The sequence below is a fragment of the Micromonospora phaseoli genome, from assembly GCF_900109115.1.
GTDB lineage: Bacteria > Actinomycetota > Actinomycetes > Mycobacteriales > Micromonosporaceae > Micromonospora > Micromonospora phaseoli.
The window spans coordinates 114495-172165 of sequence record NZ_FNYV01000012.1 but is presented as its reverse complement, the minus strand read 5'-3'; the positions used below and the strand labels follow the sequence as shown (position 1 = coordinate 172165).

52 protein-coding genes and 1 tRNA gene (2 of these 53 cut by a window edge) are annotated in these 57671 nt (G+C 71.4%); 32 read left to right on the top strand and 21 right to left on the bottom strand.

Annotated features, from left to right (window positions below; translation table 11 throughout):
• The 4 genes from BMY89_RS25385 to BMY89_RS25365 all read left to right on the top strand — a co-directional run.
• On the top strand, positions 1-969 hold the 3' portion of the coding sequence (locus tag BMY89_RS25385; protein ID WP_092382585.1) for an FtsK/SpoIIIE domain-containing protein. Its footprint begins 1617 nt before the window's first position; 969 of the gene's 2586 nt are visible here — the last part of the coding sequence; its start codon lies off the left edge, out of view; the stop codon is at positions 967-969.
• A 3-nt stretch (positions 970-972) separates the two neighbouring features.
• Entirely contained in the window at positions 973-1941 is a 969-nt protein-coding gene (locus tag BMY89_RS30715; RefSeq protein ID WP_198414130.1) for a hypothetical protein, read from the top strand.
• A gap of 182 nt (positions 1942-2123) precedes the next feature.
• Complete coding sequence (locus tag BMY89_RS25370; RefSeq protein WP_092382584.1) at positions 2124-2387, top strand: DUF6244 family protein; 264 nt, start codon at positions 2124-2126, stop codon at positions 2385-2387.
• 46 nt (positions 2388-2433) lie between these two features.
• Entirely contained in the window at positions 2434-2868 is a 435-nt protein-coding gene (locus BMY89_RS25365; RefSeq protein ID WP_092382583.1) for a hypothetical protein, read from the top strand.
• Positions 2869-2883: 15 nt separating this feature from the next.
• On the opposite strand, the gene BMY89_RS25360 is transcribed toward BMY89_RS25365, so the two are convergent.
• Entirely contained in the window at positions 2884-3936 is a 1053-nt protein-coding gene (locus BMY89_RS25360; protein WP_092382582.1) for a J domain-containing protein, read from the bottom strand.
• Between the two features lie 338 nt (positions 3937-4274).
• Here BMY89_RS25360 and BMY89_RS25355 point away from each other — a divergent pair, with 338 nt between their 5' ends.
• Positions 4275-4631, top strand: a complete 357-nt coding sequence (locus tag BMY89_RS25355) for a DoxX family protein (protein WP_092382581.1) — start codon at positions 4275-4277, stop codon at positions 4629-4631.
• 158 nt (positions 4632-4789) lie between these two features.
• Here BMY89_RS25355 and BMY89_RS25350 read toward each other — a convergent pair whose 3' ends face one another.
• Complete coding sequence (locus BMY89_RS25350; RefSeq protein ID WP_232521538.1) at positions 4790-5161, bottom strand: hypothetical protein; 372 nt, start codon at positions 5159-5161, stop codon at positions 4790-4792.
• 234 nt (positions 5162-5395) lie between these two features.
• Here BMY89_RS25350 and BMY89_RS25345 point away from each other — a divergent pair, with 234 nt between their 5' ends.
• Both BMY89_RS25345 and BMY89_RS25340 read left to right on the top strand, forming a co-directional pair.
• Complete coding sequence (locus BMY89_RS25345; RefSeq protein WP_092382580.1) at positions 5396-6205, top strand: helix-turn-helix domain-containing protein; 810 nt, start codon at positions 5396-5398, stop codon at positions 6203-6205.
• Positions 6193-6387 (top strand): DUF397 domain-containing protein, encoded by a 195-nt coding sequence (locus BMY89_RS25340; RefSeq protein WP_092382579.1) that lies wholly within the window; start codon positions 6193-6195, stop codon positions 6385-6387. Before BMY89_RS25345 ends, BMY89_RS25340 begins: the two co-directional genes overlap by 13 nt.
• Before the next feature lie 160 nt (positions 6388-6547).
• Here BMY89_RS25340 and BMY89_RS31395 read toward each other — a convergent pair whose 3' ends face one another.
• Positions 6548-7897: a pentapeptide repeat-containing protein gene (locus tag BMY89_RS31395; RefSeq protein ID WP_139218008.1), complete on the bottom strand. Its 1350-nt coding sequence runs from the start codon at positions 7895-7897 to the stop codon at positions 6548-6550.
• Between the two features lie 187 nt (positions 7898-8084).
• Here BMY89_RS31395 and BMY89_RS25330 point away from each other — a divergent pair, with 187 nt between their 5' ends.
• Together BMY89_RS25330 and BMY89_RS25325 are read left to right on the top strand one after the other, a co-directional pair.
• Positions 8085-8894, top strand: a complete 810-nt coding sequence (locus tag BMY89_RS25330) for a TerC family protein (RefSeq protein WP_092382607.1) — start codon at positions 8085-8087, stop codon at positions 8892-8894.
• Positions 8895-9122: 228 nt separating this feature from the next.
• Complete coding sequence (locus BMY89_RS25325; protein ID WP_092382577.1) at positions 9123-9962, top strand: lipase family alpha/beta hydrolase; 840 nt, start codon at positions 9123-9125, stop codon at positions 9960-9962.
• Between the two features lie 98 nt (positions 9963-10060).
• On the opposite strand, the gene BMY89_RS25320 is transcribed toward BMY89_RS25325, so the two are convergent.
• A complete protein-coding gene (locus BMY89_RS25320) occupies positions 10061-10933 on the bottom strand; it encodes an aldo/keto reductase (protein ID WP_092382576.1) in 873 nt (290 codons plus the stop codon).
• Positions 10934-11169: 236 nt separating this feature from the next.
• Between BMY89_RS25320 and BMY89_RS25315 the strand changes: the two genes are divergently transcribed.
• Complete coding sequence (locus BMY89_RS25315; RefSeq protein ID WP_139218007.1) at positions 11170-15114, top strand: CHAT domain-containing protein; 3945 nt, start codon at positions 11170-11172, stop codon at positions 15112-15114.
• Here the strand turns inward: BMY89_RS25315 and BMY89_RS25310 are convergent.
• Positions 15073-15636, bottom strand: coding sequence for a hypothetical protein (locus BMY89_RS25310; RefSeq protein WP_092382574.1), 564 nt, complete (start codon positions 15634-15636; stop codon positions 15073-15075). The two genes, BMY89_RS25315 and BMY89_RS25310, sit on opposite strands and share 42 nt — an antisense overlap.
• Entirely contained in the window at positions 15633-15986 is a 354-nt protein-coding gene (locus BMY89_RS25305) for a hypothetical protein (RefSeq protein ID WP_139218006.1), read from the bottom strand. Before BMY89_RS25305 ends, BMY89_RS25310 begins: the two co-directional genes overlap by 4 nt.
• Before the next feature lie 225 nt (positions 15987-16211).
• Between BMY89_RS25305 and BMY89_RS25295 the strand changes: the two genes are divergently transcribed.
• The 5 genes from BMY89_RS25295 (at position 16212) to BMY89_RS25275 (ending at position 20821) form a co-directional block, all read left to right on the top strand.
• Entirely contained in the window at positions 16212-16577 is a 366-nt protein-coding gene (locus BMY89_RS25295; RefSeq protein WP_092382571.1) for a YciI family protein, read from the top strand.
• Positions 16578-16818: 241 nt separating this feature from the next.
• A complete protein-coding gene (gene pyk / locus BMY89_RS25290; RefSeq protein ID WP_092382570.1) occupies positions 16819-18267 on the top strand; it encodes a pyruvate kinase in 1449 nt (482 codons plus the stop codon).
• Complete coding sequence (locus BMY89_RS25285) at positions 18264-19151, top strand: acyl-CoA thioesterase (RefSeq protein ID WP_092382569.1); 888 nt, start codon at positions 18264-18266, stop codon at positions 19149-19151. The genes pyk and BMY89_RS25285 overlap by 4 nt, the downstream gene beginning before the upstream one ends.
• A 73-nt stretch (positions 19152-19224) precedes the next feature.
• A complete protein-coding gene (locus BMY89_RS25280) occupies positions 19225-19686 on the top strand; it encodes an RrF2 family transcriptional regulator (protein WP_092382568.1) in 462 nt (153 codons plus the stop codon).
• A 148-nt stretch (positions 19687-19834) separates the two neighbouring features.
• A complete protein-coding gene (locus tag BMY89_RS25275) occupies positions 19835-20821 on the top strand; it encodes a sulfite exporter TauE/SafE family protein (RefSeq protein WP_092382567.1) in 987 nt (328 codons plus the stop codon).
• A 5-nt stretch (positions 20822-20826) separates the two neighbouring features.
• Here BMY89_RS25275 and BMY89_RS25270 read toward each other — a convergent pair whose 3' ends face one another.
• On the bottom strand, positions 20827-22263 hold the full coding sequence (locus BMY89_RS25270) for a pyridoxal-dependent decarboxylase (RefSeq protein ID WP_232521537.1): 1437 nt from the start codon (positions 22261-22263) through the stop codon (positions 20827-20829).
• 213 nt (positions 22264-22476) lie between these two features.
• Between BMY89_RS25270 and BMY89_RS25265 the strand changes: the two genes are divergently transcribed.
• A complete protein-coding gene (locus BMY89_RS25265; RefSeq protein ID WP_092382565.1) occupies positions 22477-24765 on the top strand; it encodes a rhamnogalacturonan lyase family protein in 2289 nt (762 codons plus the stop codon).
• Positions 24766-25058: 293 nt separating this feature from the next.
• Here the strand turns inward: BMY89_RS25265 and BMY89_RS25260 are convergent, their stop codons facing one another.
• Together BMY89_RS25260 and BMY89_RS25255 are read right to left on the bottom strand one after the other, a co-directional pair.
• Positions 25059-26063, bottom strand: a complete 1005-nt coding sequence (locus BMY89_RS25260; protein WP_175510421.1) for an LLM class flavin-dependent oxidoreductase — start codon at positions 26061-26063, stop codon at positions 25059-25061.
• A 55-nt stretch (positions 26064-26118) separates the two neighbouring features.
• Positions 26119-26598 carry an Lrp/AsnC family transcriptional regulator gene (locus tag BMY89_RS25255; protein ID WP_092382563.1) on the bottom strand — a complete coding sequence of 160 codons (480 nt, stop codon included), beginning with the start codon at positions 26596-26598 and terminating at the stop codon, positions 26119-26121.
• An 82-nt stretch (positions 26599-26680) separates the two neighbouring features.
• Here BMY89_RS25255 and BMY89_RS25250 point away from each other — a divergent pair, with 82 nt between their 5' ends.
• Complete coding sequence (locus tag BMY89_RS25250; protein WP_092382606.1) at positions 26681-27856, top strand: trans-sulfuration enzyme family protein; 1176 nt, start codon at positions 26681-26683, stop codon at positions 27854-27856.
• Between the two features lie 46 nt (positions 27857-27902).
• Here BMY89_RS25250 and BMY89_RS25245 read toward each other — a convergent pair whose 3' ends face one another.
• Together BMY89_RS25245 and BMY89_RS25240 are read right to left on the bottom strand one after the other, a co-directional pair.
• Entirely contained in the window at positions 27903-28652 is a 750-nt protein-coding gene (locus tag BMY89_RS25245; protein ID WP_092382562.1) for a helix-turn-helix domain-containing protein, read from the bottom strand.
• Positions 28653-28685: 33 nt separating this feature from the next.
• Positions 28686-28762: transfer RNA gene (locus BMY89_RS25240), tRNA-Leu, on the bottom strand.
• 107 nt (positions 28763-28869) lie between these two features.
• On the opposite strand from BMY89_RS25240, the gene BMY89_RS25235 reads away from it, so the two are divergent.
• From BMY89_RS25235 to BMY89_RS25205, 7 genes are all read left to right on the top strand, one after another.
• A complete protein-coding gene (locus BMY89_RS25235; protein WP_092382561.1) occupies positions 28870-29490 on the top strand; it encodes an ANTAR domain-containing response regulator in 621 nt (206 codons plus the stop codon).
• A gap of 52 nt (positions 29491-29542) precedes the next feature.
• Positions 29543-30763 carry a hypothetical protein gene (locus BMY89_RS25230; protein WP_092382560.1) on the top strand — a complete coding sequence of 407 codons (1221 nt, stop codon included), beginning with the start codon at positions 29543-29545 and terminating at the stop codon, positions 30761-30763.
• A 368-nt stretch (positions 30764-31131) separates the two neighbouring features.
• Positions 31132-32283: a branched-chain amino acid ABC transporter substrate-binding protein gene (locus tag BMY89_RS25225; RefSeq protein ID WP_092382559.1), complete on the top strand. Its 1152-nt coding sequence runs from the start codon at positions 31132-31134 to the stop codon at positions 32281-32283.
• A 69-nt stretch (positions 32284-32352) separates the two neighbouring features.
• Entirely contained in the window at positions 32353-33336 is a 984-nt protein-coding gene (locus BMY89_RS25220) for a branched-chain amino acid ABC transporter permease (protein ID WP_092382558.1), read from the top strand.
• On the top strand, positions 33333-34490 hold the full coding sequence (locus BMY89_RS25215) for a branched-chain amino acid ABC transporter permease (RefSeq protein ID WP_092382557.1): 1158 nt from the start codon (positions 33333-33335) through the stop codon (positions 34488-34490). The genes BMY89_RS25220 and BMY89_RS25215 overlap by 4 nt, the downstream gene beginning before the upstream one ends.
• The gene (locus BMY89_RS25210) at positions 34483-35421 is read left to right on the top strand and encodes an ABC transporter ATP-binding protein (protein WP_092382556.1); all 939 of its coding nucleotides are present in this window, start codon (positions 34483-34485) and stop codon (positions 35419-35421) included. Before BMY89_RS25215 ends, BMY89_RS25210 begins: the two co-directional genes overlap by 8 nt.
• Entirely contained in the window at positions 35411-36121 is a 711-nt protein-coding gene (locus BMY89_RS25205; protein WP_092382555.1) for an ABC transporter ATP-binding protein, read from the top strand. Before BMY89_RS25210 ends, BMY89_RS25205 begins: the two co-directional genes overlap by 11 nt.
• A gap of 69 nt (positions 36122-36190) precedes the next feature.
• Here the strand turns inward: BMY89_RS25205 and BMY89_RS25200 are convergent, their stop codons facing one another.
• Positions 36191-36409 carry a hypothetical protein gene (locus BMY89_RS25200; RefSeq protein WP_092382554.1) on the bottom strand — a complete coding sequence of 73 codons (219 nt, stop codon included), beginning with the start codon at positions 36407-36409 and terminating at the stop codon, positions 36191-36193.
• A gap of 143 nt (positions 36410-36552) precedes the next feature.
• Between BMY89_RS25200 and polA the strand changes: the two genes are divergently transcribed.
• A complete protein-coding gene (gene polA, locus BMY89_RS25195) occupies positions 36553-39252 on the top strand; it encodes a DNA polymerase I (protein ID WP_092382553.1) in 2700 nt (899 codons plus the stop codon).
• A gap of 5 nt (positions 39253-39257) precedes the next feature.
• Here the strand turns inward: polA and BMY89_RS25190 are convergent, their stop codons facing one another.
• The 4 genes from BMY89_RS25190 to BMY89_RS25175 form a co-directional block, all read right to left on the bottom strand.
• A complete protein-coding gene (locus BMY89_RS25190; RefSeq protein WP_092382552.1) occupies positions 39258-39608 on the bottom strand; it encodes a DUF3140 domain-containing protein in 351 nt (116 codons plus the stop codon).
• The gene (locus BMY89_RS25185; protein WP_092382551.1) at positions 39595-39813 is read right to left on the bottom strand and encodes a hypervirulence associated TUDOR domain-containing protein; all 219 of its coding nucleotides are present in this window, start codon (positions 39811-39813) and stop codon (positions 39595-39597) included. The genes BMY89_RS25190 and BMY89_RS25185 overlap by 14 nt, the downstream gene beginning before the upstream one ends.
• Before the next feature lie 96 nt (positions 39814-39909).
• The gene (locus tag BMY89_RS25180; RefSeq protein ID WP_092382605.1) at positions 39910-41124 is read right to left on the bottom strand and encodes an esterase-like activity of phytase family protein; all 1215 of its coding nucleotides are present in this window, start codon (positions 41122-41124) and stop codon (positions 39910-39912) included.
• 94 nt (positions 41125-41218) lie between these two features.
• Entirely contained in the window at positions 41219-42022 is an 804-nt protein-coding gene (locus tag BMY89_RS25175) for a class I SAM-dependent methyltransferase (protein ID WP_092382550.1), read from the bottom strand.
• Between the two features lie 409 nt (positions 42023-42431).
• On the opposite strand from BMY89_RS25175, the gene rpsA reads away from it, so the two are divergent.
• Together rpsA and coaE are read left to right on the top strand one after the other, a co-directional pair.
• On the top strand, positions 42432-43931 hold the full coding sequence (rpsA, locus tag BMY89_RS25170) for a 30S ribosomal protein S1 (RefSeq protein WP_092382549.1): 1500 nt from the start codon (positions 42432-42434) through the stop codon (positions 43929-43931).
• 154 nt (positions 43932-44085) lie between these two features.
• Positions 44086-45267, top strand: a complete 1182-nt coding sequence (coaE, locus tag BMY89_RS25165; protein WP_092382548.1) for a dephospho-CoA kinase — start codon at positions 44086-44088, stop codon at positions 45265-45267.
• A gap of 38 nt (positions 45268-45305) precedes the next feature.
• Here coaE and BMY89_RS25160 read toward each other — a convergent pair whose 3' ends face one another.
• Entirely contained in the window at positions 45306-46988 is a 1683-nt protein-coding gene (locus tag BMY89_RS25160; RefSeq protein ID WP_092382547.1) for a hypothetical protein, read from the bottom strand.
• Positions 46989-47288: 300 nt separating this feature from the next.
• Between BMY89_RS25160 and uvrB the strand changes: the two genes are divergently transcribed.
• Positions 47289-49397, top strand: a complete 2109-nt coding sequence (uvrB, locus tag BMY89_RS25155; RefSeq protein ID WP_092382546.1) for an excinuclease ABC subunit UvrB — start codon at positions 47289-47291, stop codon at positions 49395-49397.
• 122 nt (positions 49398-49519) lie between these two features.
• A complete protein-coding gene (locus BMY89_RS25150; RefSeq protein WP_092382545.1) occupies positions 49520-50374 on the top strand; it encodes a helix-turn-helix domain-containing protein in 855 nt (284 codons plus the stop codon).
• 120 nt (positions 50375-50494) lie between these two features.
• Here BMY89_RS25150 and BMY89_RS25145 read toward each other — a convergent pair whose 3' ends face one another.
• Positions 50495-50788 (bottom strand): antibiotic biosynthesis monooxygenase family protein, encoded by a 294-nt coding sequence (locus tag BMY89_RS25145; RefSeq protein WP_092382604.1) that lies wholly within the window; start codon positions 50786-50788, stop codon positions 50495-50497.
• Positions 50789-50994: 206 nt separating this feature from the next.
• Between BMY89_RS25145 and BMY89_RS25140 the strand changes: the two genes are divergently transcribed.
• Positions 50995-51972: a TerC family protein gene (locus BMY89_RS25140; protein WP_092382544.1), complete on the top strand. Its 978-nt coding sequence runs from the start codon at positions 50995-50997 to the stop codon at positions 51970-51972.
• A 42-nt stretch (positions 51973-52014) separates the two neighbouring features.
• On the opposite strand, the gene BMY89_RS25135 is transcribed toward BMY89_RS25140, so the two are convergent.
• Entirely contained in the window at positions 52015-52941 is a 927-nt protein-coding gene (locus BMY89_RS25135; protein ID WP_232521536.1) for a C40 family peptidase, read from the bottom strand.
• A 256-nt stretch (positions 52942-53197) separates the two neighbouring features.
• On the opposite strand from BMY89_RS25135, the gene BMY89_RS25130 reads away from it, so the two are divergent.
• A complete protein-coding gene (locus tag BMY89_RS25130) occupies positions 53198-53995 on the top strand; it encodes a tyrosine-protein phosphatase (protein ID WP_092382603.1) in 798 nt (265 codons plus the stop codon).
• On the opposite strand, the gene BMY89_RS25125 is transcribed toward BMY89_RS25130, so the two are convergent.
• Together BMY89_RS25125 and typA are read right to left on the bottom strand one after the other, a co-directional pair.
• Positions 53949-54857, bottom strand: a complete 909-nt coding sequence (locus tag BMY89_RS25125) for a serine hydrolase (RefSeq protein ID WP_092382542.1) — start codon at positions 54855-54857, stop codon at positions 53949-53951. The genes BMY89_RS25130 and BMY89_RS25125 overlap by 47 nt on opposite strands.
• A 7-nt stretch (positions 54858-54864) precedes the next feature.
• The gene (gene typA, locus BMY89_RS25120; RefSeq protein ID WP_092382541.1) at positions 54865-56733 is read right to left on the bottom strand and encodes a translational GTPase TypA; all 1869 of its coding nucleotides are present in this window, start codon (positions 56731-56733) and stop codon (positions 54865-54867) included.
• 125 nt (positions 56734-56858) lie between these two features.
• Here typA and BMY89_RS25115 point away from each other — a divergent pair, with 125 nt between their 5' ends.
• A protein-coding gene (locus BMY89_RS25115) for a DedA family protein (protein ID WP_092382540.1) crosses the window boundary here: on the top strand, positions 56859-57671 show its 5' portion. The gene runs 540 nt beyond the window's last position; only the first 813 of its 1353 coding nucleotides appear in the window; it begins with the start codon at positions 56859-56861; the stop codon falls past the right edge of the window.

Sequence of the window (57671 nt, the reverse complement as noted above, 5' to 3'; positions counted from 1 at the left end):
GTGGTCCGGTTTCCCGACGCGCACGCCGCAACCGGCGAGTTGACCCGGCTGCGGCACGAGCTGTGGCAGGCCCGCCCGGCGGGCGGCCGAGCGCCGTCGGTCTTCCGGGGGTACGACACCGCCCGGGTCGAGGACGACGCCACCTTCACCGGGCTGCGCCCCGGTGGCCGGCGACCCCTGGCCCTGGTCGGCCGGACGGTCGACGTGGACGGCACCACCGCGCTGTTCATCATGGACACCGCTCCGGGGCGGCACCTGGCCGTGGTGGGCACGTCGGCCGCCGGCGCGGAGGTGCTGCGGGCGGCGACCCTGAGCCTGGCCCGGCAGCACGCACCGGGTGAGGCGGTGTTCCTGCTCGCCCCGCTGGTCGCCGCCGCCGATCCGGCGGCCGACGACACCGCCGCGACGTTGACCGCCGCCGGGCACCTGGTCGAGCGCCTCGACGCCGTCGCGCTGCGCGACCGGATCCGCACCCTCGCCGCCGCGCCGACCGGCAGTACCGCCGGTCCGGCGGCGACCGCCGGCAGCACCGCGGGGCCGGCGGCGACCGCCGGCAGCGACGCCGGGCCGGGTGCCGGGTCGCCGGTCCGTAGCTATCTGGTGGTCTTCGGGATGGACGCGGCCGCGGGACTGCTCGGCGAGAGCGACCCCGGTACGTTCCGCTCGGGCCACGACGAGCTGCGCGTCCTGCTGCGGCAGGGGCCCGGCCACGGCGTGCACCTACTCGGCTGGTGGCGTGGGCTGCGCCGGCTCGCCGACGACCTCGGCGGCACCCAGAACCGCGACGACGTCGCCTGCCTGGTCGCCCTGAACGTGCCCGGCGCGGACCTCGGCCTGCACCTCGGCGTGCACGACCTGGCGTACACGCCCCGGGCGGACCGGGCGCTGCTGGTGGACCGGCACGACCAGCGGGTCCGGCTGATCGTGCCGTTCGCCCGCGACGGGCACCGCACCGACGGGCAGGAGTGAGGCGTGAGCACCTTCGAGGAGTACGCCGCGCTGGCCCGCCACCTGGCCGTGCAGCAGCGCGCCGGCGAGCAGGACGCCGCCACCGAGGCGGCCCGGCGGCGGGACCTCGACGCCGCCGTGGAGTACCTCGACCGGCGACTCGTCGCCCAGGGTCAGCGTCTCGACCATCTCGGCCGCACGATCGGCGTCCCGCCCGGCTCATCGCCGGTCACGGGTCCGCCGGGTCCGCCGGTCTCCGGTCCGCCGGGTCCGCCGGTCTCCGGTCCGCCGGGTCCGCCGGTCTCCGGTCCGCCGGGTCCGCCGGTCTCGGGTCCGCCGCCGGTCTTCGGGCCGCCGGTCTCTGGTCCGCCGGGTCCGCCCGTGTCGGGCCCGCCGTTCGGGTACCCCGGTGGCGGCCCGGGGCCGGCGACGGGGTGGGACGGCGGCGCAGCCGCCGCGCCGGGGCGGCCGGGTGTCGAGGCGTACCCGCAGCCGGGTGTGGGGGAGTCGGGCCCGGCGTTGCCGGTGGCGGTGAGCGCGACGGCGGCCGGGGTGCCGGCCCAGCGGGCCGGTCAGGTCGACCCGGCGACGGAGCTGGAGCTTGCCCGGCGGTGGGCCGACGAGGCGGACCGGCACGGGCAGCAGGCCGAGCTGCTCGCCCAGCAGCCGGTGCTGCTACCGACCTGGTCGCCGATGGCCCGGGCGGTCGTGGTCTACCTCGGCTTCGCCGCCGTCTCCGTGGTGCTGATGCTGGTCATGGTGCTCGCCTCCGGCGTCGGTGTGGTCGACGGCTTCACCCTCTACGCCTGGATGTGCGCCGGCCTGCCCGCCTTCTCGCTGATCGGCGGCTGGCTGGTGCTCGGCCGATGGGGTCGGCCCGCCGTCGGCGCCGCGACCCCGCCGCGCTACCCCGTGCTGGGCTTCCTGCTCTGCTTCCTGGCCGTCCCGCTCGCCTACTGCGGCTACCTGCTGATCTTCCGCACCCTGCGCTGAGCCGCTTCGGGGGCCGAGATCCTGGTACGAAACGGCCCGTGGAGGGGCCGGAAAGCTACCAAGATTCACGGTATCGCCGGCCCGGGTGGGTGCGGTGGGTGTGCGGATCTCGTACTCTCCCCTGTGGTCGGACCCTTGTTCGGGGATGGGCTACCAGGTGGGTGCGAGCCGGGGGAGGGCGTGTGAGCGCAGCGGAAATGATCGCCAGGCTGGCTGCGGCAGCGCAGAAACTGGACGAGGCGAAGGCGAAGACGGCGGCAGCGGCCCAGGACGCCGCCGAGGCGCGCCAGCTCGTCGCGGGCGCCTTGCAGGGCATCGCCGCCGGGCCGCTGATCAGCATGATCGACTCGTACCGGCAGGCGCTCGCGCAGGCCGCCCAGGGGCATGAGCCCGCCCGGCAGCACGTGCAGGAGACGATCGCCAAGGTACGGGCGCTGGGCAACTGAACTGGAGCATCGGGATCGGATCGAGAGTGCGATCGGGGGCGGTGAGATGAGCGACGAGAGCCGTGCCGGCGGAATGCTGGACGGGTTCCACATCGGGCAGGTGCCGGACGGTGTCGGCGACGAGGTCTCGGACTTCGCCAGCGAGTGGGACGACGTGCGCTTCGCCAGCCGGGTCTGGGAGCGGCAGGTGCCGGACGGCCACCGCGCGGACCTGCGGGTCCACGTGCTGCGCGGAGACCGATTGGCCGACCTGACCGCGCTGAGGGACTTCCTCTGCGCCTACCACGAGCGCGACCCCGTCGAGTGGCGGTTGGAAGAGTTCCAGCACGGTGACGGCCCCGGTCTGACCGATGGCGGCCAGGCGTTCTGGCTCGTCGAACCGGGCGTCGCGGTCACCGTGCTGACCGTCCCGGAGTTCGGCGAGTCGCTCCTGCCGACCGCCCTGTCCGTACGGGCCGAAAGCAGCGGCAGCTCTGGGTGACGCGGGCGGGAGTGCTCAGCGGAGCCAGCGTATGCGTTTCTCGGTGTGGCGGATCACCTTGCGCCACGCGGTGCTCGCATATCCTGGCTGAAGGGATCCGAGTTGGCGGCGCGCGCTCCATCCGGCAAGTGGCCGGTCGACGACTCGCAGCAGATTGTCGAATGTGTCGATCGGCGTCCCTACGCCCAGCAGGCTGAGCACCTCGTCCAGTTCGAAAGCCTCCGCGATCTCAATGATGAGATCGCGGTTGGTGATGAAGATTCGAGGAACCCACTCGGCGGCCGGGCTTCTGAGGTTGTAGAGAATCAGGCCGAAGTCGAACGACTGATCGTCCTCAGTGTCGATTCCTGTCTTGAGGATCGAGTTCATGAAGCCGTCCCAACCCGGGATGCCGGCCAGCTCGTGGGCGTCGCTCTCGGTCAGGTACCGGAATAGCGACTCCCTGCTCCGGAAAAGGAGCAGGTCGCCATCGGCGCTGGGAAAGAAGACAACAGCTCCCTGGCCGTCGAATCGTGCCATGAGCGTGAAACCCTCTGCGCCGTCCGACAACGAAATAGAGATCGGATGGATGGTCAACGGCCCCTGTAGACCTGCGGGCTCATACCAGGGGTGCGTCCACCGGGCCCTCGGATGCTGATGTTCGCGCGCTTCCCGCTCGCGTGCCTGGCGTTCCCGTTCGCGCGCCAGGCGGTCGGCCGTCTCCCGTTCGCGCGCCTCACGTTCCCGGGCTTCCCGTTCGCGTGCCTCGCGCTCCCGGGCTCTCCGTTCGCGGGCCTGACGCGCACTGCTCTCCCGCTCGCGCTGCGCGCGTTCGTGTTCACCGGCCTGGCGCTCGCGGGCTCGGCGCTCACGCGTCTCACGTTCCCGAACGTCGGTGAGCAACTTGTACGCGTTGTTGATTTGCTGCATCTGACGGGTCGCTTCTGCGCGTACATTCTCCGGACTTGAATGATGCTTGTCCGGGTGCCAGACCTGCACAAGGATAAGATAACGCTCTCGTATCTGCGCCGGCGACGCGTCCCGGGTGACACCGAGGAGCACGTACGGATCCTGCTCGTCAGGGGACATCTATTCGCCGGATCCTCATGAGTGCTGGACGCGTCCGTCGCGGTGATGGTAACAGCAGCTGTCGAAGCAGCGAGGCGGCAACTCCGAGGCATCCGGATGATGTGTCCATGATGGATCCGAGGTCGCGGATGTTGGCGGAGAGGCCGGCGGTCGCGGGCCATGGCTCGGCCGGCGAGAGCCACCAGGTGACGACCGTGCGCCAACGGACCCGTGAGCGTCCTGGCTGGGTGTACGACTTCCCCCAAACCCGGTCATGCTCCGAAAAGAGCTGCCCCCTAGACCTGCCGATCAGTGGCTATCCTCTCCGGACCCCCTTGATGCCGACGAAAGGGAAGCCCGTGTTCGTCGCCTACGTAACGATCAACATCCTGGCTGCACTCTTCACCGGCATCGCCGCCGTGACCTACCTGATCGGCCACCCCTACCCCAAGGCGCAGACCGAGATGAAGCGCCTGCCCATTTCCTGGATGCCCAGGCTGGGTACGGCACTGGCGGCGGGTTCTCTGGGGCTGCTGGTCGGCTTCGCGGTGCCGGCGGTGGGCACGCTCGCGTCGTTCGGCCTGGTGCTGTACTTCATCGGCGCGTTCATCGCCCACCTGCGGGTGGGGTCCCGAAAGCTCGTCGGATGGGCCGTCTTCTTCGTCACCTCGGTGGCGACTCTCGTGGTAAACCTGGCCCACCACGGCCTCTGGTGACGACCACAGGCCGCCGCAGGACAGGCGACGGCAAGAGATCGTTCCCGCCGGGTCGCAGTGGGTGGGCGTCATCGGGAGCAGCGGACGGGAACCCAGTCGGTGAACCGTCGGTGCAGGTCCGGCAGGCGGGCGGCGGGGTTGTGCTCGGCGAGTTGTGCTCATCGGGCCGCCCTCGCCGCGACGCGCCGGGCCGGGCCGGGTGTGGCAGGCGGCGTCCGTACGGGACGCATCCCGTCGGGGCGTACGAACAGCTCGCGGCGGTCGGTCGCGTCGCCACGCGCGTCGAGTTGGTACGCCTCGATCCAGGTCCAGCCGTCGTAGGTGTGTCGATCGGTGCGCTCACGGATCACCCGTACCGTGATCGGCTTGGCGAACTGCGGCGACGCGTCGCGGGTCAGTAGGTACACGCCCGGTGCGACCCGGGGCGTCCCGTCGTCGCGGGTGCCGATCGTCGCGGCGGCCGGCTGGGTAACCCGGTGGGTCGTCCAGCGTGACGCCGGAACGAAATTCGCGGGCTTCGGCACGGACACGGACACCTCCGCGGTCGGTGGTTTGGGTCGGGGGTCGCTGCGGTTGCTCGCCCAGCAGCGACCCCCGGCACGTACGCGGCCGTCGGGTCGGGGGGAGCGACCTCCACCGGCTGCGCCGTGCTCCTTCCACCCTGGACGCAGGCACCTTACGCTCGGAATAGTCACCGCCCGATCGCGGAAAGTAGGGGCCGAGTTCGAGCCGGCACGGAACGGTGCGGACGGTCCTGGAAGGGTGTGGAAGCCGTGGGAATCTCGCCGTCGGAGTATCTGCTTCGCGAGCTGCGGCGACGCCGGGCGGCCGCCGGGCTGACCCAGGCGCAACTGGGCGAGCTGGTCTTCTGCTCGGACTCGCAGGTGAGCGCGGTCGAGACCGGCACCAAGCCGCCGGCGCTGCCCTACCTGACCGCCGTCGACAAGGCGCTGGACACGGATGGGTATTTCGCGACGCTCTGGGACGAGTTGGTCAGGGGCGACGTCGCGCCGGTGTGGCTGCGCGAGCTGATCCAGATCGAGCGGGAGGCGAGGGCGCTGCGCTGGTACGAACACTCCTTCGTGCCGGGCCTGCTCCAGACCGAGGCGTACGCCCGCGCGACCTTCCGGGCCGCCCGCACTCCGGTCGCCGAGCTGGATCAGCGGGTCGCGGCGCGGATGGAGCGGCAGGCGGTGCTCGCTCGGGATCCGAGTCCGCAGCTCTTCGTGGTGCTCGACGAGATGGTCCTCCGACGGGCGTGTGGTGGCCCCGATGTGATGGCCGAGCAGGTCGAGCACCTGTTGACCTGCGCCGGGCAGCCGCATATCCAGCTGCACGTGGTGCCGCTCTCCGCTGGCATCTACTCAGGACTGGCCGGGGCGTTCATCCTGGCCGACCTGCCCGACGGGTCACGTGCCGGTTACGTGGACAACCAGCTCGCGGCGCAGATCGCAGGGCAGCCGGATTCGTTGGCTAGCCTGGGATTGGCGTGGGACGCGGTCCGGGGCGAAGCCCTCCCGCTGGGGCAGACCCTCGACCTGCTCAAGGAGGCGGCGAAGACATGGACCACCTGACCGGCGCGCAGTGGCGCACCTCGTCCCGCTCGTCCACCAACGGCGGTGCCTGCGTCGAGGTCGCCGACAACCTGCCCGGCGTGGTCGGCGTCCGGGACTCCAAGGACCCGACCGGCCCCGCGCTGATCTTCGCCCCGACCGCCTGGCAAACCTTCGTCACCCACCTCCCCAACCGCCCCTGACCCCCGTCACCGCCCATCCGGCCTCGACCCCGTCGACGGCCGCCCGTCGATCATGCAGTTGTGGTGCTTGACAAAGGTGGGCGTTCTCCGCTTTTCGGGTGCCACAACTGCATGATCGACGCGAGTGGGAGCGGGTGGGCGGGTGTGGGCGGCGGTGGGGCTAGGGGTCGGTGAGGAGGAGCCAGGTGGCGTCGAGGCGGGTGGCGGTCGTGCCGGCGGGCCAGGTGTGGGTTGCCGAGGTGGTGGCGCGGGCCTGGTCGAACAGGGGGCGGTGGGTCAGGGTGGCGCCCTCGAAGGTGACCGGGCCGTGGAAGCGTGCGCGGCCGAAGCTGGCATCGCCGGTGAAGCGGGCGTCGGCGAACCAGGCGTCGGCGGCGAACTCGGCCCAGCGGAACAACGCCAGGTCGGCGAAGCGGGTGTGCCGGAACTCGGCGCTCCCGCCGAACGTGGTGTGCTCCATCGACAGTCGGCCGGCGAAGGCCGCCTCCTGGAAGCTGGCGCTGCCGGTGAAGCGGGTGTGGTCGAAGGTGACCGACCGACGCAACGTCGCGCCCCGCCAGGAGGTCTCGCCGATGGTGGCCCGCCGGCAGGACAGCCGTCCATCGAGATCGGCCCGGTCGACGTGCAACCGTCCGGTGATCACCGCGCCGTCCAGCAGGATCTCCGCGTCGCCGGTGACCTCGTTCAGGACGAGCGCGTCGAAGGTGGCGCCGAGCGCCAGCCGCCCGCTGAGCCTGGCCCCGTGCAGGCGGGTGGTGCCGGTGCAGGTCGCGCCGGTCAGGTCGGCGTCGTGCAGGGTGCAGCCGGTGGCGTCGAAGGCGTCCAGCCGGGCGCCGGTCAGGTCCAGCCGCATGTCGGGCCAGAACGCGTCGTCGTCCGCGCGCAGGTGCCGGGTCAGCACCCGCTGTGCGGTGCGGCGTACCTCCGTCTCGCGCGCGTCGTCGGCCGGCGGCATCCGCAGGTACGCGCAGAGCACCGCCACGATCGTCGTACGCTGCGCCGGATTGTCCTGACCGAGCCGCTCCAGGGCGTGCAGGCCGCCGAGGCGTACCGCCGCGTTGTCGTTGCCGAGCAGCTCGACCGCCCGGGTGTACAGCTCGGTCAGCCGGCGCTCGGCGGCGTCGTGCGCGGCGGCCTCGGCCTGCCGGTCCTGGTGCCGCTGCCCGGCCTCGGCGACCTGCTCGGCGTGCGCCTGCACCCGGTCGCGGTGCGCCTGGTCCCGCGCGGCGATTGTCTCCTGGTGCTGCTGGGCCCGCTCGCCGATCCACTGCCGGCGGGCGGCGAGCAGCAGGGCGAGCCCGCCACCGGTGCCGGCGACCACGGTGAGCCCGGTGCGGATGGCGTCGATGCGCAGGGTGGCCCGGGTGTCCTGGGCGGCGGCCCGGTCGGCTTCGCCGAGCAGCCAGTGCAGCACCCACCAGCCGAGCAGGATGGCCAGCAGCAGCCCGACCAACACCAGCCACCACGGCATGACCCGGAGCCGCTGATCCGAGGGTGAGGTCCGGCGCACGGCCACAGCATGCCACCGATCCGCTCGGGTCGGCTCGCCGTGCCGGGGCCTGCGATCCTGCTCGTCATGCTGCCGCAGGTGGGAGTGGGGTTGCGGCGGGGCGGTTGGCCCGGTAGTTCATCATTGTGCCGATCAGCCGATGGTCCGGGTGCCGACCCGGCGGCCGGTCGTGAGAGTCGAGGATGGAATGGAGTTCCTGACCAGTCCCGAGCTGTGGATCGCGTTCGCGACCCTGCTCCTGCTGGAGATCGTGTTGGGCATCGACAACGTCGTGTTCATCTCGATCCTGTCCGGCCGGCTGCCAGAGCACCAGCAGGCCCGCGCCCGGACGATCGGCATCTCGCTTGCCCTGATCACCCGCCTGCTGCTGCTGGCGTCGTTGTCCTGGATCATCGGTCTGACCGCGCCGCTGTTCGAGGTGCTCGGGCAGGAGATCTCCGGACGAGATCTCATCTTGTTGCTCGGCGGGTTGTTCCTGGTCGGCAAGGCGACATATGAGATCCACGAGCATCTGGAGGGCTCCGACCACTCCCGCTCGGGCAAGAAGGTCGCCTCGTTCGGCAACGTGATCGCGCAGATCCTGGTGCTGGACGTGGTCTTCTCGCTCGACTCGGTGATCACCGCGGTCGGCATGGTCGACGAGCTCGCCATCATGGTGGCCGCCGTGGTCATCGCGATGATCATCATGTTGGTCTCGGCCGGTGCGGTCGCCAACTTCGTCAACCAGCACCCCACAGTCAAGATGCTGGCCCTGTCGTTCCTGCTGATCATCGGTGCGAGCCTGATCGCGGAGAGCTTCGACCAGCACATTCCGAAGGGCTACGTGTACGGGCCGATCGCCTTCTCGATCTTCGTCGAGTTCCTCAACCTGCGGGTCCGGGCGCGGCAGCGCCGCCAGCAGGAGACAAAGCCGGTGCAGCTGCACCCGACGTACGTGAAGAGCGGTTCGGGCAGGTCCGAGCCGGAGGCGCAGCCGGAGGCCACGCCGGCCGGCTGAACCAGCGCGGCCCTGGACGCCGCACGTACCCCTGCGGGTGCGTGCGGCGTCCGTCGTCTGCGGACAGTCGTCGGGGGTGGGGCAACGCGCCTGGTGGGGGAACTGCTACTCGCGCGTAACTTTTCATTGACGTTTCTAGATTGTGACGGGCATCATCATTTCACGGTCGATCGGACACCCCACCGCCTCCACCCGGCAACCCCGGGATCCTCCTTGGGAGGTGCAGCGATGCTGCTCCGAAAGGCTGTCCCCGTCCTCGTCCTCGCGGTCGTCGCCGTCCTGTCCGCCCCGGCCGCCGCCGCGGCTGCACCGACTCCGGCCACCACCGCGAACACCGTCTCCGCCACCGCCACCACCACCGCCGCCCCGGATGCCACTGCCACCGATGACGGTCTGCGGGCCCTGGCGACCGCCAACCCGGTCATCGTCGTCGGCGGGCTCAGCGGCTTCGCCGCGGTCTACGAGCCGCTCGCCGCCCGGCTACGGGCCGACGGTTACCGGGTCTGGATATACGCGCTGCCGAATCTGGGGCTCGGCGACATCACCGCCTCCGCCAGCGGGCTGCGCGGCTTCGTCGGGCAGGTCCGCTCCGCCGCCGGCGGCGCCAAGGTCGACCTGGTCGCCCACTCCGAGGGAGGTCTGGTCAGCCGCTACTACATCAAGAACCTCGGTGGCGGTGACGCCGTCGGGCGCTACGTCAGCCTCGGTACGCCGCAGTACGGCACGTACGTCGCCAACATCGTGGCGTTCCTCGGCCTCGGCAGCTGCGCCGGCGTCGTCGCCTGTCAGCAGATGACGATCGGTTCGTCCTTCCTCACCGCGCTCAACGCGGGCGACGACACCCCGGGTGCGGTGCGCTGGACCACCGTGCGGACCTGGCAGGACGAACTGGTCCGGCCGGTCGACAACGCCACGCTGGCCGACGGGGCGACCAACGTGCTGATCCAGTCCGCGTGCCCGCTACGCGTCGTCGGGCACCTCGGCCTGGTGCTCGACGGCACCACCTACACGGTCATCCGCCAAGCCCTCCGCGACGCCGCCATCCGCCCCAACTGCCTGGCCCTGTAACCCGCCCCACCCCGTCGATCTTGCACTTTCCGTCCGGGTGAACGCCGTGAAAGGCGCATTCCGGCGACCAGAAGTGCAAGATCGGCGGGGGTCGTGGGTCAGGTTGCGGCGGCGAGGGTTTCGTACTCGGTGTCGGTGAGGTGGACCTGGGCGGCGGCGACGTTTTCCTCCAGGTGCGCCACCGAGGACGTGCCGGGGATCGGGAGCATGACCGGCGAGCGGCGCAGCAGCCAGGCGAGGGCGAGTTGCGCGGGCGTCGCGCCGTGCTCGGCGGAGATGTCGTCCAGCGGGCCACCCGGCCGGGCCAGGTCGCCGGTGGCGATCGGGAACCACGGGATGAACGCGATGTCGTTGCCCTCGCAGTAGGTCAGGACGTCCTCGGCGCTGCGGTTGGCCAGGTTGTAGAGGTTCTGTACCGACACGATCGGTGCGATCCGGCGCGCCGCCTCGATCTGCTCGACGGTCACCTCGGAGAGCCCGATGTGTCGGATCTTGCCTTCCTCGCGCAGCATGGCCAACTCGCCGACCTGGTCGGCCAGCGGCACCGCCGCGTCGATCCGGTGCAGCTGGTACAGCCCGATGCTCTCCAGGCCGAGATGGCGCAGGCTCAGTTCGCACTGCTGGCGCAGGTACTCCGGGCGACCCACCGGCCGCCAGTCACCGGGGCCGCTGCGGGTCAGGCCGGCCTTGGTCGCGATGACCAGATCGTCGGCGTACGGGTGCAGCGCCTGGCGGATCAGCAGCTCGGAGACGAACGGGCCGTACGAGTCGGCCGTGTCGATGAAGGTCACGCCCAACTCGTAGGCCCGGCGCAGCACCCGCAGCGCCTCGGCAGGGTCCTTCGGCTCACCCCAGACACCCGGCCCGGTGATCTGCATCGCCCCGTAGCCGAGCCGGTCGACCCGCAGGTCGCCGCCGATGCGGTAGGTGCCGGACTCCTTCGCGGGCCGGGCGCCGCCCTCGATCGTCATACGTCGATCCTCCATGGTGTCGTCGTCAGCGGCAATCTAACCGCTGTCCGTACCCGTTACCCGCTGATCGGCGCCCGCACCGGAGATCGGTCGGATTTGTGCTAGCGGTCCGCCCTCCGGTTCTGCTAACCCTGACGGGCATCTATGCCTGCGACGGGAGGGTCGGCATGTGGCGGCAAATCAGATCCGATCCGGTGCGGCGGCTGCGTGAACGGTTGGACGGTTTCGGAGCCACCATGGATTCCCGTCGGGTGCTCGAAGCCGGCGCGATCCAGGACGCCACGGCCGTCTTCGACCTGGTCGAGGGGGCGGGGGACAGCGGGTCGGTGTCTGAGCAGGAAGCCGAGGCGATCTTCCTACTGGCGTGTCTGCACTGGTACCGGTACCAGGTACTGCCGCCGGGTGAGGATGCCACCGACCTTACCCAGGCCGTCGTACTGACCCAGCTTCTGTTGAATCTGGCACCGCAACGAGTGCCGCCATCGCTGCTGGCGATGCTGCGCGCACACGTGCCCGCCTCGGCCGGCCCGACCGGTGGCGAACGGGCCCGCCCGGGCTCCCGAGTCCCCGTCGCACGCTCCGCCGCCGGTACCGCCGATCCGCGCCGCTCCGCGGACACGGCGGCGGCGCTCTTCTTCCAGGCCGTCACCCTGATGGGCGATGCCGAGCGCTCCGGCGACTACCGGGTTGCCGACCATGCCCAAACCCTGCTGGAACGAGCGCTGGCCGGTACCCCGTCCGGTGTGCCGGAGCGCCTGCACTACCTCAGCGCGCTCGGTCGGGTGCACCGGGACCAGTACCTGCATCTCGGCCGGACGCGATCCCTGTCGGCGGCGATCGACGCGCACCGGGAGAGCCTGGAGTCGACCCCGCCCGGTGACCCGGAGCGGTCGACCCGGCTGTTCAACCTCGGCAACGTCCTCGGCGACCGGTTCGATTCGGCAGGCGACGCATCGGCGCTGGAAGAGTCGATCCGGCTACTCGGCGAGGCGACCCGGATCACCCCCGTGGCCTCGCCCGTGTGGCTGATGGCCCGGGTGAATCTGGGCCAGCGGCTAAGGGAACGCTGGCGGCGGCGCACCGACCCGGTCGACCTCGACCGGGCAGTCGAGCTGCTGGCGGAGGCGGTGTCCGCCGGGGCAACCCCGCAGGTGACTGCGGTGTATGCGTCGCTGGCCGGTGAACGTTTCCTCGTTGGCGGGGCCGAGGGCGACCTGGATACGGCGATCGACGCCAACCGCGCGGCACTGGCAGCCGGGCTGAGCGGCGATCTGGCCGGCCTGGCCCGTAGCACTCTGGCAGGGCTGGTCGGTGAGCGTTACGAGCGGCGCGGCGACCCGGCCGATCTGGACGCGGCGATCGAGGCGTACCGGGCGGCGGCAGCCGGGCCACGGTTCGACGGGCACGACCCGACGGGCCTGGGGCAGGCCGCCGGCAAACTGCTGGCCAGCCGCTACCTGCGGGACCGCCGGGGCGAGGATCTCCAGGAGGCCCTCCGGATGCTGCGCGCCGGGGTGGTCGGGGCCGCCGACCCCCCGGAACGTGCCGAGTTCCTCGTCGATCTCGGGTACGTCCTCGGCAGCTGGTACGCCGATCTGACCGGGCTGGCTGCGCTGCGTGAGGCACGCGACGTGCTCACCGAGGCGGAGCGCCTGCTGCCGGCCGAACATCCGGTCCGACCCGACCTGCTCAACAACCTCGGCAACGTGTTGCGTGAACTGGCCGACGTGGCGGGGGAGCCCGAACTGCTGGAACCGGCCGTGGCGGTGCTGCGGCGCGCGGTCGCGCCGACGGTCGATCCGGCGAAGCTACCTCTGTACTTGTCCAACCTGGGCCTGGCGCTGCAGGCACTCTTTGCTCGTACCCAGGATCTGGCCACCCTCACCGAAGCGATCACGGTGCTGCGCCGGGCGGTGGCCGCGACCCCGCCCGGGCACCCGGATCGGCTGCCCGGCCTGACCAACCTGGGATCGGCGCTGAACCGGCGGGCCGAACTGGCCGCCGACGGCGCGCTGCCCACCGGGTCACCGCAGGCGGCACGCTCCGCCGCCGTGGCGGACGCCGAAGAGGCCGTCGTGCTGCTGCGCGAGGCGGCGGAGCTGGCGCAGCGGGAGACCGAAGCCGACGACCACCTGCGGGTCGTCGGCACTCTCGCCTCGGCCCACGTGTTGCGCTATCGACTCGTCGGGGCGGCGGACGCCATCGAGGAGGCGATCAGTTTGCTGCGGCGGCTACCCGACACGATGCCGGCGGCCAGCCCGGAGCGGCACCGGTTGCTGACCAATCTCGGCAGTACGCTCCTGCTGCGGTTTGGCGCCAGCCGATCCGATCGCGACGCCGAGGAGTCGCTGGCGGCGTACCGGGCGGCGGTCGCGGCGCTACCCGCCGACCACCCGGACCGGACGATGTGCCTTAGTAACCTGGCCGCCGCCATCGAGGAGATCGGCCGCCCGCCCGGCAGCACAGCCGCCGACACCGCTGGCCTGTCGGCCGGTGAGCTGGCCGCTGCGATCGCCGCCCTGCGCGAGGCCGCCGCGATCGAGGCCGCCCCGTCGCTGTTGCGGGCCAGCGCCGCGCGCCGCTACGCCGCACTCGCCGCCGAGTCCGGCGATCTGACGGTGGCCCTGGACGGCTACACCACGGCGATCGAGTTGATCGACCTGTTCGCCTGGCACGGCATGGACCCCGGCGACCAGGGCCGGCTGTTGGGGCAGTTTCCCGGTCTTGCCGGCGATGCCGCTGCGGTGGCCATCGCGCTCGACCGGCCGGAGCGCGCGGTGGAGTTGCTGGAGTACGGGCGCGGGGTGCTGCTTGCCCGCGCCCACGACGCCGGTGCCGACCTGGCGGCGCTGCGCGAGCAGGCACCCCGGCTGGCTGACCGGCTCGCCGGCCTGCAAGCCGCCCTCGATGGCCTGGATCCGTCCGCCCTGTCGTCCAGGACAGCCGGGACGCCGACGGCCCTGTCGGTCGGGGTGGCCCATGGTCCGGAAGGGCGGCACGAGCTGGCTACCCGTCGGCGTGAGCTGTTGGGCGAGATCCACCGGCTGCCCGGCTTCGCCGGTTTCCTGCGTCCGCCGCCCTTCGCCGAGCTGGCCCGGGCCGCCGCCGGTGGCCCGGTCGTGCTGGTGAACGTGGCAGCTCGGCGCTGCGACGCGCTGGTGGTCACCGAGGACGGGGTGGAACTGGTGCCGCTGCCCGAGCTGACCCTCGCTGAGCTGCAACTGAGGCTCGCGTACTTCCTGGTCGGCATCGCGGAGGTGACCTCGTCCGCCGGTGGGGCGGGGGCCGAGGCGCAACGCCGTCGGGCGACCTTCCGAGGGCGGATCACGGAGACGTTGGACTGGCTCTGGCGGGTTGTCGCCGCGCCGGTGCTCGACGCGCTCGGCCCGATCGCCGCCCCGACGGCCGACGACTCGGAGCTGCCCCGGGTGTGGTGGTGCCCCACCGGTCAGCTCGCTCTGCTGCCGCTGCACGCGGCCGTCCCCTCCGGTGCTGACGGCGGGGTGCCCGACCGGGTGGTGTCGTCCTACACGGCCTCGCTGCGCGCGCTGAGCCGCGCCCGGCAGGGAGTGCCGCGCGAGAGGGTGCCGGTCGCCTCGGCGCTGTTTGTCGGAATGCCACAGACACCCGGCCTGGCGGACCTCCCGGGCGCTGCCCGGGAGGAGGCGATCATCCGCGAGCGTCTGGCCCTGGTGAAGTCACTGAGCGGGCCGGCGGCCACGCCCGCGGCCGTGCTCGGCGCGCTGCCAGAAGCGCCGGTCGCCCATCTCTGCTGCCACGGCACCCAGGATCTCGCCGCACCGGCGCACGGTCGGCTTGCGCTGGCGGGCGGCGCGCTGCACGTGCGGGATCTTTGGCGTCCGGCCGGGGCCACGGCCGCGCTCGCGGTCCTCTCCGCCTGCGACACGGTGCGCGGTGGCGCCGCACTGCCCGACGAGGCGCTTGCCCTGGGCACCGCGTTCCAACTCGCCGGTTTCCGCCATGTCGTCGGTGCGCTCTGGTCCATCTCCGACACGATGACCGTGCAGGTGTGCGAGGACCTCTACGCCGGGATGGCGGTCCCCGGCGGTATCGATCCGGAGAGCGCCGCGCCCGCCCTGCACCACGCCGTCCAGCAGTTGCGCGCCGCGCTGCCGGGCTTACCCGAACTCTGGGCCAGCTACGCGCATATCGGCCCCTGACCAGCCGCCGGTCTCGGCGACGACGCCGGCCGGCCGGGCGCTGGCGGGACCGGCCGACGGGTCGGAGCGGCCCGGCGCGTACCAGGTGACGCCGACCGCGGCGATCAGGAGAATGGTGCAGGTCAGTACCAGCCACACCCCGACGCGTAGCGCACGGGCCGCCACCACGGCCTCCCGATGCTCGCCGAGCGGGGCTGGCGCAAGCGTGGCCACCGGCGTCACCGACAACGGGCCGTGCGCGGCCCGCAGCAGCGCCACCGCACCAGCCACCCCGGCCGTCACCGCGGCCAGCAGCAGGACGCCGACCAGCCCGCCCCATCCGGGGGCCAGCGTGCTGACGTCGGAGCGACCCCGGATCAGGCTGAAGCCGACCAGCGCGACCAACAACCCACCCAGCCCGTTGCGCCAGGCCAGCGCGGCGGCCCGCACGCGGTCCAGTTCGCCGCGTAGCAACCCGGCCAGCTCCTGCGCCCGCCGTAGGTCGGTCGGGGTCGCCGGCGGACCAGGGCGTAGCCGGATCACGACTCGACCTCCATTGACAGCGTCCAGTACGCGCCGCAGCCGGTCAGCCCGTCCGGGCGGGCCGGATGGTCGGCGGCGCAGCTGCAGAGCAGCGTCCGGTAGCCGGGGTCGGACGATGTCTCGGGGGCGTCGCGCCGGTAGATCTCGCCCACGATCGGGCAGACGATGGGGTGCTGGCAGCGCGGGCAGTCGCCGCTGAGCAGCACCGCAGGCCCGAACTGTCGCGCGGTGAAGGCCTGCGCCACCCGGGCGGCGTATTCGCCGTCGGTCACCTCCGCGTACGGCAGAGGCTCCGCCGCCGGCTCACGAATCTGACCCACTGCGCCTCCCGACTCGCCCGGCACGGTCACGTCCATACGGTAGCGGCGTGCCGCACGCCGGTCACCAGCGAGCGGTCCATGCCGATTTCGCGCACGGTGCAGTCCCGGTGGTGGTGCCGCCCGAGCGTCAGTGGCGTGTCGTGGTCCCGGATCGGCCGAGCGCCGGGTACCGCCGGGCGCTCCGTGCGACGCTGGACGCCATCGCCGCGTGCGCCCACCGCCCCGCGCCGTGGTGGCCGCGGAAAGGGAACGCCCATGGCAGGAGAGCCGCAGGTCGACTTCGCGCTCGACACGTACGAGTGCATCGTGCTGTATCCCGGCGCGGCCGGGCGGGCGCTGCCCGCCGAGACCGTCCAGCGGTTGCAGGCCGAGCACGCCGAGCACATGGCGGCCATGCAGCGGCGGGGAATCATCCTGGTCGCCGGCGCGGTGGACGGCCCGGCCCGGGAGCCGGACCCGCCGCTCGGGTTCGGCCTGTCCCGGACCGGTTCGGTCGACGACGTCCGCAGCGTGATGGAGGCAGATCCGGCGGTGCAGGCCGGGCTCTACCGGGTGGATGTGCTGACCTTCCTCTGCCCGGCCGGCTCGATGGAGTTTCCGCTGGTCAAGACGGAGAGTTGAGCCTTCCGAGCCGGATCGCTCCCGGTGGCCCCATGCGTACCCTCGGTTGTGCACCTGGAGCGCCTCGGTGGCCGCTGGCGTCAGGGGCGTACCATTCCGGCGCGCGGTCGATGTCGCCCGCCATCGACGTCCGAAGCGGCCTGTGCCCGCCGGCTGTGCGCGTGAGCCGCGCCGTTGGACAACTGTTCTGCAATGCGCAAGGGGTCGGCCCGTGGTCCGACCTGGAGGAGAGACTAGCCTGATGGGCGTGACACGCCGCGCGAAGATTGTCTGCACTCTTGGCCCCGCCACCTCGTCGCCCGAGCGCATCCGCGGGCTCGTCGAGGCCGGCATGAACGTGGCGAGGCTCAACTTCAGCCACGGCAGCCACGCCGACCACGAGGCGGTCTATCGGCTCGTCCGGGAGGCGGCCGAGGCGACGGGCCAGCCGGTGGCGATCCTGGCCGACCTGCAGGGGCCGAAGATCCGGCTGGGCCGGTTCGCCGACGGGCCGCACGAGTGGCGTACCGGCGACTCGGTGGTGATCACCAGCGACGACATGGTGGGCAGCAAAGAGCGCGTCTCCTGCACGTACCGCAAGCTTCCGCAGGAGGTCAAGCCCGGCGACCGGCTGCTGATCGACGACGGCCGGGTCGCCGTCGAGGTCACCGACGTCACCGGCAACGACATCCGCGTCCTGGTCACCGAGGGCGGGCCGGTCAGCAACAACAAGGGCGTCTCGCTGCCCAACGTGGCGGTCAGCGTGCCCGCCATGTCGGAGAAGGACGCCGCCGACCTGCGCTTCGCGCTCGGTCTGGGAGTCGACCTGGTCGCGCTCTCCTTCGTCCGGTCCGCGGACGACATCAAGCTCTGCCACGCGATCATGAGCGAGGTCGGGGTGCACCGGCCGGTGCTGGCCAAGGTCGAGAAGCCGGAGGCGGTGGACCACCTCGAAGCGATCGTGCTCGCCTTCGACGGGGTCATGGTCGCCCGCGGTGACCTCGGCGTGGAGTTGCCGCTGGACGAGGTGCCACTGGTGCAGAAGCGCGCCGTGCAGCTGTGCCGGGAGAACGCCAAGCCGGTCATCGTGGCCACCCAGATGCTCGACTCCATGATCGAGAATTCGCGGCCGACCCGCGCCGAGGCGTCCGACGTCGCCAACGCGGTGCTCGACGGTGCCGACGCGGTGATGCTCTCCGGCGAGACCAGCGTCGGCAAGTACCCGGTGCTCACGGTCAGCACCATGGCGAAGATCGTCACGACCACCGAGGCCGGGTCGATCGCGGTGCCGCGTCTCCAGCACGACCCGCGTACGCACGGCGGCGCGCTCACCGTGGCCGCCTCCTCGATCGCCCGGGCCATCGGCGCCAAGGCGCTGGTCGCGTTCTCACAGACCGGCGACACCGTGCGACGGCTGAGCCGGCTGCACTGCGACCTGCCTCTGCTGGCCTTCACCCCGGTGCCGGAGGTGCGGTCGCAGCTCGCCCTCTGCTGGGGCGTGGAGACCTTCCTGATGCCGTTCGTCCAGCACACCGACGACATGTTCCGTCAGGTCGACCAGGCGCTGCTCGGGCTCAACCGGGGCAACCCCGGCGACCTCGTGGTGGTCGTGGCGGGCAGCCCGCCCGGCACTCCCGGCTCGACCAACACCCTGCGGGTGCACCAGCTCGGGTCGCTGGTCGACGCCGCCTCGGCGCGGGCGCTGCAGTGACCGAGGGCGAGGCGACCCTCGTCGGTCAGGCCGCCGTCGACCAGCTGCTGGAGGTCCTCGACCTCGCGCCGACCGGCGCCATGTCGTTCCGGGGGATGAGCCCGCCGGTCGGCCCGCAGCGCGTCTACGGCGGCCAGGTCGCCGGCCAGGCCCTGGTAGCCGCCGGCCGCACCGTCGACCCGGAACGGGTGGTCCACTCGCTGCACGGCTACTTCGTCCGGGCCGGCGACGCGGCGGAGCCGATCGAGTTCGAGGTGGAGAACATCCGCGACGGCCGGTCCTTCTCGGTACGCCGCTCGGTCGCCCGCCAGCACGGCAAGACGATCTTCTTCATGTCGGCCTCGTTCCAGCGGCCGGAGGAGGGGCTGGACCACCAGGCCCCCGTCCCGCCGGAGGTGCCCGCGCCGGAGGCGGTCCCGACGATGAGCGACCGGCTCGCCCGCTACCCGGAGCGGCTGGGCATCTGGGGGCAGATTCCCCGGCCGATCGACGTGCGTTACGTCGGCGAGCCCGGCTGGGTACGCCCCGGCGACCGGCCCGCCGACCCGCACCAGCGGGTCTGGATGCGGATCGACGGCAAGCTGCCGGACGACCCGCTGCTGCACGCCTGCGCGCTGACCTACGCCTCCGACCTGACCCTGCTGGACTCGGTGCTCTCCGTGCACGGTGAGGTGTGGGGGCCGGGCGGGGTGGTCGGTGCGAGCCTGGACCACGCGCTGTGGTTCCACCGGCCGTTCCGCGCCGACGAGTGGTTCCTCTACGACTGCTGGAGCCCGTCCGCCTCGGGTGCCCGGGGCCTGGCCACCGGACGCATGTTCACCGTGGACGGCCGGCACCTCGCCAGTGCCGTGCAGGAGGGCCTGCTGCGCCGCGTCGGGGAGTAGCCTCGGTCGCCCGGATGTCGGCGGGCCGATCCGGTGGTGAACGGCCGGAGACCGGACGGTTAACCTGTCGGTCATGCGCCTCTCCGCCCGGGTGGACTATGCCCTTCGCGCGGTCACCGAACTGGCCTCGGTGACCGGGGCTGGGCGTGCTCGCCCGGTGACCGCCGACCAGATCGCCCGTGCCCAGGAGATCCCGCCGAAGTTCCTGGAGAGCATCCTGCTGCAGCTGCGTCGGGGCGGCATCGTGCACGCCCAGCGGGGTCCCGAGGGTGGCTACTGGTTGGCCCGTCCCGGTACGGAGATCTCCCTGGCCGACGTGATCCGGGTGGTCGACGGGCCGCTGGCCCACGTCCGGGGGCAGCGGCCGGAGCACCTCGGCTATCACGGCGCGGCCCGGTCCCTGCAGGAGGTGTGGATCGCGCTGCGGGCCAGCGAACGGCAGATCCTCGAACTCGTCACGGTGGCCGACGTGGCGCAGGGGACGCTGCCCGAGGCGGTCACCAAACTGGTGGCCGACCCCAACGCCTGGAGTTGACCCGCGCCGTCTCCACCCGGCCGTCGGCAGTGTGAGGCGGTGCTGGATGGCGTCGTCCCACTGACCGATCAGGGCTTGACCCGAAGCACATCCATGCCGCATTGTCGACCAAGCCGATAGGAGATACCTAAAAGCCGGGAGGCGTACCGTGCGTAAGCTGCTCGTCATCGCGCTGGTAGGGCTCGCCGCCCAGCTGGTCGACGGCGCACTCGGCATGGCCTACGGGCTGACCTCCTCGACGCTGCTGCTCCTGGTCGGTGTCGCTCCGGCCGCCGCCTCGGCGTCCGTGCACCTGGCCGAGATCGGCACCACCCTCGCCTCCGGCACGGCACACTGGCGCTTCGGCAACGTCGACTGGCGGGTGGTGCGCCGGATCGCATTCCCCGGCGCGGTCGGTGCCTTCGCCGGCGCCACCTTCCTCAGCGCGCTCTCCACCGCCTCGGCCGCCCCGTGGATGGCCGCGATCCTGTTCACCCTCGGCGCGTACCTGCTCATCCGGTTCTCCCGGCCGCTGCGCCGCAACCCGGCCGCCGGCCGGCTGCGCGGCCGCTTCCTCGGCCCGCTCGGTCTGGTCGCCGGCTTCGTCGACGCCACCGGCGGCGGGGGATGGGGGCCGGTGGCAACCCCGGCCCTGCTGGCCAGCGGCCGGATGGAGCCCCGCAAGGTGATCGGCTCGGTGGACACCTCCGAGTTCGTCGTGGCGTCGGCCGCCAGCCTCGGCTTCCTGATCGGCCTGGGCAGCGAGGGCTTCCTGATGCCGATCGTGCTCGCCCTGCTCGCCGGCGGCCTGATCGCCGCACCGATCGCGGCGTGGCTGGTGCGGATCGTCCCGGCCCAACTGCTCGGCGCGGCGGTCGGTGGCGTGATCGTGCTGACCAACGCCCGCGTCCTGATCGGCAGCACCGACCTGGGTGGCCCGCTGCCGGTGATCGCCTACCTGCTGCTCGCCGCCGGCTGGGTCGCGGCGCTGGCGCTGTCGATCCGGATCGTGCTGCGCACCCGCCGCCAGCGTGCGCTCGCCGACGCCGCCGTGTCCGGGCCCGTCCCGCAGGCCGCCGAGGCGACCCCGGGCCAGCCGGACCCGGACACCGATCCCGCCGGCCCGCAGCGGGTCGGCGTCGGCGCCGAGCGCTGACGGCGTCAGCCGCCCGACGGCAGCGCAGCCGCCGCTCGGGAAATCAACTCCCAGGCCTCGTCGACATGCGACTGCCGGGTCTGCGGCGAGCCGACGGCGAGGCGGAGCGTGTGCCGCCCGCCGACCCGGGTGTGGGTCAGGTACACCGGCCCGGCGGCGTTCACCGCCGCCAGCAGCTGCTCGTTCGGCCCGTCCGGGCCGCGCAACCGGAAGCAGACCAGGGCGTACGGGTGTGGGCCGACCAGTTCGAACCGCTCGTCGGCGCGGACCCGGTCGGCGAATCGGGCGGCCAGCGCGACGCCCCGACGGATGTGTTCGCGCAGCCCCTCGACGCCGTACCAGCGCAGCACGAACCACAGCTTCAGCGCGCGGAACCGTCGCCCCAGCGGGACCTGCCAGTCCCGGTAGTCGATGACGGCGCCGGATTCGGTGGCCGCGTTTCGCAGGTACTCCGGCAACACGGTCAGCGCCTCGACCAGCTCCCCGGCGTCGGCCACCCAGAACGCGTCACAGTCGAACCCGGTGAGCAGCCACTTGTGCGGGTCGAAGCAGTAGGAGTCGGCGTACTCCAGGCCGGCGTGCCCGAAGCGCAGCTCCGGGCAGACCGCCGCCGCGCCCGCGTAGGCGGCGTCCACGTGCAGGAAGACGCCGTGCTCGGCGCAGATCGGGCCGATCAGCGGCAACGGGTCCACGGCGGTGGTGCTGGTGGTGCCGACGGTCGCCACCACCAGCGCCGGCACCGTCCCGGCGGCCCGGTCCGCCTCGATCGCGGCCCGCAGCGCCGCCGGTGACATGGCCCGGGTGACCGGATCAACCTCGATCAGGCGCACCCCTTCGGCACCGAGCCCGGCGATCCGGGCGGCCTTCTCGACCGACGAGTGCGCCTCGGTGGAGGCGTAGACCCGGTAACGGCGGTCCACGCCGACCTGGCGCCAGCGCCCGCCCGCGGCCCGGTGCACGGCGATCAGGGTGGCCACCAGCGTGGCGGAGGAGGCCGAGTCCTGGATTACCCCGCCGCCGGCACCGGTCGAGCGGAACCGCGTCGGCAGGTCCAACAACTCCGCCAGCCAGTCGAGCAGCACCGTTTCCAGCTCGGTACAGGCCGGCCCGGTTGCCCAGAGCATCCCCTGCACGCCCAGCCCGGCGCTGACCAGATCGCCCAGCACGCTGGGGCCGGAGGTGTTGGCCGGAAAGTAGCCGAAGAATCCCGGGTGCTGCCAGTGGGTGAGCCGGGGCGCGACCAGCGTGTCCAGGTCGGCGAGCACCGCCTCGACCGGCTCGCCGTGCACCGGCGGCCCGGCCGGCAGCCCGGCGGCCACCGCGCCGGGCGGATCCTGGGAGGTCACCGGACGCTGGTCGAGGGTCGCCCAGTAGTCGGCGATCCAGTCGACGACCGCATATCCGGCCTGGCGGAACTCGTCGGGTGTCATGTGCGCTGCCACCCGGAGAGTCGATCAAGAATGCCGGTCCAGGAGCAAGTACCTGGATTCATTGTGCGCAGAAAGCGCTTGCCCTAGCATCGCAGCTGCGCGGGAACGCATAAGCCGACGTCGATCTCGTCGGATCTCTGCCGCCCAGCGCGGTGGTCCCCGCCGGCCCGGGCACGCCGACGGTCGACCGGCCACCGCGCGCCCTACCTCCACCGGAGGACCGCCATGCCCCGCACCACCCGCCGGGCCGCCGTGCTCGCGGCGGCCACCGCCACCGCCCTCGTCGCGGGCACGCTGACCGCCCTGACCGCCTCGGCCGCCGCCGCCGGTTGCCGCGTCGACTACCGGGTCACCAACCAGTGGACCGGTGGTTTCGGCGCCGACGTCACCGTGACCAACCTCGGCGACCCGCTCACCGGCTGGACGCTCACCTGGAGTTGGCCCGCCGGTCAGCAGGTCACCCAGGCCTGGAACGCCACCGTCAGCCAGTCCGGCGTCCAGGTGACCGCCCGCAACGTCGACTACAACGCCACGCTCGGCACCAACGCCAGCACCGCCTTCGGCTTCAACGGTTCCTGGGCCGGCAGCAACCCGAGCCCGGCGAGCTTCGCCCTCAACGGCACCACCTGCACCGGCGCCACCAACCCGACCACCCCACCGCCGTCACCCACCACGCCACCACCACCGACGACTCCACCACCGACGACTCCGCCGCCCACGACTCCGCCACCGACGACCCCGCCACCGACGACTCCGCCACCGGCCGGCTCGATGCAGGCGGAGAACCTGGACCGGGGTCTGGTCAGTGTCCGCTCCGGATCCGCCAACCTGGTCTCCTGGCGGCTGCTGGGCACCGAGACCTCCGGCGTCGCGTTCAACCTCTACCGGGGTACGACCAGGGTGAACTCCAGCCCGATCACCGGCGCGACCAACTACCTGGACAGCGGCGCGCCCTCCGGTGCGGCGTACACCGTGCGAGCCGTGGTCGACGGCGTCGAGCAGGCTCCGTCCGCCATGGCGTCGCAGTTCCCCGCCGGCTACCTGGACGTGCCGCTTCAGGTTCCGTCCGGCGGCAGCACCCCGAGCGGTGAGGCGTACACCTACTCCGCCAACGACGCCAGCGTGGGCGACCTCGACGGCGACGGCCGGTACGAGTTCGTGCTCAAGTGGGACCCGTCCAACGCCAAGGACAACTCGCAGTCCGGCTACACCGGCAACGTCTACGTCGACGCGTACACGCTGACCGGCACCCGGCTGTGGCGCATCGACCTGGGCCGCAACATCCGCGCGGGCGCCCACTACACCCAGTTCCAGGTGTACGACTACGACGGCGACGGCCGCGCCGAGGTGGCCATGAAGACGGCCGACGGCACCCGCTCCGGCACCGGCCAGGTGATCGGCAACGCGAGCGCCGACCATCGCAACTCCAGTGGGTACGTCCTGGCCGGCCCCGAGTACCTGACCATGTTCGACGGCCGCACCGGCGCCGCCCTCTCCACCGTCAACTACGACCCGCCGCGCGGCACCGTCTCCTCCTGGGGCGACAACTACGGCAACCGCGTCGACCGGTTCCTCGCCGCCACCGCATACCTCGACGGGCAGCGGCCTTCGCTGGTCATGGCGCGCGGCTACTACACCCGAGCGGTGATCGCCGCCTGGGACTTCCGCAACGGCAGCCTGACCAGGCGGTGGACCTTCGACTCCAACACCAGCGGCAACGGCGCCGCCGCCGGCCAGGGGAACCACAGCCTGTCGGTGGCCGACGTCGACGGCGACGGCCGGCAGGAGATCGTCTACGGTGCGGCGACCATCGACGACAACGGCCGGCTGCTGTGGTCGACCGGCCACGGCCACGGCGACGCCGGGCACGTCGGCGACCTCGACCCGTCCCGCCCGGGGCTGGAGTACTTCAAGGTCAGCGAGGACGGCAGCAAGCCCAGCTCCTGGTTCGCCGACGCCCGTACCGGCCAGATTCTCTGGTCCACGCCGACCGGCGGCGACAACGGCCGGGGCGTCTCCGGCGACATCTGGGCCGGCAGCCCCGGCGCCGAGTCCTGGTCGTCCGCGGTGAGCGGACTGGCCAACACCCGTGGGCAGAACGTCGGCCGCAAGCCCTCGTCGACCAACTTCCTCGTCTGGTGGGACGGGGACCCCGTCCGCGAACTGCTCGACGCCACCCGCATCGACAAGTACGGCCCGAGCGGCGACACCCGCCTGCTCACCGGCAGCGGTGTCGCCTCGAACAACGGCACCAAGGCCACCCCCGCGCTCTCGGCCGACATCCTCGGCGACTGGCGGGAGGAGGTGGTCTGGCGTACCACCGACAGCCGGGCCCTGCGGATCTACAGCACCCCGACGGTGACCGACACCCGCGTACCCACGCTGATGCACGACCTTCAGTACCGGACCGCGGTCGCCTGGCAGAACACCGCCTACAACCAACCGCCGCACCCGAGCTTCTTCCTGGGTGACGGGATGGCCACGCCGCCCACGCCGCGCATCTACCTGCGTTGACGCCGGGAATCAGCGGGCGGTAGGAAGAACGGAACAGGCACCGGGCCGCAATCGCGGAATCCGCACAACTGCGGCCCGGTGCCCCACACCGCGGCACCCCCGACCCGTCCCGACCGGGGAGTGCCGTACCACCACCGGATACAAAGTTAGGCCGCCTCCGCGTCGCGAGGGTGACGCTGTCGTGAAGATCGTGTTTCGCGGCCCCGTCAGCGCTGTGACCTGGCCCACCATGCCTTGCCGCCCCGTCCAGCGGTGGGGGCGGCACCCCGCCGGACCAGCGGCCCGGCGGTAGCTCAGCGGCGCAGGCTCCCGACGACCTCGCCGGCGATCAGCTCGAACGAGCGCACCCGGTCGGCGATGTCGTACACCATCGTGGTCAGCATCAGCTCGTCCGCGCCGGTGCTGGCCAGCAGGTCGCCCAGCTGCCGGCGAACCGTCTCCGGGGAACCGGTCGCCTGGCCCCGCCGACGCTGGGCCAGGAACTCCCGCTCGACGTCCTGGTACGGGTACGCCGCCGCCTCCTCCGCAGTGGCCAGCGGCTCGGGACGCCCGGCGCGCAGCCGCAGGAACGACAGCCCGGCCGGGCCGGCCAACCACTCGGCGCGCTCGTCGGACTCCGCGCAGACCGCGTTGACGGCCACCATCGCGTACGGCCGGTCCAGCCAGCGCGACGGGCGGAAGCTCTGCCGGTACAGCGCCAGCGCGGGCAGGGTGTTCTGCGCGCTGAAGTGGTGCGCGAACGAGAACGGCAGGCCCAGCGCGCCGGCCAGTTGGGCGCTGAACCCGCTGGAGCCCAGCAGCCACACCGCCGGCCGCTGTCCGCGCCCCGGGGTGGCGGTGATCCGCCCCGACGCCTCATCGTCGAAGTAGTCCATCAGATCGGTCAGCTCCCGGGGAAAACCCTCGGCCGACAGGCCCTCCATGGTCCGGCGCAACGCCAGCGCGGTGACCTGGTCGGTGCCCGGCGCCCGACCGATGCCCAGGTCGATGCGCCCGGGATGCAACGCCTCCAGGGTGCCGAACTGCTCGGCGACCACCAGCGGCGCGTGGTTGGGCAGCATCACCCCACCCGAGCCGAGCCGGATGTCGGCGGTGTGCGCGGCCAGATGCGCGATCAGCACCGCGGGCGCGGAGGACGCGATGGCCGGCATGTTGTGGTGCTCGGCCACCCAGAACCGGTGATAGCCCAGCTCGTCGGTGCGCCGGGCAAGTTCGGTGGTGTGCCGCAGCGCCTCACCGGCGGAGGCGCCGGCGGCGACGGGGGCTAGGTCGAGGACAGACAACGGTACGTCGATCACACGGCTGGCCAACCCGGCGCAGCCCGGTCTTGTTCCCCCTCGGGCCACGATGTGATCAACCCATCCCGCGGGCCTGTTCGAAGATCAGGCTGGTCTGGGTGTGCTGCACCGCCGGATCCACGGCCAGGTGGTCCAGGACGAAGTCGCGCAGCGCCTCCGCCGAGGCCGCCCGGACGTGCAGCACGTAGTCGTCGGCGCCGGCCACGTGGAAGACCGACACCACTCCCGGCAGCCGCACCGAGCGGGTCCGGAACGCGTCCACCGCCGCCCGCGCGTGCTCGGTCAGCCGCACCGACACCAGCGCCTGCAACGGCAACCCCACCGCCGCCGGGTCCACCTCCGCGTGGAAACCCCGGATCGCCCCGCACTCCCGCAACGCCCGGGTACGCGCCAGGCACGTCGACGGTGCCACCCCCACCCGTTCGGCGAGGGCGTTGTTCGCCAACCGGCCGTCGACGGCCAGTTCGGTCAGGATCGCGCGGTCGGTGTCGTCGAGGGCCGTGAACGGCCGCACATCGTTCGATACGGGGGGCATGTCGCCATCCTCCAGCGAACAAGGCCCCATCAGGAAGGCTTTCAGCGAATAATCTTCGGAACTATTGCCCATGGTGGCTGAGATGTTCGATCCTTCCGGCATGACGACCGTGGACACCCGCGCTGTGCACGCCGGCCGTGACGACCTCGCGGCACTCGGCGTCCACGTGCCCCCGATCGACCTGTCGACCACCAACCCGCTGCCGTCGGTCGACGCCGGCGGCGACGCCTACCAGACCCTCGCCACCGGCGGCACCCTGCCGGCCGGCGCCAGCGCCGTCTACCAGCGGCTCTGGAACCCGACCGTGGCCCGCTTCGAGACCGCCCTCGCCGAGCTGGAGGGCACCGCCGAGGCGGTCGCCTTCGCCAGCGGAATGGCCGCGCTCACCGCCGCCCTGCTCGCCGCCACCCGCGACGGCAAGCGGCACCTGGTCGCCGTCCGCCCCCTCTACGGCGGCACCGACCACGTGCTCGCCACCGGCCTGCTCGGCACCGAGGTCACCTGGGCCCGCCCCGACACCGTTGCCGCCGCCGTGCGCCCCGACACCGCCCTGGTGATCGCCGAGACCCCGGCCAACCCCACGCTCGACCTGGTCGACATCGCGGCCCTCGCCGACGCCGCCGGCGACGTGCCCCTGCTGATCGACAACACGGTCGCCACCCCGGTGCTCCAGCAGCCCGCCCGCCACGGCGCCCGGCTGGTGCTGCACAGCGCCACCAAGAGCATCGGCGGTCACGGCGACGTCCTCGCCGGAGTCATCGCCTGCGACACCGGATGGGCGCAGCGGCTACGCCAGGTCCGCGCACTCACCGGCGCGGTCCTGCACCCGCTCGGGGCGTACCTGCTGCACCGCGGCCTGCAGACGCTGCCGCTGCGGGTCCGCGCCCAGCAGGCCGCAGCGGAGAAGCTCGCCGCCTGGCTCGCCGACCACCCGGCGGTCGAACGGGTCCACCACCCCGGGATCGGCGACCCGGCCGGGCTCGTCGGCCGGCAACTGGCCGGCCCCGGCAGCCTGCTCGCCTTCGAGGTACGCGGTGGCGCACCGGCCGCCGCGGCGGTCGCCGGCGCCTGCCAGCTGATCACCCACGCCGTCTCGCTCGGCGGCGTCGACACGCTGATCCAGCACCCGGCATCGCTCACCCACCGCCCGGTCGAGGGCGAGGCGAAACCGGCCGGCGGGCTGCTGCGTCTCTCAGTCGGCCTGGAGGACCCGGAGGACCTGCGCGTCGACCTGGCCCGAGCGCTCACCGCGATCTGACCGACCCGTCGGCGTCCCGCAGCTCGCAGCGGAGCAGCCGGTGCCGTCAGGACTTCGGGCCGACATGTCGGTCGAGTGCGGTGACCGCGTCGCGTCGGGCGACCGAGAGGCTGTTGCGGCGGTTCATCCGCCAGGCGATGCCGAGCAGATCGAGCGCCCACTGGCAGAGCCCCATGATGTCGGCGGACTCGTTGGTGAACATGTAGCGCGGGTAGACGTACGTCTTTCCGCGGACGGTGACCCGATTGGAGAACCGGCAGCCGTCGGAGTGGAACAGGCCACGCAAGAAGCTGCCGGCATGTGCCTGCACGATCGGCCGCTGCCATGCCGTGAGGGCGATCGGCCGTTGGTGCTTCACGCCGGGCCCGTGCTGCGGCAACAGGCATGGCCAGTGTTTGCCGTAGCTCTGCACGCTGACACAACCCGGTGACCGGACGCGTTGCACGGCGGCTGCGAGCACGCTCTTCATGGCGACTTCGCAGGCATTGACCAACTCTGGCCAGGCAGCCGCGCAGGAGATGCGTAGCACGGGCACCCGGGCGCTGGTGACCAGGTGCCCGTCGCCGAGGTATAGACCAAGTAGATAAGCGTACTGAGTGAGGTCTGTCGGATTCTCGACGTCGGTGCGACACCGAAAGCAGCGCATGACACTGCCCTGCTGCTTCGGCAACGGCTGGACCCGGCACCAGTGCCGAACCGTGGGGTAGGGAATCCCGACCGCGCGGGCGGTCTCCGCGACGGTCGCGCCGGCGAGGTGCAGTCGCAGCGCTCGGGCACGCAGCTTGGGTGGATGCACAGGGAAATTCTCGAATACCCGTGCGACAATTTTTGGTGTCCCCGGTGGGAGTCGAACCCACACTGTCGGAGGTTTGAGCTCCGTTTCTCTGCCGGTTGGAATACGGGGACCTTCTCGCTCAACGCCTGTCGCGTCGCCCCATAGGTTACCCACTACGCTAGGGGCGGCGACACCCGGTACCGCGGGTGTCAGGGCTCAGACTGGGTGGGAGTGGCTCGTGGCCGAGACGCAGACGGATGGCGCGCGCAGGCGGGTACTGATCGCCGAGGACGAGGCGCTGATCCGGCTGGACCTGGCCGAGATGCTCGCCGAGGAGGGCTACGAGGTGGTCGGGGAGGCCGGTGACGGCGAGACCGCCGTTCGGCTGGCCGACGAGCTCAAGCCCGACCTGGTCATCCTCGACATCAAGATGCCGATCATGGATGGGCTGGCCGCCGCCGAGCGGATCGCCGGCACCCGGATCGCTCCGGTGATCATCCTGACCGCGTTCAGCCAACGTGACCTGGTGGAGCGGGCCCGTGCGGCCGGGGCGATGGCGTACCTGGTCAAGCCGTTCCAGAAGAGCGACCTGGTGCCGGCGGTGGAAATCGCGCTGTCCCGCTACTCGGAGATCGCCGCGCTGGAGTCCGAGGTCGCCGGGTTGACCGACCGGCTGGAGGTCCGCAAGGCCGTCGAGCGGGCCAAGGGCGCGCTGATGACCACCTACAACATGAGCGAGCCGCAGGCGTTCAAGTGGATCCAGCGCACGGCGATGGACCACCGAATGACCATGAAAGAGGTCGCCGAGCGGATTCTCGCCGAGACCACCGGCGGCGAGGTGGCCGAGCCGGCCCCCTGACCGACCCTTTCAGGGCTGGTCCCGTGGGCCCAGCGGACTAGCATCTGGCCTCATGGGCGCTCGGTGGTTCGCACGGGTCCGGCAGCCGGGCGTACGCCGTCGGCGCGTAACCGGTGGTCATCGCTTCCTGACGGCGGGCGCCCTGCTGGTGCTGCTGCTGGCCGGCTGTCCGGCGCCCGAGCGGGAGGCCGCCGATCCCGGGCCGCTGCGGGCGGACTGGCGGCAGGTCCGACTGCCGCCGCCGGACGGATCGGGGCGGATCGTGCTCCGGGATCTCGCTGCCTGCGGCGGTCGCTGGTACGCCGCCGGTGCGGTGGCCGACGCGGCCGGTGGCACTTCGCCGGCGGTCTGGTCCAGTGCCGACGGTGCGGTGTGGACTCCGGTGCCGGTGGTGGCCGACTCCTACTACGGGCGGCGGAGCGTGCTGTTCTCGGTCGCCTGTCGCGACGGGGTCGTCGCCGCGGTCGGCGGCAAGGTCGGTGGCGCGCACGGCAATCCCCGGGTGAGCACCTGGTGGCAGCGCGGCGACGGCACGCTGGTGGAGGTGGCGGCGTCCTTCGAGACGTACGGCGGTCCGAAGGCGGTCAACGTGTCCCGGCTCGCGGCCGGCCCGGGTGGCTGGCTGATCGTCGGCAACCGGTCCAGTGGCGCGGCGGCCTGGGTGTCGCCCGACGCGGCGGAGTTCACGCTGATCGAGGGTGCGCCGGAGTTGGCCTCCGATGACCGGGGTGTGACCTGGGCGTTCGACGCGGTGGCCGGGCCGTCCGGGTGGCTGGCGGTCGGTGGGGTGCTGGCCCCGGGGCGGATCGACCGGGACCCGGCGGCCTGGGTCTCCGGCGACGGTCGCGGCTGGCAGCGGAGCACGCTGCCGGGCACCGAGGCGTACGAGGAGATGCAGCGGGTCGTCCTGGTCGACGGGTTGCCGGTGGGGGTGGGCCTGCGGGGGCGGGCGTTCGGCGCGTGGCGTCAGGAGAGCGCCGGCTGGGTGGCCGCCGGCGGGTTCGGTCGGGTGGCCGCCGGTATTCCCTCGGTGGGGGCGCTGGCCGTCTCGGCGGAGCAGGTGTTGGCGGTGGTCTCCGACGGCGAGCGGTACGGCGGTTGGCTGTCGGTCGACCGGGGCGACGGGTGGCGCGCGGTCGAGTTGCCGGTGGCGGCCCCGGTCGGTGCGCAGCAGGGCGTGAGTCTGGTGGGGGTCGGTGAGCGGTGGTGGTTGGCGGTGGACGACGGCACGGGCACGTCGCTGTGGATCGGCCGACTCGATCAGACGTCGTAGCGCCGCCTTTCGGTTACCTTCGGTAACCAGTTCGGTTGGTGACGTTGCCCGATCGGGGGGCCGAAATCCGGACAACTCGACAGGCTCGTGACGGTGCTCGACCGGGTCTCGACTGGCGGACGGGCAGCCGCTCCACCACCGGTCAGCGGATTGACCTGTGACGGGCTTGGCAGTGTTGGGGGGCGTCTTCGTAACGGTTTCGCAGACCCCGCCCCAGCCCCTTCCGAGACCGTAGGAGTGTGGGTACGCTCCGCCATCACGAGCCGTAACGCAGGGGGCGTCCTTGCTGGGTCGCTGGTGGCGCACCACATCTCGCCACCGCCGGCCGGACCAGGTGCCAACCTGCTTCTGGAGGAGGTCAGGAAGCCGTGAGGCGAAGCTATTCAAGGGCGCTGGGTACTGCCGCGCTCGCCGCGGTGCTGGTCGCCGCAGCGGGGTGCCAGGACACCGGCAGCAGTGGCGACGACGCCGCGTCCGGGGACTGTGGTGGCAAGATCGCTATCTTCGGTGCGTTCAGCGGTGACAACGCGGGTCTGGTGCTGCCGTCGCTGAACGGCGCGAAGCTCGCGATCAAGAAGCACAACGACGCGAACGCCGACTGCCAGATCGAGATGGTCGAGTTCGACACCCAGGGTGACCCGGCGCAGGCCACTCCGGTGGCGAACCAGGTCGCGGGCGACGCCTCGTTCCTCGGTGTCATCGGTGGTCACTTCTCCGGTGAGTCGGACGCCACCATGCCGGTCTACGAGGCCGCTGGCCTGGTGATGGTCGCCCCGTCGGCGACCCGGACCGACCTCACCCAGAAGGGCAACAAGTCCTTCTTCCGGGTGGTCGGCAACGACGGCACCCAGGCGGGTGCCGTGGCGACCTACCTGAAGTCGCAGAACGCGGCGCGGGTGTTCCTGATCGACGACGCCAGCGCCTACGGCGCCGGCATCACCGCCGAGCTGACCAAGAACCTGGGTGCCACGGTCGCCGCCAGCGACAAGATCCAGGAGCGGCAGTCGCAGTTCGAGGCGACGATCTCCAAGATCAAGGCGGCGAACGCCGACTTCGTCTTCTACGGCGGCTACACCCGTGAGGCCGCGCCGCTGGTCCGCCAGATGCGCGCCGCTGGTGTGCAGGCGAAGTTCATCGGTCCGGACGGTCTCTACGACCCGGCCTTCCCGGCGGGTGCCTCCGGCGGTGCCGAGGGCTCCATCATCACCTGCCCCTGCCTCCCGGCGGACAAGGCCGGCGGTACCTTCACCGCTGACTACCAGGCCGCCTACGGCCAGGCGCCCGGTTCGTACGGCGCTGAGGGCTTCGACGCCGCGCAGATCTTCGTGGATGCCTTCAAGGACGGCAAGAAGAGCCGCGCCGAGATCCTGGAGTACGTGAAGGCGTACGACAAGCAGGGCGTCTCGAAGTACATCAAGTTCGCCGAGAACGGCGACGTGGACCCGTCGCGGGTCGTCATCTGGTCCTACGAGATCAAGGGCACGGCGTTCGAGCCGCTGCAGGAGCTCAAGCTCAGCTGACGATCGGCACCGAGTGCGGCCGGGGTTTGTGGTTCATAGCCCCGGCCGCGCTCCATGCAAGGAGACCTGGTGAATTTCGACGACCTCTTCGGCCACATCGGCCAGCACACCGTCGACGGGTTGTCCAAGGGTGCGATCTATGCCCTGATCGCCCTCGGCTACACCCTGGTGTACGGCGTCCTGCGTCTGATCAACTTCGCGCACTCCGAGGTCTTCATGGTCGGCACCTTCGCGGTGCTCGGCCTGTGGACCGCCTTCGGGGTGGAGAACAACCCGCCGATCGGCCAGGCGATTCTGTTCCTGGTACTCGGCCTGATAGTCGCGGCGGTCGCCTCCGGCGGCACCGCGCTCGCGCTCGAACGGATCGCCTACCGGCCGCTGCGGCGCAAGAACGCGCCCCCGCTGATCTTCCTGATCACCGCGATCGGTCTGTCGCTGGTGCTGGTGGAGATCTTCGGCCTGGTGCTGCCGAAGCTGCTGGGTGAGGCGGTGCCCTCGATGTTCGGCCGGGCCCGGATCATTCTCGGCATGCCGACGATCATCGAGCAGAAGACGCTCTTCACGGTCCTCGGCACGTCGATCACCAATATCCAGCTGATCGTCTTCGTGGCCGCCGTGGCGATGATGGCGCTGCTGGACTGGTTCATCAATCGCACCCGCTACGGCCGGGGCGTGCGGGCGGTGGCGCAGAACCCGGAGACGGCGGCGCTGATGGGCGTCAACCAGGAGCGCGTGATCATGCTGATCTTCGTGCTGGGCGGCATCATGGCCGGCGCGGCGGCGCTGTTGTGGAGCATGCGTTTCGGCTTCACGCAGAGCAGCATCGGCTTCGTGCTCGGCCTCAAGGCGTTCACCGCGGCGGTGCTCGGTGGCATCGGTAACCTGCGCGGCGCGTTGCTGGGCGGGCTGTTCCTCGGCATCGTCGAGGTCTACGGCGCCACCCTCTTCGCGTCCAACTGGGAGGACGTCATCGCCTTCGTGGTGCTGGTCGTGGTGCTGATGTTCCGTCCCACCGGCATTCTGGGCGAGTCGTTGGGGAGGGCCCGGGCATGATCGACAAGATCCGAGACCTGGACCGCAGCAGGGTCAACGCCCTGCACTCGGTCGCCGACCGCTGGCGGGCGTTGCCGAAGTGGCAGCGAGGGCTGGGCTTCGTCGCTTTCGTGGTCTTCCTCTACTACCTGCCGCTGCTCGGCATCCCGGGCCTGACCTGGCTGCGTACCGACTCGATCTCGGGCGGCAGCAACTGGGCCGGCGTGCTGTTCACCTGCGCGGTCTACGTGCTGGTGGCGATCGGCCTCAACGTGGTGATCGGCCTGGCCGGCCTGCTCGACCTCGGCTACATCGGCTTCTTCGCCATCGGGGCGTACGCGGTGGCGCTGTTCGGCTCGGTGAACTCGCCGGTGGTGAAGTGGTTCCAGGCGGAGTTCGACCTGCCGGCCACCTGGGCGGTGACCTGGGCCGTCTGCGCCTTCATCGCGCTGGTGCTGGCGCTGATCTCCGGGGTGATCCTGGGCTGGCCGACGCTGCGGCTGCGCGGTGACTACCTGGCCATCGTGACGCTCGGCTTCGGCGAGATCATCCGGATCGTGGCCCGCAACGCGGAGGGTGTCACCCGGGGTCCGCAGGGCATCGCGGCGATTCCCGGCCCGGAGGGCCCGCCCTCGCCGGACAACCAGGTCTTCGGCCTGATCGACGTCAAGCCGTGGTACTGGTTGGCGATCACCGTCGTGCTGATCATGGTCTTCGCGGTGCGCCGGCTGGAGCACAGCCGGGTCGGTCGATCCTGGCTGGCGATCCGGGAGGACGAGGACGCCGCGGCGGTGATGGGTGTATACCCGTTCAAGTTCAAGCTCTGGGCCTTCGCCATCGGCGCGGCGCTCGGCGGCTTCGCGGGCTTCCTGTTCGCGAGCCGGTACGCCTTCATCGATCCGACCCAGTTCAACGTCAACCTCTCCATCCTCTTCGTGGCGATGGTCGTGGTCGGTGGGTCGGGCAACATGGTCGGCGTGTCGGTCGGCGCGGTGCTGCTGGCGTACCTGCCGGAGCGGTTCCGGGAGATTGCCGACTACCGTTGGCTCGCCTTCGGTCTGGCCATGGTGCTGGTGATGATCCTGCGACCGCAGGGCCTGATCCCCAGCCGGCGGCGGGCCCGCGAGCTGAAGGACCGTGCGGCGGAGGCAGAGGAGGCGCCCGCTCATGTCTGACGAGAACACCACCCCGGCGGCGCCGAAGATCCCGGCCCAGCCGGGACCGCGCAAGGCGCTGCTCGAGATCGACAACGTTCTGCTCCGGTTCGGCGGCGTGGTCGCGCTCAACGGGATCAGCTTCGACATCCAGGAAGGCGAGATCCTCGGCCTGATCGGGCCCAACGGGGCGGGCAAGACCACCTGCTTCAACGTGATGACGGGGGTCTACAAGCCGACGTCGGGTGCGGTCCGGTTCCGCGGCGAGCGGGTCACCGGCCGCAAGCCGCACCAGATCAGCCGGCTGGGCATCTCCCGGACGTTCCAGAACATCCGGCTGTTCCCGGAGATGTCGGCGCTGGAGAACGTCATGGTCGGGACGGACTCCCGGCACAAGACGAGCGTCCCCGGCGCGCTGTTCCGGCTGTACCGGGTGCGGCCCAAGCCGGAGGAGTTGCCGGAGGTGACGGCCTCCGGCGGCATCCTGCGCACCTGGCAGCAGCTGCGTCGCAGCATGGCCAAGACCTTCGGTCTGTCCCGGCACATCCTGGAGGAGCGGGCGGCCGAGGACAAGGCGATGGAGCTGCTGCGGTTCGTCGGCATCGCCGACCGGGCCAACGACGAGGCGCGCAACCTCCCGTACGGCTACCAGCGTCGGCTGGAGATCGCCCGGGCGCTCGGCACCGAGCCGAAGCTGCTCTGCCTGGACGAGCCGGCGGCCGGGTTCAACCCGGCCGAGAAGGAGGATCTGCTTGGGCTGATCCGCCGGATCCGCGACCGGGGCGTGACCGTGCTGCTGATCGAGCACGACATGCGGCTGGTGATGGGTGTCACCGACCGGATCGTGGTGCTGGAGTTCGGCAGCAAGATCGCCGACGGCCGGCCGGAGGAGGTCAGTCGAGACCCGCGGGTGATCGCGGCTTACCTGGGGGAGCCCGCCGATGCTGCTTGAGTTGGACAACGTCAGCGTCTCGTACGGCCGGATCGAGGCGCTGCACGGCATCAGCCTCACCGTCAACGAGGGGGAGGTGGTGGCACTGATCGGCGCCAACGGCGCCGGCAAGACCACCACCATGCGGGCGATCTCCGGCATCCGGGCGCTCTCCGGCGGCCGGATCACCTTCAACGGTGAGGACATCAGCAAGCTCCGCGCCGACCTGCGGGTGGTCCGGGGCCTGTGCCAGTCCCCCGAGGGCCGGCAGATCTTCCCCGGCATGACTGTCCTGGAGAACCTGGACATGGGGGCGTACACCCGGCGCGACCACGCCGGCATCGCCGCCGACCTGGAGAAGGTGCTGGAGCTGTTCCCCCGGCTGCGCGAGCGACGCAAGCAGGCCGGTGGCACGCTCTCCGGTGGTGAGCAGCAGATGCTCGCCGTCGGCCGGGCGCTGATGAGCCGGCCGAAGCTGCTGCTGCTGGACGAGCCGTCGATGGGCCTGGCCCCGATGATCATCCAGCAGATCTTCGACATCATCGTGGAGATCAACCAGCAGGGCACCACCGTGCTGTTGGTGGAGCAGAACGCGCAGCAGGCGCTCTCCCGCGCCCACCGTGCCTACGTCCTGGAGACCGGGCGGATCGTCAAGGAGGGCACCGGCGAGGAACTCCTGCACGACCCGTCGATCAAGGAGGCGTACCTGGGCGTGGCCTGACCGCCTCTCGCCGAGTCACGTGCCGGCCGCGGTCCCGCCTGGCGGGACCGCGGCCGACGCCGTGCCGGGTCAGTTCACGTAGCCGCGCAGCAGCCAACCAGGGCTCTGTGACTGGCAGTAGTAGGTCTCGTAGGTCCCGCTGGCCACCCGCGAGTCCCCGACGGACCGGCAGGTGGACTGGTACTGGTAGACGCCACCGTTGACCCACTGTCCGGCCTGCGCCGGACCGGCCGCCGCAGCGAGTGCCCCGCCGCCACCAGGGCCGGTACGGCCAGCCGGGCAATCCACCTGTTTCGCGTGCGTGTGCTGAGCATCCCCGTGTCCTCTCTGCTGAGCATCGAGACGATGGTCGATACTGTAATCGGAACGCGACGCTTCGTGGGGGCGGCGGAGGTGTGGCCCTGTCGGGGGCAAGGACTAGAGTCGCAGCCGTGACAGCTACGACCCCGCGCCTGCTCCTCGTCGACGGACACTCCCTGGCCTACCGGGCGTTCTTCGCCCTGCCGGTGGAAAACTTCTCCACCTCGACCGGGCAGCCGACCAACGCGGTCTACGGCTTCACCTCGATGTTGATCAACGTGCTGCGCGACGAGCAACCGACCCACATCGTCGTCGCCTTCGACGTCTCGCGCCGCTCCTTCCGCACCGAGAAGTACGCGGAGTACAAGGCCGGCCGCAGCGAGACCCCGGCCGACTTCAAGGGCCAGGTCAGCCTGGTCAAGGAGGTGCTGGCGGCGCTGCGGATCCCGGTGGTGGAGATGGCGGGCTTCGAGGCCGACGACCTCATCGCCACCCTCGCCTGTCAGGCCCGTGACCAGGGCATGTCGGTGCTGATCTCCACCGGCGACCGGGACGCCTTCCAGTTGGTCGACGAGCAGATCACCGTGCTCTACCCGCGCAAGGGCGTCTCCGACCTGGCCCGGATGGACCCGGCCGCGGTGGAGGCGAAGTACGGCGTCGGCCCCGGTCGCTACCGCGACCTGGCCGCGCTGGTCGGTGAGAGCAGCGACAACCTGCCCGGCATCCCCGGTGTCGGCCCGAAGACCGCAGCCAAATGGATCAACACGTACGGCGGGGTGGAGGGTGTCATCGCCCGCGCCGACGAGATCAAGGGCAAGGCCGGCGACAGCCTGCGCGAGCGGCTCGCCGACGTGATCCGCAACTACGAGATCAATCGCCTGGTCGCCGACCTGGAGCTGTCGATCCGCCCCGAGGACGCCCGGTGGCAGGGGTGGGACCGCGAGGCGGTGCACCAGGTCTTCGACACCCTCCAGTTCCGCATCCTGCGTGACCGGCTCTACCAGTACCTGGACGCGGTCGAGCCGGAGGCCGAGGCGGGCTTCGACCTGGCCGGTGAGGTGATCGCGGCGCCGGGCGGGCTGGTCGACTGGCTGGCGACGCACGCGCCGGTCGGGGTACCGGTCGGCGTCGCGGTCAAGCTCGACACCGGTCCGAACCGACGGCACACCGCGAGCGTCACCGGGATGGCCCTGGCCACCGCCGACGGTCGGGCCGCCTGGTTCGATCCGGCCGGGCTGGGCGCCGCCGACGAGACGGCCCTCGCCGGTTGGCTGGCCGACGAGGACCGACCCAAGGTGCTGCACGACAGCAAGCCCGCGCTGCTCGCCTTCGCCGCGCACGGCTGGTCCCTGGCGGGCATCGCCCGGGACACCCAGATCGCGGCCTACCTCGCCCGCCCCGACCAGCGTTCCTACGACCTGACCGACCTGGCCCTGCGCTACCTGCACCGGGAATTGCGGATCGACGCCCCGGAGACCGGCCAGCTGACCCTGGAGGGGCTCGGCGGTGACGGCGAGGCCGAGCAGAACCTCATGCTGCGCGCCCGGGCGACGCTCGATCTGGCCGACGCGATCGACGCGGAGCTGTCCCGCGACGGGGAGCAGTCCGCCCGGCTGATGGCCGGGGTGGAGCTGCCGTTGATGCGGGTCCTGGCACAGCTCGAACGCACCGGCATCGCCGCCGACACCGACTACCTGTCCGAGTTGGAGGCGCACTTCGCCGCCGAGGTGAAGGCCGCCGCGCAGGGCGCGTACGAGGCGGTCGGGCGGGAGTTCAACCTCGGCTCGCCCAAGCAGTTGCAGGAGATCCTCTTCGGCGAGCTGAACCTGCCCAAGACCAAGCGGATCAAGACGGGCTACACCACCGACGCCGACGCGTTGCAGTGGCTCCACGCCCAGAACCCGCATCCGGTGCTGGCCCACCTGCTGCGGCACCGCGACGTGGCCAAGCTCAAGTCGACGGTGGACGGCCTGCTCAAGTCGGTCTCCGATGACGGGCGCATCCACACCACCTTCAACCAGACGGTGGCCGCCACCGGCAGGCTCTCCTCCACCGAACCCAACCTGCAGAACATCCCCATCCGCACCGAGGAGGGGCGGCGGATCCGCCGCGCCTTCGTGGTGGGGCAGGGGTATGAGTGCCTGCTCACCGCCGACTACAGCCAGATCGAGATGCGGATCATGGCGCACCTCTCGGCGGACGACGCGTTGATCCAGGCGTTCAACTCCGGCGCCGACTTCCACGCCGTGACCGCCTCGTCCGTGTTCGAGGTGCCGGTTGCCGAGGTCAGCCCGGACCAGCGGCGCAAGATCAAGGCGATGAACTACGGCCTGGCGTACGGGCTGAGCGCCTTCGGCCTGTCCCAGCAGCTCGGCATCAGCGCGGAGGAGGCACGCGGGCTGATGGAGGACTACTTCGCCGGCTTCGGTGGCGTCCGTGACTACCTTCAGGAGGTGGTCGCCCGAGCCCGCCAGGACGGCTACACCTCCACCATCCTCGGCCGCCGGCGCTACCTGCCCGACCTGGTCAGCGACAACCGGCAGCGGCGCGAGATGGCCGAGCGGATGGCGCTCAACGCCCCGATCCAGGGCTCCGCGGCGGACATCATCAAGGTCGCCATGCTGCACGTCGACACCGCGCTGCGCGACGCCGGGCTGGGCTCCCGGATGCTGCTCCAGGTGCACGACGAACTGGTCTTCGAGGTGGCGCCGGGGGAGCGGGCGGCACTGGAGGAGCTGGTGCGACGCGAGATGGGCGGGGCCTATCCGCTGTCGGTGCCGCTGGAGGTGTCGGTCGGCGAGGGCCGTGACTGGAACAGCGCCGACCACTGATCGGGTCAGCTCTTGAGCGGGTCGTGACCCCAGTTCATCAGGGACCAGCGCCACTTCGTGTCGCGTACGTCGCCGGAGGGGCGCTGGGCCATGTGTCGGTGCACGTAGCCGACGACTTTGCGCATGTGCTTGTAGTCGGCCGCGGTGAGCTGGTCGCGCTTACGCCGCAGCAGGTCGATGATCCGCCGACCGGATTCGTGCCCGACCGACTCGCCACCGCCGGAACGGCCACCCTTGTGCCAGCCGACCTGTTTGGACTGTTCGGTGTCCAGCCAGGCGGAGAGTTCACCGGGACGCATGTTCACCGCCTCGGTGAACTCCCGGTAGGTCTGCTGGTCGTCGTCACCGTGGCTCATCGCGCAGCACCTCCGGCCGGTGAGCGACGTCCCGGCCCGAGTCGTCGTTGCGGATGCGGTACTGCGGTGCCTCCGGTGAGGCGTTCACGGCGCGGCCCCGGATCCGGGTGCGTTCGGTCAGCCTCTCCTGCACCACGCCGTGCCCCCGGCCCCGGTGACTGGCCCAGGAGACGTGGTCGCCCGCGTGGAACTCCTTCTCGGCCATGGCGCCCGGGTACCCGGGCCGGGCGGGCGGAAACGCCGCCGTCAACGGCCTGCGCCTCGGCCCGCCCTGCCCCTCGGCGGGTGGCGGGTCACCCGCTCACTTCAGCAGGCGCTTGTCCGGGTCCAGTGACGCGGGCAGCTTGATGGCGATCCACTCGTTGTCCTCGGCCACCCCGGCCCGGCGGCCGGTGGAGAACGGGAAGTTGTTGTCGTTCAACACGGCGACCGTCCTCTCGTCCAGGATCACCACGTTCTCGATCGTCTGGAACGGGAACGTGAAGGTGGTGCCGAAGCCGCCCAGCCTCTTCGGGTTGGCGATGTTCATCAGGTCGACCAGCAGCGTCTTGTCCAACAGCCCGTCGTTGTCCCGGTCGCGCTTGTCGGCGACGTACAGCCGCTTGATCACCGCACCGGCGCCCTGCCCGCCGTCGCGCTCGATGACCAGGAAGCGGTGTCGGTCGATGGAAATCGCGTCGCCGATCGCCAGGTTCGGTGCCTCCAGCCGATAGGTGTACCGCTTGCCGGTGTACGTGCCGCGCTGCGGATCGAACTCGTTGATCCTCAGGTGCCCCGCGGTGTCGCCGGTGACGGTGCCCTCGAGCATCGCGTACAGGCGGCGGCCGTCGGGGGAGGCGGCCAGGCCCTCGAAGCCCTTGCTGCTGCCGAGGGTGGCGGGGACGCCGGTGCGCGCGGCGGTCTCCGGGGCGACCACGCCGTCGAGCGGGACGGGGGCGGAGAGCAGCCGGCCGGCCCGGTCGAAGTGCAGCAGGTACGGGCCGAACTCGTCGCCGATCCAGTACGTGCCGTCGGCGGCCTTGACGATCGACTCGACGTCGAAGTCGGCGCCGGTGAGCACCCGGTCCTCGCGGGTCAACTCCCAGGAAACGTGCCCGGCCGGGTCGGTGAGGTTGATCCCGCCGAGCACGTCGACGGCGCCGGTGGTGAACACCGGGGCGAGCCGGTGCACGCGCAGCAGGAAGTCGGCCGAGTTGGTGATGTTGCCGTAGCCGTTGTCGGACAGCACGTCGAAGGTGCCGTCGCCGTTGTCGGCGATGCCGGAGAAGCCCTGGATCGGCTGGTCGGCGAAGGGGGTGGCATAGCCGTTCGTGTTGCCCGTGACGAGGCTGCCGGAGGGCTCGCTGCCCGGCACGAACGTCGCGGCGGGCAGCGCCGCGAAGCCGGTCAGTGTCGGCGTGCTGACCTTGGGGCCGCCGGCGAAGGACGCGTTGCCGGCCAGGGTGAGGACGAGCGCGAGGGCGCTGGTGCCGGCGACCACCCGTCCCAGGGGTCTGCTGCTGATGATCCTTCTCATGAGGCCGGACATTAGGGAGCATGGATGAACCGGAGGCGACACCGTGATGGCCTGGGCGAGGCGTGTAGTGGCCTTCCGGGCGGATCCGCCCGGTTCAGCCCGGCTTGTCGGCGACGAAGATGGCGGTGCCGGGAAAGAGGCGCCCGCGCAGCGGACTCCACTGCCCCCAGATCCCCTCGTGCCCCTCGGGCCACTCCGGTTCCACCAGGTCCAGCAGCCGGAATCCGGCGCTGACCAGCTCCCGGATCCGGTCGCCGAGGGTGCGGTGCTGCTCCACGTAGCTGGCCACCCCGCGTTCGTCCTGTTCCACGTACGGTTCGGTGTCGAAGTACGAGTGGACCGCGGTCAGCCCGCCCTGGCCCGGGTCGTCGAGGAAGATCCAGCGCATCGGGTGGGTGACCGAGAAGACCCAACGTCCGCCCGGACGTAGCACCCGGTACACCTGCCGCATCAGTGTCGCCGAGTCCTCGACGAACGGCACCGCCCCGAACGCCGTGCAGACGGTGTCGAAACTCTGGTCCGCGAAGGGCAACGCCAGCGCGTCGGCCTGCACCAGCGGGACGCGTACCCCGCTGCGGGCGGCGGCCTGCGCCGCGTGCCGCAACATGCCGACGGACAGGTCCATGGCGACCGGCCGGGCACCCTGGTCGGCGAGCCAGCGGGAGCAGGACGCGGCGCCGCAGCCGAGTTCGAGCACCCGCTGCCCGGCCACGTCACCCAGCAGCCGGGCGTCGGCCTCACGCAGCCCCTCCGGGCACCAGACGAAGTCCACGTCACCCAGGAAGCGGCCGTGTTCGGCCTGGTACGCGTCGGCGTCGGCGTCCCACCAGCGCCGGTTGGCCTCGCGCGTCTCGGCGTCACCGACGCGGCGTCGGGTCACCCGGTTGTCGTCGTCCACCAGGACACGCTAGACCGTCGGTTCCTTGCTCGTTGGTCACGCCGGGCTCTCCTGTCACGGCCGACGACACGCCACCACGATCACCATCGGAACAAACTCGTCCGAGACGCCCGCGCAGGTGGCGGGCCGGTGGCGATGTGGCGTCGCTGGACGAAATCTCCGCTTTCGCGGCTCGTGCCGCCATGAGAAGACGGGAGGGCTTGCACGCTGTGGTAATGCAACAGGTAGGGTAGACGATGCGCTCGCGGATCGTGTGCCTCGGCAGGGAGCAGGTGCGCGGTCGACGGAGTCACATCAAGATCTCGTTCAGCGATTTCCAGGTGGGCCCGCCGGCGGATCCGTTGGCGCGCACAGGTCACCGCGACACCAGCCTGCTGTGACACACCATCCGACCGGAGCAACCGCCCACATGACGAGCAGCATCGAGGCCCCCTCGAGCGCCACCAAGGTCACCATCGACGACCTCGGCTCAGAGGAGGCTTTCCTCGCCGCGATCGACGAGACCATCAAGTACTTCAATGACGGCGACATTGTCGAAGGCACCGTCGTCAAGGTCGATCGGGACGAGGTCCTGCTCGACATCGGCTACAAGACCGAGGGTGTCATCCCCTCTCGGGAGTTGTCGATCAAGCACGACGTGGACCCGGCAGAAGTCGTCTCGGTGGGTGACCACATCGAGGCCCTCGTCCTCCAGAAGGAGGACAAGGAGGGTCGGCTGATCCTCTCCAAGAAGCGGGCGCAGTACGAGCGGGCCTGGGGCACGATCGAGAAGATCAAGGACGAGGACGGTGTCGTCCGCGGTTCCGTCATCGAGGTGGTCAAGGGTGGCCTCATCCTCGACATCGGGCTGCGCGGCTTCCTGCCCGCCTCCCTGGTCGAGATGCGGCGGGTGCGTGACCTGCAGCCGTACGTCGGCCGTGAGCTCGAAGCCAAGATCATCGAGCTGGACAAGAACCGCAACAACGTGGTGCTGTCCCGCCGGGCGTGGCTGGAGCAGACGCAGTCCGAGGTGCGTACCGAGTTCCTCAACAAGCTCCAGAAGGGGCAGGTCCGCAAGGGCGTCGTCTCCTCGATCGTCAACTTCGGCGCGTTCGTCGACCTGGGTGGCGTGGACGGTCTGGTGCACGTCTCCGAGCTGTCCTGGAAGCACATCGACCACCCCTCCGAGGTCGTCGAGGTGGGCCAGGAGGTCGAGGTCGAGGTCCTGGACGTCGACCTGGACCGCGAGCGGGTCTCGCTGTCGTTGAAGGCGACCCAGGAGGACCCGTGGCGTCAGTTCGCCCGCACCCACGCGATCCAGCAGATCGTGCCGGGTAAGGTCACCAAGCTCGTGCCGTTCGGTGCCTTCGTCCGGGTGGACGACGGCATCGAGGGCCTGGTCCACATCTCCGAGCTGGCCGAGCGCCACGTGGAGATCCCCGAGCAGGTCGTCCAGGTCGGTTCCGAGGTCATGGTCAAGGTCATCGACATCGACCTGGAGCGTCGCCGGATCTCGCTGTCGCTCAAGCAGGCCAACGAGGGCTTCGTCGAGGGCGAGGAGCACTTCGACCCGACCCTCTACGGCATGGCGGCGACCTACGACACCGAGGGCAACTACATCTACCCGGACGGCTTCGACCCGGAGACGGGCGAGTGGCTCGAGGGGTACGACAAGCAGCGCGAGACCTGGGAGCAGCAGTACGCCGAGGCGCGGCTGCGCTGGGAGGCGCACCAGAAGCAGGTGCAGACCTCCCGGGCCGCCGAGGCCGAGGCCGCTGCCAACCCGCAGCCCGCCGCTGCCGCTGCCACCGGCACCACCACCTCGACCAGCAGCGCGGCGCCGAGCCGCCAGGCCGAGGAGCCGGCCGGCACGCTGGCCACCGACGAGGCGCTCGCCGCTCTGCGGGAGAAGCTCGCCGGCGGCAAGTGATCTGCCGCTAGACAACGAGGGCCCCGCCCCGACCCGAAACACTGGGTCGAGGCGGGGTCCTCGCCGTTGTCCCCCGGGCCCACCCGTACGTCCGGCGTCGGAGGCGGGGCGATCCGGTTTGGCTGCGCGGGGATGATCGGGTTGACTTGGTGCCGTGCTGAGGGTCGGGCTGACCGGTGGGATCGGGTCGGGAAAGAGTGCCGCGGCGCGGCGGCTGGTCGAGCGGGGTGCCGTGCTCATCGATGCCGACCAGATCGCCCGGGAGGTGGTCGCCCCCGGCACCGACGGGCTGGCCGAGGTCGTCGCCGCCTTCTCCGACCGGGTGCTCGACGCCGACGGCGCCCTTGACCGGGCCGCGCTCGGGGAGATCGTCTTCGCCGACGGGACGGCGCGACAGCGGCTGGAGGCGATCGTGCACGCCCGGGTCCGCGCCCGGACCGCCGAACTGTTCGCCGCGGCCCCTCCCGACGCGGTGGTGGTCAACGACGTACCACTGCTGGCCGAGGTGGGGCTGGCGCCCACGTACCACCTGGTGGTCGTGGTTTCCACGGAGGTCTCGACCCGGTTGCAGCGGCTGGCCCGCGACCGCGGGATGAGCCGCGCGGAGGCCGAGCGCCGGATCGCCGCGCAGGCCGACGACGCCCGTCGCAACGCGGTGGCGGACGTGTTGCTGACCAACGACGGCACCCTCGATCAGCTGCACGGGGCGGTCGACGCGCTCTGGCACGACCGGCTGGTGCCCTTCGAGAGCAACGTGCGGCACCGCCGGGCGGTCCGGGCGGTCCGGGTGACGCTGGCCGAGCCGGACCCGACCTGGCCCGACCAGTACGCCCGACTGGCCGCCCGGATCCGGCACGCGGTCGCCCCCGCCGACCTGCGCGTCGATCACATCGGCTCGACCGCGGTGGCCGGCCTGGCGGCCAAGGACATCATCGACATCCAGCTCAGCGTGCCGTCCCTGGCCGACGCAGACGGACAACTGGCCGAGCGGCTCGCCGACGCAGGTTTTCCTCGACTGCCAGGCGACTGGTGGGACAGTCCTCGGCCGCCCGGCGGCCAACGGTGGGAGAAGCGGCTGCACGGCAGCGCCGACCCGGCCCGCCCGATCCACCTGCACCTGCGGGTGACCGGCTCACCCGGCTGGCGGTACGCCCTGCTGATGCGCGACCACCTGCGCGCCGATCCCGACCGCCGCGCCGGGTACCTGATGCTCAAGCGAGGGTTGGCGGCGTCCGCGCCGGACCTCGGCACGTACGCCATGGCGAAGGATCCGTGGTTCGACGAGGAGCACCTGCGGGCCGAGGCGTGGGCCGCGAGCACCGGCTGGCGCCCCTGACCGCACCCACCCCGGTGCCGACCAGGCCGGCGGGGCGGTCAGCGCTTGGCGCGCGGCGGCGTGAGCCGGGGTACCCGGCCGGGGTCCAGGTCGAGCTGTGCCCAGGCACCCGCCCGGGTGGGCAGCTCCAGTCGGCGGAGCAGCCCGGACCGGTCGACCCAGTAGCGCACCGGCCCTCGGGCGGTCTTGAGCTGCACCACGTCGACCGTGGTGCCGGCGAGGGTGTCGCCGCGTACCCGTCGCACGTCGCCCTGGGGCCCGCTTCCCTTCGCGGCCCGCAGCGCGGCCTCCAGCAGCGGGTCCAGGGCCTGGGTGCGGTGCGGGCCGGTACGCCAACCGGTTGTCGGTGGTGGTAGCGGCGGACGTGCGGTACCGCTGCCCGGCGCGCCGTTCTCGATCCGGGTGACCTTGCCGGCGTGGTGGCGAACCAGAGTGCGCCGGCCGTCCGGGTCGAGGTCGGCGACGCCCAGGTAGGCCGTACCCGAGGTCCAGCTCAACCAGCCGGCGCCGCGCAGGTTGCTGGCGCCGGAGACGGGGCCGGTCACGGTGACGGTGGCCCCGCCGGCGGCCCGCAACCGGGCGGGCAGTCGGCGCCAGCGGTCCCGTTCGGCGGCGTTCAGCGCGCGGGGCAGGCCGGGTCGGCCGCCAAGCGCTTCGACCGGCCGCAGCGTGGGTCGGTCGGCCCGGTTCAGCGCCACGGTCACCGGACCGACACCGGGCAGGCTGGCCTCCAGCCGGTGCAACCGGCCCGCCAGGTCCACCCAGTAGCGGGTCGGGGTGCTGCCGCCGGTGGTCGCGCCGGGAGGGCCGGTCGCCGGTGCGGCGGTACCGGGGGTGCCGGTCGCCGGTGCGACGGTGCCGGGTGGCGCGGCCTCCAGAATGTCGACCGTCTCGCCGTTTACCTGTTCCCGGCCCAGCCAGCGGCCGGACGGCCCGCCGGTGGGTTCGGGCCGGTCGGCGGCCAGCCCGAACACCAGCAGCAGCAGTGGATCGAGGCCCCGGTCGGCGGGCAGTCGCCAGCCGTCGGCCGGCGGCACCAGGGGTGGTGTGGCGGGCGTCGGCATCGCCGTCGGGTCCGGGCGGACCACCAGGACGGTGGGGGTGGCCTGAGCCAGTCCTCGCAGTGCACCCGCGCCGGGCCCGCCGACGTCCAGGTAGACCAGCTGGCGAGCCCAGTCGACCCAGCCGAGGAGGTCGGTGCGGGCATTACCGTCGCCGACCGTGACGTGCAGCCCGGCACGCAGGTCGCGCAGGTTGGTGACCCGCATCGCGGCCAGTCGTTCCTGCTCGGCCGAGTTCATCGGCCGTGGTGGGGGTCCGTCGGGTGCCCAGTTGACCAGAGCGGCCACCAGCATGACGGCGGAGGCCACGGCGGTGAGGGAGAGCCCGGCGAGGGTGAGGCGCCGCCGGCGGGCGGCGCCGCGCCGCGCCTCGTCGGTCGGCGCGCTCGAGCCGGTGAGGTCCTCTTCCTCCAGCGGGTTGCCGGCGGTCGGGTCGAGCAGGCCGCCGGGCACCGCGGCCCGACGGACGCCGGGCCGCGGCCCGGGCGGGTCGGCGACGGTCAGCTCGAGAATGGCGGGTGGCACGATGCCGGCCCGGTGCCGCCGGGGCCCCGCCCGATGCCGGCGGCCGTCCCGGCGGACCGGGCCAGTGGACGGGACGTCCGGAACGGGACGATTGGTGCCGCCGTTGCCGGGTGCCGGTCGCGAGGTGTTCTCCACGGGAGGATGAACGTGCCGGACCGGGTTCGGGTGACGACGCAGGGGCGCTCGCGGCGGCCGGTCTGCGCCTTCAGCGCGACCACAGCGGGCGCGCACACCAGGCATGCCGGGTGCTGCGACCCTCGGTGCCGGGGGCGGCGTGGCCTTGTGCGGCCCGCCACCGGCCCGGTCGGCCGCCGCGAGCGGCCTACGGAAAAAGCGTAGCGGGGTGAGAAGAACCACACAATGCGAATATCGAAGCCGATCACGTGCTGCACGTAGTCGCCGCGGACTGTCGGAGTCCCGGCGTACGGTTGCTCCATGGCGCTCGACATTCCTCGGCTCGACGGCCGCTTCCAGGTCGTCAGCGAGTTCCAGCCTGCTGGTGACCAGCCGGCGGCGATCGACGATCTGGAGCGGCGGGTCCGTCGCGGTGACCGGCACACCGTGCTGCTCGGCGCCACCGGCACCGGCAAGAGCGCCACCACCGCCTGGCTGGTGGAGCGCCTGCAGCGTCCCGCGCTGGTGCTGGCACCGAACAAGACGCTCTGCGCGCAGCTGGCGAAGGAGTTCAGCGAGCTGCTGCCGGACAACGCGGTGGAGTATTTCGTCTCCTACTACGACTACTACCAGCCCGAGGCGTACATCCCGCAGACCGACACCTACATCGAGAAGGACTCCTCGATCAACGAGGAGGTCGAGCGGCTGCGGCACTCGGCCACCATGTCCCTGCTCACCCGCCGAGACGTGGTGGTCGTGGCGACCGTCTCGGCGATCTACGGCCTGGGCACCCCTGAGGAGTACCTGGACCGCGCGGTGCGGGTCGCCGTCGGCCAGGAGCTTGATCGCGACCAGTTGCTGCGCCGGCTGGTGGACATCCAGTACACCCGCAACGACATGGCCTTCCAGCGCGGCACCTTCCGGGTCCGCGGCGACACGCTGGAGATCATTCCGGCGTACGAGGAGCTCGCCGTCCGGATCGAGCTCTTCGGTGACGAGGTGGAGAAGCTCTACTACCTCAACCCGCTCACCGGAGACGTGGTGCGCGAGGTGGATTACCTGCTGATCTTCCCGGCGACGCACTACGCCGCCGGCCCGCAGCGGATGGAGCGGGCGATCGGCGACATCGAGACAGAGCTGGGCGAGCGGCTGGCCGAGCTGGACCGGCAGGGCAAGCTGCTGGAGTCGCAGCGGCTGCGGATGCGCACCACGTACGACATCGAGATGATGCGGCAGGTGGGCTTCTGTTCCGGCATCGAGAACTACTCGATGCACATCGACGGGCGGTTGCCCGGCAGCCCGCCGCACTGCCTGCTCGACTACTTCCCCGACGACTTCATCACCGTCATCGACGAGTCGCACGTCACCATCCCGCAGATCGGTGGGATGTTCGAGGGTGACGCGTCCCGCAAGCGGATGCTGATCGACCACGGGTTCCGGCTGCCCAGCGCGGCCGACAACCGGCCGTTGCGGTTCGACGAGTTCCTGGAGCGGGTCGGCCAGATGGTCTTCCTGTCGGCGACGCCGGGTCCGTGGGAGCTGGAGCAGGCCCAGGGCGAGTTCGTGGAGCAGGTGATCCGCCCGACCGGCCTGATCGACCCGGAGGTCGTCGTCAAGCCCACCAAGGGCCAGATCGACGACCTGATGCACGAGATCAAGCTGCGTACCGAGCGCGACGAACGGGTGCTGGTCACCACGCTGACCAAGAAGATGGCCGAGGACCTGTCGGACTATCTCCTGGAGAACGGCATCCGGGTGCGTTACCTGCACTCCGAGGTCGACACGCTGCGGCGGGTGGAGTTGCTTCGTGAGCTGCGCCGGGGCGACTACGACGTGCTGGTCGGCATCAACCTGCTGCGGGAGGGCCTCGACCTGCCCGAGGTGTCCCTGGTGGCGATCCTGGACGCGGACAAGGAGGGCTTCCTGCGCAGTGGCCGGTCGTTGATCCAGACCATCGGTCGGGCCGCCCGTAACGTCTCCGGCCAGGTGCACATGTACGCAGACAAGATCACGCCGTCGATGGCGGCCGCGATCGACGAGACCAACCGGCGGCGCGCCAAGCAGATCGCGCACAACGAGGCGCACGGCATCAGCCCCGAGCCGCTCCGTAAGAAGATCCACGACATCCTCGACGACATCTACCGCGAGGCCGAGGACACCGAGGCGACCCGGGTCGGCGGCGCGGTGCGACAGCTGTCCCGGGGCAAGGCGCCGGTCAAGGAGACCCGCAGCCGCGTCCGGGCCGGCGCCGGCACACCCGCGCGGGCAGGGATGGCGCGCGCCGAGCTGGCGCAGCTGATCCAGGAGCTCAACGACCAGATGCTCGCCGCCGCGCGGGAGCTGCAGTTCGAGCTGGCCGCCCGGATCCGTGACGAGGTCGCCGACCTGAAGAAGGAGCTGCGGGGGATGGATGCCGCCGGCGTGAAGTGAGGGTCGGCCGGCGAGGCCAACCGGCAGGTGTCCACATCCTACGGTGGGAGAATAGCGGAATGCGAGCGTCCTATTGCGCTGGGTGATCGCCGTGCGTACTCTCCCTCCGTGGGGAGGCAGGGATGCCGTTGCCAACGAGTCCGGTCATTCGACGTGCGCGACTCGGCGCCGAGTTGCGTCAGCTCCGGCGGCGGGAGACGCTGACGCTGGAACAGGTGTGTGAGCGGCTCGGTTGGGCGTCCACCTCCAAGCTGTCCCGCATCGAGCTGGGGCAGAGCCGTCCAGATCTGGCGGACGTGCTCGACCTGCTCGACGTCTACCAGGTGTCGCCGCCGCAGCGGGACGCGCTGATCGTCATCGCCCGGGACGCCGCGACCAGCCGAGGCTGGTGGAAGTCGCTGGGGGAGATGAGCGAGCGGCAGCGTACGTACGCCGAACTTGAGGCCGGCGCGGCGGGCATCATTGAATATCAGCCCGCAGTGGTGCCGGGCCTGCTGCAAACCCCGGCGTACGCGCGTCTGCGCATCGCGGCCGGACACCTGATCGACCCGGCGGTGGACGTGGAGGCCGACCTGCGCGCCCGGGCCGCCCGGCATGCGGTGCTCCGCCGCCCCGAGCCGCCCCGCTACACGGCGCTGATCACCGAGTTGGCCTGCGAGCAGGCCGGCGATCCGGTGGAGGTCTGGCGCGAGCAGATGCGGCACCTGCTCGAGCTGGCCGCCCTGCCGCACGTGACGATCCGGCTGTTGCCGGTCGGTGCGGGGCGAGGGCCGGTGCCGCTCACCCCGTTCTCCTGCTACTCCTTCCCGGATCCGGCGGACCCGCGCACGGTGATGCTGGAGGCGCTGACCACGGATGTGCGGCTGAGCACCGCGACCGATGTCGACCGGTACGAGCAGATGGCCGGTTGCCTGCTGGAGGCGGCGCTGCCGGAGCAGGAGACGGTGCGGGTGATGGCCAGCCGGCTCGACGGGTGACCGACCAGTGCGTCGGCACCGGGCCCGGCGCCCCCGAAGCCGTCGGGACCGGCGCCGACGCGAGGCGCAGGGTAAACCGACGGTGTGACAATTCTTCGGGTCGACGCGGTCCGGTCGTCGTCAGGCGGGTACGTCGACGAAGTGCTCGACCCGTGGTGGGGCGGCGAAGTGCGGGCCGATCAGCTCCCGCCACCCGACGAAGCGGTCGGTTGCCCGGAAGTTCTGCTCGTGGTCCTCGACGGAGTCCCACTCGACCAGCAGCACGAAACGGGAGGGGGACTCGATGCCCCGGGTCATCCGCACCGACCGGCAGCCGGGTGCCTCCGCGAGCAGTTTGTGCCCCTGGACGTAGGCGGCGGCGAAGGCTTCCTCGCGGCCGGGAGCCACATCGATGAGCGCGACCTCAAGCACCATGCCGGCAGCCTGCCACATCGGCGCGGCGGTCCGGTGCCGGCCTGCTGAGTTTCCCAGCCACCGGCCGTCGCACGACGGTCGATCACCTGACCAGGTGACCCATCCTCCTAGGACGCCTTAGGCGGTGTGTCCGCTCACCGCCCGAGGCGTACCGTGTGCCGGTCACCGCGGGCCCCTTACCGCGTGCCGGCCGGAGGAATGAGACTGTGGACGTGTCCGGAGTGGTGTGGGCGGGTACGCTCGTCGCCCTGACCGCGGTTCTCGCGGCGGACCTGCTCATCGTCGGGCGTCGCCCGCACGAGCCGAGCGTGCGGGAGTCGAGCCTCTGGGTGGTCTTCTACGTCGGGCTGGCCCTGCTCTTCGGCGTCGGGCTCTGGCTCACCGCCGGGGCGAGCGTGGCGGGGCAGTTCTACACCGGCTGGCTGACCGAGTACAGCCTCTCCGTGGACAACCTCTTCGTCTTCGTGATCATCATGACCCGGTTCGCCGTGCCCCGGCAGTACCAGCAGAAGGTGCTGCTCATCGGCATCGTGCTCGCGCTCGTCATGCGCGGTGGGTTCATTGCCGCCGGCGCGGCGTTGATCTCACAGTTCACCTGGGTCTTCTACCTCTTCGGCGCGTTCCTGATCTACACCGCGATCAACCTGGCCCGGCACAGCGAGTCGAGCGAGGAGTTCACCGAGAACGTGCTGATCCGCTGGAGTCGGCGGGCGCTGCCGATCTCGCGGGGCTACGACGGTGCCCGGGTGACCGTGCGGGAGAACGGCCGGCGGAAGTTCACCCCGATGCTCATCGTCATGATCGCCATCGGCACGACCGACCTGATCTTCGCCCTCGACTCGATCCCGGCGATCTTCGGCATCACCCACGAGCCGTACCTGGTCTTCACCGCCAACGTCTTCGCACTGATGGGGCTGCGCCAGCTCTACTTCCTGCTCGGCGGGCTGCTGGACCGTCTGATCTACCTGAGCGTCGGGCTCGCGGTGGTGCTCGGCTTCATCGGGGTCAAACTGATCCTGGAGGCGTTGGCGGAGAACAGCCTGCCGTTCATCAACGGCGGTGAGCACGTGGGCTGGGCGCCCCACCTTCCGATCTGGCTGTCGTTGCTGGTCATCCTCGGCACCCTGGCGACGGCGACGGCGGCGAGCCTGATCAAGGCGTCCCGGGGCGGCGGCCCGCGTTGACGAGAACCGGCCACTGACCCGGCGTACCGGCAGGGGGGCGCGTCAGGTCAGCTCGACCACCCGGTGCGCACCGGCCAGGGTGGCGGTGCGCTCCGCGGGCAGCAGCTCCTCCAGCACCCGCCGGCGCGAGAAGCAGGCGTGCAGCATGCGGCGTTCGCCATGAGCGCGTGCGGCGGCGGTGACGATGCCGATGTGGTGGATCCGGTGTCCCGGGCGGGCGAAGCTGTACAGGTCTCCGGCGCGCTCCGCCCCCAGCTCCACCCGGTGGGCGGCGACCACCTGGTCTCCGGAGTCCCGGGGGAGCAGCACCCCGAGCCGCCGCCAGACCAGGTGCACCAGCCCCGAGCAGTCGATCCCGTACGCGGACAGCCCGCCCCACAGGTAGCCGACCTCGACCAGACGGGCCGCCACCGCCAGCACCTGCTCGGCGGTGGGTGGCGCGGTGGGCTCGGGCACCGTGTCCGTCGCGGTCAGCCACAGCGGCGCGGTACGTCCCGGGGCGTGGACCGGGCGCCAACCGTCGATCGCGTCGCCGGCCGGCACCAGGCGGGTGCCGAGGACGACTCCGGGCAGCGCGACCGCGCCGAACGCGGTGTGGTGCAGGGAGGTGACGGTGGCGTCGACGACCACCCGTGGCGAGGTGTCCGTCCCCGCGACGGCCGGGGTCAGCTGCGTCACCGGCAACCAGCCCGGATAGCCGCGCGGGTCCAGCCGGGGGGCCGGCTGTTCCACCGCCACCACGTGCGCCCAGCCGTCCGGACGGATCTCGGTGACCAGCACCCGCTCGCCGAGCAGCAGCTGACTCAGTACGCCGTCACCGACCTGCTGGTCGGCGTCCATGCCGGCGACCCACGCCCCGACATCGGCGGGTGAACGCAGCGCCGGGGCGTCCACCGGTCGGACCGCGTCGGGGGAGCTCCACAGGGCGGCGATGGCGACCCTGACCACCGCCTCAACGCCCTGTTGCACGTCCACCCCCGACCGGTCGCACCCCCGTCTTCCGGACCATATGAAACTATCCGACGTCTATCAATCCTCAGTCTGAATCTTTACGTCGGCCACCGATCCACCACCTCCACGACGAGGGGGTCCACGCCGATGGCCCGGCGGGCCGGGCAGTGAGGACACGGGGTGTGCAGGGGCAAGGCTGAGGGGACGGGTGCGTACCACGACGATCGTCACGTGCGGCACCCTGTAGGCGAGGGGAGCGGTGATGAGTGAGCGCATGAACGGGCGGGACTGGGAACTCGTGGGCGCGCCCAACGCGCGGGATCTGGGTGGCCTGATCGGCGCGGAGGGCCGGCGGGTGCGCCCGGGTCGGCTGATCCGTACGCCCGCGCTGGGTCGGCTGACCGACGAGGATCTGCCGGTGCTGGCCAAGCTCGACCCGGCCTGCGTGGTGGACCTGCGGGCCCACTCGGAGGTGTCGGTGGCCCCGCCGGACCGGCTGGCCGGCGAACCGACGGTGGTGCACCTGCCGGTGCACGACCCGGCGCATCCGGTGTTCACGTACGTCTCCGCGGTGCTGCTCGGCCACGACCTCAGCGGTTACGCGGAGCTGGCGCGGCAGGGCACGCCGGCGGCGATGGCGTCGATCTACCGCTGGTTCGTCACCGGCGCCTCGGCTCGGGAGGGGTTCGCCGCGGCGGTGCGGCTGGCGGCCGACGGGAGCAACCTGCCGCTGCTCTACCACTGTTCGGCGGGCAAGGACCGCACCGGTTGGTTGACCGTGGTGCTGCTGCACGCGCTCGGCGTGGACGAGGCGGCCATCCGGGCCGACTACCTGGCCAACAACCCGCTGACGGCGAGCCTGCGGGAGGTGCTCGTCGAGGCGATGCGGCGGCGCCATCCGGGGCTCGACGAGGCCGCGGTGCGGCCGGTGCTGGAGGTCCGCCCGGAGTACCTCGACGCCGGGTACGAGCAGGTGCGGCGGGTGCACGGGTCGTTCGGCGGGTACCTGCGGGACGGGTTGGGGATCACCGACGAGACGGTGGCGGCGTTGCGAGCGAATCTGTTGGAGTGAGGACACCGAGGTCGTGGCGGGCCTGCCAGACCCGGGTGGAGATGTCGGCCACCAGGCGTCGGGCGGCGGCGTCGGCCGGCTCGCTGGCTTGGTCGTCGTCGAGCGTGGTGGTGGTGCAGACGACGAGCAGGTACGGCTCGGCGTCGTCCGGGAAGACCACCGCCGCGCCGTGCCGCACGCCGCGTACCCAGCCGTTCTTGTGGGCGAGGCGGGTGCCGGCGGGCAGCCCCTCGGCGATGTCCTGACGGATCTGCTGGGCGCAGAGCACGTCGAGCATCGCGGCGCAGCTGGCGGGTGAGGCGATCGGCCCGGGACGGGTGGCGCCGGTGGCGACCGCGTCGAGCAGCGCGGCCAGGTCGGCGGCGGTGACCAGGTTGGTGATGCCCGCCTGGCGGGCGGCGAAGTCCTCGATGCCGCGTGCGGTGACGCTGTGCCGGGCACCGGCGCTGGCCCAGACCTGCGCCACGGCCGGCCGGCCGACGTGTTCGATGACCAGGTTGGTGGCGAGGTTGCTGGAGCGGACGACCATCCGCTCGGCGAGCCAGCGCAGGGTCGCCCGTTCGCCGAGCCGCTCCCAGACGGCGGCGTCGTTGTCGTACTCGCGGGCGCAGGCGTACGGCGGGGCGTGCCGGTCGGCGGAGGTGAACCGGTTGACCACCTCGACCGGGGTGTCCGGGTCGAGGTGGCCGGCCTCGGCGGCACGGTGCAGCGCGGCGAGCACGGCCAACTTCATCGTGCTCGCCGCGTAGTGGGTGGCGTCGGCGTGCCGGACCCAGGTGGGCGGGGCGTCGAGCGGCCCCGCGTACACCGAGATCGTGCCGGGCGCCCGGTCCAGCCGCGCGTGGAGGTCGTCCGCGGCCATCCGGCCCTCAGCCGGCGTGCTTGCGGCGGGCGGTGGTGCGGGCCCGCTGGGTCTGGTCGAGCACGACCTTGCGGATGCGTACGGCGGCGGGGGTGACCTCGACGCACTCGTCCTCGCGGCAGAACTCCAGGGCCTGCTCCAGCGACAGCTTGCGCGGCGGGATCAGCTTCTCGGTCTCGTCGGCCGTCGACGAGCGCATGTTGGTGAGCTTCTTCTCCTTGGTGATGTTGACGTCCATGTCGTCGGAGCGGGAGTTCTCCCCGACGATCATGCCCTCGTACACCTCGGTGGTCGGTTCGACGAAGAGCTGGCCGCGCTCCTGAAGGTTGATCATGGCGAACGAGGTGACCGCCCCGGCCCGGTCGGCGACCAGGGAGCCGTTCTGGCGGGTCCGCAGCTCGCCGAACCACGGCTCGTACGACTCGAAGACGTGGTGCAGGATGCCGGTGCCCCGGGTGTCGGTGAGGAATTCGGTGCGGAAGCCGATCAGGCCGCGGGCGGGGACCAGCCACTCCATCCGGATCCAGCCGGTGCCGTGGTTGACCAGCTGCTCCATCCGGCCCTTGCGGGTCGCCAGCAGCTGGGTGATCGCGCCCAGGTACTCGTCGGGGGCGTCGATGGTGAGCCGCTCCACCGGCTCGCAGATCTTCCCGTCGATCTCCCTGGTGACGACCTGCGGCTTGCCGACGGTCAGCTCGTAGGACTCGCGGCGCATCTGCTCGACGAGGATGGCCAGGGCCAGCTCGCCGCGGCCCTGCACCTCCCAGGCGTCGGGGCGCTCGGTCGGCAGCACCCGCAGCGACACGTTGCCGACCAGCTCCTTGTCGAGGCGGTCCTTGACCATCCGGGCGGTGACCTTGGCGCCCTTGACCCGGCCGACCAGCGGCGAGGTGTTGGTGCCGATGGTCATCGAGATGGCCGGCTCGTCGACGGTGATCAGCGGCAACGGGATCGGGTTCTCCGCGTCGGCCAGGGTCTCACCGATCATGATCTCCGGGATGCCGGCGACGGCGATGATGTCGCCGGGGCCGGCCGACTCGGCCGGCTTGCGCTCCAGACCCTCGGTGATCAGCATCTCGGAGATACGGACCCGCTGGGTGCTGCCGTCGGTGCGGCACCAGGCCACCGTCTGGCCCTTGCGGATGTTGCCCTGCCGGACCCGGCACAACGCGAGCCGGCCGAGGAACGGCGACGCGTCGAGGTTGGTGACGTGCGCCTGCAGCGGTGCGCTCTCGTCGTACGAGGGCGGCGGAATGGTGTCCAGCAGGGTGCGGAACAGCGGCTCCAGGCTGTGGCTGTCGTCGGGCACCGAGCCGTCGGCGGGCTGGGTGAGCGAGGCGACGCCGTCCCGGGCGCAGGCGTAGACGATCGGGAAGTCGATCTGCTGCTCGTCGGCGTCCAGGTCGAGGAAGAGCTCGTAGGTGTCGTCCACGACCTCCTTGATCCGGGCGTCCGGGCGGTCCACCTTGTTGATCACGAGGATGATCGGCATCCGGGCCTTGAGGGCCTTGCGGAGCACGAAGCGGGTCTGCGGCAGCGGTCCCTCGCTGGCGTCGACGAGGAGTACCACTCCGTCGACCATGGTCAGGCCGCGCTCCACCTCGCCGCCGAAGTCGGCGTGTCCGGGAGTGTCGATGATGTTGATGGTGACCGGGTCGGAGCCGTCCGCCGGCAGGTACCGCACGCCGGTGTTCTTGGCCAGGATGGTGATGCCCTTCTCCCGTTCCAGGTCCCCGGAGTCCATCACCCGCTCGGTCACCTCGCCCCGGGCGCCGTAGGCACCGGACTGCCGCAACATGGCGTCGACCAGGGTGGTCTTGCCGTGGTCGACGTGAGCGATGATGGCGACGTTACGGAGGTCGGTGCGAAGCTGCATTGCTCCATCCTCCCGCCTCTGCGGTGGCGGTGCGGCGTCGGGGGTCACCCTGGGTGCGTACCGGCTCGCCGGGGAGACGACTGTCACACTTGCGGCAGTATGGCCGAGGTGATCCGGGGGTCGCCGTGCACGATCTGCTGAACTCCGTGCAGAGCCTGCCACCGTCACTGATCTACATGGTGGCGGCGCTGGTCGTCGCCGCCGAGACGGCGCTGATCGTCGGGCTGGTGGCGCCCGGGGAGGCGACCCTGCTGCTGGTCGGCTTCCTCACGTACACCGGGACGCTGCGGCTCGGGCCGGCGCTGCTGGTGATGATCATGGCCGCCGCGCTGGGGGACGCGGTGGCGTTCCGGGCCGGGCGCCGCTACGGGCCGCGGTTGCGGGCCAGCCGGTGGGGGGTGCGGGTGGGTCCGCACCGTTGGGCCCGTGCCGACGCGATGCTCGGGCGGATGGGCGGCCGGGGGCTGCTGACCGCCCGCTGGGTCGCGTTCGCCCGCACGTTGGTGCCCCGGCTCGCCGGGGCGGCCGGCATGCCGTACCGGCGTTTCGCGCCGTGGAACCTGGCCGGGGTGGTCACCTGGGTGGGCGCGTCGGTGCTCGTCGGGCACCTGGCGGGGGAGTCCTACGAGACGGTGTCCCGGCTGCTGGGCCGGGCGACCGGCGCGGTCCTGGTGCTGGTGGCGGCGCTGGTCGCGGTGGTGTTGGCCGGTCGATGGCTGGGACGCAACCCCGACCCGGCGCGGGCGTTGTTGGCGCGGGCCGCCGGGCTGCCGCCCTTGCGCTGGCTGTCGGCCCGGTACGGGCTGCTGTTCTTCCTGCTCACCCTCCGTCTCGGGCCCGCCTGGGCATTGCTGGCGAACCTGGCGGCGGGGGTGGTGCTGCTCTTCGTGGTCGGGCTGGCCATCGCGTGGACGCTGCGGGTGGTGGTCCGGCACAGC

What these genes read in the sequence shown, in the direction of transcription:
- BMY89_RS25185 (WP_092382551.1), bottom strand. Translation starts at nt 39,813, where the DNA reads ATGGCCGAGAAGGAGTTCCACGCGGGCGACCACGTCTCCTGGGCCAGT.
- BMY89_RS25320 (WP_092382576.1), bottom strand. Translation starts at nt 10,933, where the DNA reads ATGACGATCGAGGGCGGCGCCCGGCCCGCGAAGGAGTCCGGCACCTAC.
- BMY89_RS25230 (WP_092382560.1), top strand. Translation starts at nt 29,543, where the DNA reads ATGGGCGCTCGGTGGTTCGCACGGGTCCGGCAGCCGGGCGTACGCCGT.
- BMY89_RS25180 (WP_092382605.1), bottom strand. Translation starts at nt 41,124, where the DNA reads ATGAGAAGGATCATCAGCAGCAGACCCCTGGGACGGGTGGTCGCCGGC.
- rpsA (WP_092382549.1), top strand. Translation starts at nt 42,432, where the DNA reads ATGACGAGCAGCATCGAGGCCCCCTCGAGCGCCACCAAGGTCACCATC.
- BMY89_RS25315 (WP_139218007.1), top strand. Translation starts at nt 11,170, where the DNA reads ATGGATTCCCGTCGGGTGCTCGAAGCCGGCGCGATCCAGGACGCCACG.
- BMY89_RS25280 (WP_092382568.1), top strand. Translation starts at nt 19,225, where the DNA reads ATGCGCCTCTCCGCCCGGGTGGACTATGCCCTTCGCGCGGTCACCGAA.
- BMY89_RS25330 (WP_092382607.1), top strand. Translation starts at nt 8,085, where the DNA reads ATGGAGTTCCTGACCAGTCCCGAGCTGTGGATCGCGTTCGCGACCCTG.
- BMY89_RS25130 (WP_092382603.1), top strand. Translation starts at nt 53,198, where the DNA reads ATGAACGGGCGGGACTGGGAACTCGTGGGCGCGCCCAACGCGCGGGAT.
- BMY89_RS25250 (WP_092382606.1), top strand. Translation starts at nt 26,681, where the DNA reads ATGTTCGATCCTTCCGGCATGACGACCGTGGACACCCGCGCTGTGCAC.
- BMY89_RS25215 (WP_092382557.1), top strand. Translation starts at nt 33,333, where the DNA reads ATGATCGACAAGATCCGAGACCTGGACCGCAGCAGGGTCAACGCCCTG.
- BMY89_RS25340 (WP_092382579.1), top strand. Translation starts at nt 6,193, where the DNA reads ATGGACCACCTGACCGGCGCGCAGTGGCGCACCTCGTCCCGCTCGTCC.
- typA (WP_092382541.1), bottom strand. Translation starts at nt 56,733, where the DNA reads ATGCAGCTTCGCACCGACCTCCGTAACGTCGCCATCATCGCTCACGTC.
- BMY89_RS25325 (WP_092382577.1), top strand. Translation starts at nt 9,123, where the DNA reads ATGCTGCTCCGAAAGGCTGTCCCCGTCCTCGTCCTCGCGGTCGTCGCC.
- BMY89_RS25205 (WP_092382555.1), top strand. Translation starts at nt 35,411, where the DNA reads ATGCTGCTTGAGTTGGACAACGTCAGCGTCTCGTACGGCCGGATCGAG.
- BMY89_RS25210 (WP_092382556.1), top strand. Translation starts at nt 34,483, where the DNA reads ATGTCTGACGAGAACACCACCCCGGCGGCGCCGAAGATCCCGGCCCAG.
- BMY89_RS25265 (WP_092382565.1), top strand. Translation starts at nt 22,477, where the DNA reads ATGCCCCGCACCACCCGCCGGGCCGCCGTGCTCGCGGCGGCCACCGCC.
- BMY89_RS25255 (WP_092382563.1), bottom strand. Translation starts at nt 26,598, where the DNA reads ATGCCCCCCGTATCGAACGATGTGCGGCCGTTCACGGCCCTCGACGAC.
- BMY89_RS25365 (WP_092382583.1), top strand. Translation starts at nt 2,434, where the DNA reads ATGAGCGACGAGAGCCGTGCCGGCGGAATGCTGGACGGGTTCCACATC.
- BMY89_RS25295 (WP_092382571.1), top strand. Translation starts at nt 16,212, where the DNA reads ATGGCAGGAGAGCCGCAGGTCGACTTCGCGCTCGACACGTACGAGTGC.
- BMY89_RS25125 (WP_092382542.1), bottom strand. Translation starts at nt 54,857, where the DNA reads ATGGCCGCGGACGACCTCCACGCGCGGCTGGACCGGGCGCCCGGCACG.
- BMY89_RS25190 (WP_092382552.1), bottom strand. Translation starts at nt 39,608, where the DNA reads ATGAGCCACGGTGACGACGACCAGCAGACCTACCGGGAGTTCACCGAG.
- BMY89_RS25145 (WP_092382604.1), bottom strand. Translation starts at nt 50,788, where the DNA reads ATGGTGCTTGAGGTCGCGCTCATCGATGTGGCTCCCGGCCGCGAGGAA.
- BMY89_RS25150 (WP_092382545.1), top strand. Translation starts at nt 49,520, where the DNA reads ATGCCGTTGCCAACGAGTCCGGTCATTCGACGTGCGCGACTCGGCGCC.
- BMY89_RS25360 (WP_092382582.1), bottom strand. Translation starts at nt 3,936, where the DNA reads ATGTCCCCTGACGAGCAGGATCCGTACGTGCTCCTCGGTGTCACCCGG.
- pyk (WP_092382570.1), top strand. Translation starts at nt 16,819, where the DNA reads ATGGGCGTGACACGCCGCGCGAAGATTGTCTGCACTCTTGGCCCCGCC.
- uvrB (WP_092382546.1), top strand. Translation starts at nt 47,289, where the DNA reads ATGGCGCTCGACATTCCTCGGCTCGACGGCCGCTTCCAGGTCGTCAGC.